Origin of the sequence: Arthrobacter sp. efr-133-R2A-63, from assembly GCF_030209795.1 — a bacterium.
Lineage (GTDB): Bacteria > Actinomycetota > Actinomycetes > Actinomycetales > Micrococcaceae > Arthrobacter > Arthrobacter bambusae_A.
Genome location: NZ_JARVRG010000022.1, coordinates 1 through 55635, shown reverse-complemented (window position 1 = coordinate 55635; position 55635 = coordinate 1). Strand labels below are relative to the sequence as shown.

Sequence of the window (55635 nt, the reverse complement as noted above, 5' to 3'; positions counted from 1 at the left end):
ACGTACACAGTGAACTGCTCCATCCTCCTGACGGAGCTGCCCCTGCTCGAGCGCCCCGCAGCTGCGAAGGCTGCCGGCTTTGACGCCGTCGAATTCTGGTGGCCCTTTGAGACCTCCGTTCCGTCGGACGCCCAGGTCACCGAGTTCGAGAACGCCATCAAGGACGCTGGCGTTCAGCTCACCGGCCTGAACTTCAACGCCGGCAACATGCCCGGCGGCGACCGCGGCCTGGTGTCCTGGCCCGCCCGCTCCTCCGAGTTCCTGGACAACATCGACGTCGTCGCAGGCATCGGCGAGCGGCTCGGCTGCAAGGCCTTCAACGCCCTCTACGGCAACCGCGCGGACGGCGAATCCCCCGAGAAGCAGGACGCCATCGGTGCCGAGAACCTCGCCAGCGCGGCGGATGGCGTCGCACGCATCGGCGGCACTGTCCTCCTCGAGCCCGTCAGCGGCGCCCCCAAGTACCCGCTCCTCAAGGCCGCCGACGCCCTCAAGGTGATCGCCCGCGTCAAGGAAGAATCCGGCGCCACGAACGTCAAGCTCCTCGCCGACTTCTACCACCTGGCAGTCAACGGGGACGACGTCGCAGCCGTCATCGAAAACCACGCCAAGGACTTCGGCCACATCCAGATCGCCGACAACCCCGGCCGCGGGGCTCCCGGAACCGGGGAGCTTCCCCTCGGCGAATGGATCGCCCGCAGCCGCGAACTCGGCTACGAAGGCTACATCGGCCTCGAATACAAGGAACCGCAGGAAACGGCGTTCAGCTGGGCCATCCGCCAGCGCGCCACCTCCCACTAGCGAACGCGCCAACTGAGTAGCAGTTGTTGTCGTTTAGAGCCCTCAAAACGACATCAACTGCGAGCCAGTTGGGTCCAGCACACCTGAGCTAAAACAAAGACTTCAGTAAGGAAAATCATGAGCAACGTTGCAGTTATCGGACTCGGAATCATGGGCCTTCCCATGGCCATCAACCTGGTCAAGGCCGGCCACACCGTCACCGGGTTCAACCGCAGCCAGGACAAGATCGACAAGCTCGTCTCCGAAGGCGGCAAGGGTGCCACGAGCATCGCCGACGCCGTCAAGGACGCCGACGTCGTCATCACCATGGTGCCGGACTCCCCCGACGTCGAAGGTGTCGTGAGCGGCCCGGACGGTGTCTTCGCCAACGCGAAGAAGGGCACCCTCTGGATCGACGCGAGCAGCATCCGCCCGGACGTCGCAGCCCGCCTTTCGGCAGACGCCGTCGCGGCCGGCATCCGCCCGCTCGACGCCCCCGTTTCCGGTGGCGAACAGGGCGCCATCGACGCAGTCCTGTCCATCATGGTCGGCGGTGACGCAGCCGACTTCGAAGCGGCACAGGATGTCCTCAACGCCGTCGGCAAGACCATCGTCCACGTCGGCCCCTCCGGCTCCGGCCAGACCGTCAAGGCAGCCAACCAGTTGATCGTGGCCGTCAACATCGAGGTCCTCGGCGAGGCCATCGCCTTCCTTGAGGCCTACGGCGTGGACACGGACGCAGCCCTCAAGGTCCTCGGCGGCGGCTTGGCCGGCTCCAAGGTCCTCGACCAGAAGGGCCAGAAGATGCTCGACCGCAACTTCGACCCCGGCTTCCGCCTGGCCCTCCACCACAAGGACCTCGGCATCGTCACCTCCGCAGCCCGCGAAGCCAACGTCGCAATCCCGCTCGGCGCCGTCGTCGCGCAGCTCGTGGCCGCCACTGTCAACCAGGGCGACGGCGGACTCGACCACTCGGGCCTCTTCAAGCAGGTCCTCCAGCTCAGCGGCCGAAAGTAAAGCCACGCGCTCAGGCGCGATAACAAGCAAAACCGGGCAACCGCCGTCGTACTTCACGACGGCGGCTCCCCTACAACACCCAAAAACAGACTTTCAAGGAGCACACCATGACGAAGATGCGCACTGTAGACGCAGCCGTCGCCATCCTGGCAAAGGAAGGCGCCATCGAGGCGTTCGGCCTGCCAGGCGCGGCAATCAACCCCTTCTATTCCGCGATGCGGGCACACGGCGGCATCCGCCACACCCTGGCCCGCCACGTTGAAGGCGCCAGCCACATGGCTGACGGCTACTCCCGCGCAGCCGACGGAAACATCGGTATCTGCATCGGCACCTCGGGCCCCGCAGGAACGGACATGATCACCGGCCTGTACGCAGCCTGGGCAGATTCCATCCCCATGCTCTGCATCACCGGCCAGGCCCCCGTTGCCAAGCTGCACAAGGAAGACTTCCAGGCCGTGGACATCGAGTCCATCGCCAAGCCGGTCACCAAGATGGCCATGACCATCCTGGAACCGGGCCAGGTTCCGGGCGCCTTCCAGAAGGCCTTCCAGCTGATGCGTTCCGGACGTCCGGGCCCGGTCCTGCTGGACCTGCCGTTCGACGTGCAGATGGCCGAGATCGAGTTCGACATCGACGCGTACGAGCCTATCGCCGTCGAGAAGCCGAAGGCCAGCCGAAAGCAGCTGGAAAAGGCACTGGACATGCTCACCGCAGCCGAGCGCCCGCTGATCGTCGCCGGCGGCGGCATCATCAACGCCGGCGCCTCCGCGCAGTTGGTTGAACTGGCCGAACTGCTCAACGTTCCGGTCATCCCCACCCTCATGGGCTGGGGCACCATCCCGGACGACCACGAGCTGATGGCAGGCATGGTGGGCCTGCAGACCTCGCACCGCTACGGCAACGAGACCATGCTGGCCTCCGACTTCGTGCTCGGCATCGGAAACCGCTGGGCCAACCGCCACACCGGCGGCCTGGACACCTACACGGCGGGCCGCAAGTTCGTGCACATCGACATCGAGCCCACGCAGATCGGCCGCGTGTTCTCGCCGGACTTCGGCATCGCGTCCGACGCCGGTGCGACGCTGGACGGGCTGATCGAACTGGCACGCGAGCGCCAGGCAGCCAAGTCCCTGCCGGACTACTCCGCGTGGGTCGCCGAGTGCACCGCCCGCAAGGGATCCCTGCAGCGCAAGACCCACTTCGAGAACGTGCCAATCAAGCCGCAGCGCGTGTACGAAGAGATGAACAAGGCGTTCGGCAAGGACACCACCTACGTATCCACCATCGGCCTCTCGCAGATCGCCGGTGCACAGCTGCTGCACGTCTTCGGCCCGCGCAAGTGGATCAACGCCGGCCAGGCCGGCCCCCTGGGGTGGACATGTCCTGCCGCGCTGGGCGTTGTCCGCGGCAAGCCGGACGAGACCGTTGTTGCCCTGTCCGGCGACTACGACTTCCAGTTCATGATCGAAGAGCTGGCCGTGGGCGCACAGTTCAACCTGCCGTACATCCACGTGGTGGTGAACAACTCGTACCTGGGCCTGATCCGCCAGTCGCAGCGCGGCTTCAACATGGAACAGAACGTGTCCCTGGCGTTCGAGAACATCAACAGCACTGATCTCTCTGCAACCGCAGCGGGCTACGGCGTGGACCACGTCAAGGTCACCGAGGGCCTCGGCTGCAAGGCCATCCGCGTGGAGAACCCGTCCGACCTGCCTGCCGCGTTCGACAAGGCCAAGGCACTCATGGACGAGTTCAAGGTTCCCGTGGTGGTCGAAGTGATCCTGGAAAAGATCACCAACATCTCCATGGGTGTTGAAATCAACGGCGTGAACGAGTTCGAAGAGCTGGCCGAGCGCGGCGAAGACGCACCCACTGCGATCATCGCCCTGCTGGACTAGTAAGTACTGAAGGAGGTACGGAATGCGTGTGGTCATAGCCCCGGACAAGTTCAAGGGATCGCTGTCAGCTCCCGAGGTCGCCAGCCGCTTGAGCGCCGGGTTGCAGGCCGGATTTGCTGCCACCCGCCCGGGCGAGGGCTTTGAAACCACGCTCATTCCAGTGGCCGACGGCGGCGAAGGGACTCTCGACGCCGCCGTCGGCTCCGGCTTCACCCGCCGCAGCACCACGGTCACGGGACCCACGGGCCAGCCGATCACGGCCGAATTCGCCGTCCGCGGCGAGGAAGCCGTCATTGAAATGGCGGCGGCCTCCGGACTCGCCGTACTGCCGGGCTTCGGCGACGGAAGCGCCCCGAACACCGAAACGGCCAAGGGTGCCACGAGCCTGGGCACCGGCGAACTCATCCGCGCCGCCCTGGACCTCGGCTGCCGGCACATCATCCTCGGCGTCGGCGGCAGTGCCAACACCGACGGCGGCGCCGGCGTCCTGCAGGGCCTCGGTGCGGTCCTCCTCGACGCGGACGGCAACGAACTCCCCGGCGGCGGCGCAGCCCTGGCCCGCTTGGACCGGATCGACTTCTCGAACCTCGACGTCCGCTTGGAGGTCACCGAGTTCGTCCTGGCGTCCGACGTCGACAATCCCCTTTTGGGCCGCACCGGCGCCGCCGCGATCTTCGGACCGCAGAAGGGCGCGACGCCGGACGACGTCGCCTCGCTCGACGCGGCTCTGGCCCACTTCGTCCAGGTCCTCTCCAACGAGATCGGGTCCGAAGCCCAGGACGCCGCACAGGCTCCGGGCGCCGGCGCGGCAGGCGGCGTCGGCTACATCGCCATCGCGGCGCTGGGCGCGGCACGCAGGCCGGGCATCGACGTCGTCCTCGAATTCACTGAACTCGAGCAGCGGCTGGCGGGCGCGGACCTGGTGATCACCGGCGAAGGCAGCCTCGACGAACAAAGCCTGCTCGGCAAAACGCCTATGGGCGTGGCGCGGGCGGCGGCACGTTCCGGGATCCCTGTGATTGCCGTCTGTGGCCGCAGTACGCTGAGCCCGGAACAACTTTCGGAGTCCGGTTTCGAGTCGGTCCACGCATTGACCGAGCTCGAATCCAACGTAGAGAAATGTATAGCTGAAGCAGGCCCGCTGCTTGAAGAATTAGGCAAGCACATCGGCGTGCGCCTCTCTGAAAAAGCGGCATCCACACAAGTCGCAGCGCGAACCGAGACCAAGGAGCAACTCCATGTCTGAAGAAACCACCACAGCACACGGCCCGTTTGACCTGGTCATCCGGGGCCAGCGCATCCTCACCACCGCCGGCATCACCGCCCGCGAAGTCGGCGTCCGCAACGGCGTGATCGTCGCCATCGAACCCTTGGGCAACGGCCTGACGGGCACCGAAGTCATCGAACTCGGCGACGACGAAACCCTCATCCCGGGCCTGGTGGACACCCATGTGCACGTCAACGAGCCGGGCCGCACCGAGTGGGAGGGCTTCGCCTCCGCCACCCGCGCTGCGGCAGCCGGCGGCGTCACCACCATCATCGACATGCCGCTGAACTCCATCCCGCCCACCACCAACGTGGAAGGCCTCAAGCTCAAGCGCGAAGTCGCCGAAGACCAGGCGTTCGTGGACGTCGGATTCTGGGGCGGTGCCATCCCGGGCAACAAGAAGGACCTTCGCCCGCTGCACGACGAGGGCGTCTTCGGTTTCAAGTGTTTCCTGCTCCACTCCGGCGTGGACGAATTCCCGCACCTGGACGCGGACGAGATGGAAGAGGACATGGCCGAGCTCAAGTCCTTCGACTCGCTTATGATCGTCCACGCCGAGGACTCCCACGCGATCGACCACGCACCCCACCCCGGCGGAGCGCACTACTCCACCTTCCTTGCCTCCCGCCCGCGCGGGGCCGAGAACAAGGCCATCGCCGAGGTCATCGAACGCGCCCGCTGGACTGGTGCGCGCGCCCACATCCTGCACCTCTCGTCGTCGGACGCTCTCCCGATGATCGCTTCGGCAAAGCGCGACGGCGTGCACCTCACCGTTGAGACCTGCCCGCACTACCTGACCCTCATGGCCGAGGAAATCCCCGACGGCGCCACCGCGTACAAGTGCTGCCCGCCCATCCGCGAAGCCTCCAACCGCGAGCTCCTCTGGCAGGGCCTGCAGGACGGCACCATCGACTGCATCGTCTCTGACCACTCCCCCTCGACCCTTGACCTCAAGGACCTGGAAAACGGCGACTTTGCCGTGGCATGGGGCGGCGTCTCCTCGCTGCAGCTGGGGATCTCGCTGATCTGGACCGAAGCACGGCACCGCGGCATCTCCCTGGAGCAAGTAGTGTCCTGGATGTCCGAGAAGCCCGCCGCCTTGGCCCGCCTGCACAACAAGGGCCAGCTGGCTCTCGGCTACGACGCCGATTTCTCCATCTTCGCGCCGGACGACGCGTTCGTCGTCGACGTCAAGAAGCTCAAGCACAAGAACCCGATCACGCCGTACGACGGCAAGGCGCTCTCCGGCGTCGTACGCAAAACGTACCTGCGGGGCAGCGAGATCGACGGCCGGACGCCCAGCGGCAAGCTGATTCGCCGCGGCGGCGTGTAAGGCCAAGCCATGGCCGTCAATGTCCATGCCCCGTACGGTCAACTGCCCGCACGGCTCAACGCCTCGCGGCACCAGCCCGCCCCCCGGCCTTCCGCGCTCCGGCCTGGTCTGGTGCGGCCCGGGATGCACCCGCGCGGACTTGCCGTGTGGGTACAGCCCGGTGAAGGCCGCGAAATCGATCCCGAGGTTTGGTCCCGGGCCGCTGAAGCGGTTCTGGCCCGGGCCCGCAAACTTGCTCCGGGGGCGGAAGTCCTCCTTTGGCCCGCCGCCGGAGCTGCAACGTCCGGTGATTCCGCTGGTTCGGAGGCGTCCGACGCCGGAAGCCGCCCGGCTGCTGTCCCGTCACCTGTCGCACTGGCCGGCCGACGCAGCACCGTGGCAGTGGACCTGGCCGCGAACACCGTCCTCCTCGACGGTGTGCCTGTCAGCTTCACAGCGATGGAACACAGCCTCCTCCGCTACCTCGTGGAAAACCTGTCCCGGGCCATCCCACGTGAAGAATTGCAACGCTTTTTGGAGTCACTTGACTGTCCCGGCGCGGCATTTCGGTCCATCGACGTGTATGTTGGACGCGTCCGGCGCAAGCTGGGCTCAGCCCGCCATGTCATCGCCACAGTGCGTGGAGGCGGCTACCAATTCGTGCCCGGACCAGGCTCCACAGTCCGCGGACCCGCGGAATACTGCATCTAGGCAGCCCGTTACACCCATAGATTGATCGCCGGCCACGGCGGTTGCCCGACAAGTCAAGGATCGCAACATGACCCAGAAACTCCTCGCCGGAACCCAGGCCCCCGATTTCGCGCTGCTTAACTCCGAGGGCCAGAAGGTCTCGCTGTCGGATTACCGTGGACGCAACGTCATCGTGTACTTCTACCCGGAAGCGGCCACCCCCGGCTGCACCACCGAGGCCTGCGACTTCCGCGACAGCCTTTCCAGCCTGCAGTCCTCCGGCTACGAAGTCCTGGGCATCTCCCCCGACGCTCCGGAAAAGATCGCACACTTCGCCGGAGACTACTCCCTGACGTTCCCGCTCCTCTCCGACGAAGACCACGCTGTGGCCCTCGCCTACGGCGCCTGGGGCGAGAAGCTGGTGAACGGCGAAGTGGTCGACGGACTGGTCCGCTCCACCGTCGTGCTCGACGGCGAAGGCAAGGTCAAGCTGACCCAGTACCAAGTCAAGGCCCAAGGCCACGTGGCAGCGCTCAAAGCCGAACTCGGCCTGTAACGCCTGCTCACAAACAAGGCCGTCCGGGCCGACGCCCGCTCACATATAACGCCGATCGGCGTAACCCTCGCTCACGTATAGTGCCAAACGACGGAAGCCTGCTGCAGTTCACATCCGCAGGAGGGTTCCGCTATTCTCGGCCGCCAGGAGTGAGCGAGCGTTTCGGAAATGGCCTGCATACGTGAGCGAGCGTCATGGCTTGGCCACCACATGTGAGCGAGCCCCTCAGGCTTTGGCGATTGCTTCTTCCAGTGCGCCAAGGACGAGCGTCACCGATGCCCTGTTGGCATTCGGACCCATCATGCCGATCCGCCACACGGTCGACGTGAACGCACCCGCCCCGGAGCCGATTTCCATACTGAAGTTCTCCAGAAGGTAAGCGCGGACGGCGGCCGAGTTCACGCCGTCGGGCACTTTGACCGTTGTGAGGCTCGGCAATCGCGAGCCCTCGGCGGCAAACAACTCGAGCCCCATCGCCTCGAGGCCATCCCGCAACTCAGCCCCGGCCGCACGATGCCGGGCCTGAACAGCCGTGAGCCCTTCCGCCAAGATCCGGTCCAGCCCTGCCTCGAGTCCGGCGATCATGGTCACCGGCGCTGTGTGGTGATACGTCCGGCTGCCGCTCGCCGCACCAACATACCCGCCCAGAAGGCCGATATCCAGGTACCACGAACGTGGCTCCTTGATGCGCCGCTCGAACGCGCGCTCGGACACCGTGAAGGGGGACAAACCGGGGGGCGCTCCCAGACACTTCTGCGTCCCGGCGTACCCGACGTCGATCCCCCACCCGTCGGCCAGGAGTTCCAGCCCGCCGATGGACGTCACCGCGTCCACGATCAGGAGCGCGTCGCCCTTACCGGCGCCGAGGGGCGCGACGTCGGACAGGACACCTGTGGAGGTTTCGGCATGGACGGCGGCAATCACCTTGGGATGGGGGTGCGCTGCGAGGACCCGCTCCGGGTCCACGGGCTGGCCCCATTCATGGTCGACGCGGACCACGGTGGCACCGCATCGCCGGGCAACCTCACACATCCGCTCCCCGAAAAGCCCGTTGACGGCAATTACCGCCACGTCGCCGTCGGACACTGTATTGACGAAGGCAGCCTCCATGCCGCCGGAACCAGTGGCACTCAATGGCAGGGTGCGGGCGTTCCGGGTCCCCCACACTGTCCGAAGCCCGGCACATGTCCGGTCCAGGCGTTCTATGAACACCGGATCCAGGTGCCCGATCACCGGATAGGCCAGCGCGGCAGTCACTTCCGGATAGCAATTGCTCGGCCCCGGTCCGAAGAGATACCGGGAAGTCAGGACCTCTGGCATGGCGGAACTCCTTTGGCTCGTTGCTGACATTGTCCACCAGACGGCAAACGTGAGCGAGCGTTTCGGTAGAACCCGGCGAACGTGAGCGAGCGTTTCGGGAAAGGGCAGTGCGGGGCCCGGAGGACCGGGGTGCGGTATTCTCTTGACACCACGGCAGTCATTGGATTCACTATTACGTATGCTGAAATAACAGTTCCATGATGTGGAAGGCCTGGAGTGCGGAGGCGCGCAGGTCCATCCGGCAGGAATCGCCGGAGTTCCGCATAGCCAACACCATGGATGCCAGCACTCGCACGAGGAATGAACAAGCATGAAGCTTGAAGTATTCAACAGCGTGGACCGTGCGGACGCCATCGACGTCCTCCGCCCATGCCTCGACATCCAGCGTTGGGTGGAGCACGTCGCAGATGCGCGCCCCTTCAGCGGCTTGGACTCCTTGCTCGATTTCGCCCGGGAAACCGCCGAGCCCTTCACTTCGGACGAAGTGGCGGCCGCGATGGCCCATCACCCGCGGATCGGCGAACGCCCCAAGGCACAGACTACCGAAGCCGCGATGTCCCGCTCCGAACAGGCCGGCGTGGACCCCGGCGATGACGGGGTCGTCACCGCTTTGGCCGAAGGCAACCGTGAGTACGAGGCCAAGTTCGGCCGCGTCTTCCTCATCCGGGCCGCGGGGCGGACAGCCACCGAAATCCTCGGCTCCCTCCAAGAGCGCCTGAGCCACACCCCGGAGCAAGAAGACGTCATCGTGGCAGGCCAGTTGCGCGAAATCGCGTTGCTGCGCCTTGCCGGCGTGATCAGCGAAGACAGCGCGAGCAGCGAAGGAGTGCCCAGCACATGAGCGTTTCCCAGATAACCACCCACATCCTGGACACCGGTTCCGGGCGGCCGGCGGCCGGCGTCGCCGTCGTTCTCTCTGTGCGCGACGGCGACAACTGGAAGCACGTGGCGAGCGGCACCACCGATGCGGACGGCCGGATCAAGGATCTTGGCCCTGAGAAGGTCGACGGCGGCAGCTACCGACTGAACTTCGCAACAGGTCCGTATTACAAGGCCCAGGGCGTGGACACCTTTTTCCCGGAAGTGGACTTGAGCTTCACGGTGTCCGACGCCGGCGAGCACTACCACGTGCCGCTCCTGCTCAGCCCTTTCGCGTTCTCCACGTACCGGGGAAGCTAACCTGTCCCATCGATTGCTCCCCACCGGCTCCCAACCTTCGCAAGCTCAGGTCCGGGCCCTCGCCGGCATGGGCCCACGTAACAGTCGTTTTGGGGTCCCAAAACGACCGTTACGGAGCAATCGATGGAAACTAGTCGATCGGGGTGACGTAGGCTCCCGAGATTCCGCCGTCGACCATGAAGGTCGACGCGGTGATGAACGAGGCGTCGTCGCTCGCCAGGAACGCGACCGCAGCGGCGAGTTCCTCGGGCTCGGCGAAGCGACCAAGCGGCACGTGGACCAAACGGCGGGCGGCCCGCTCCGGATCGGAGGCGAAGAGTTCCTTCAGCAAAGGAGTGTTGACAGGCCCGGGGCACAATGCGTTGATCCGCACACCCTTGCGCGCAAATTCGACGCCCAGTTCACGGGTCATGGCAAGCACGCCGCCCTTGGACGCGCTGTAGGAGATCTGCGAAGTTGCCGCACCCATCACGGCCACAAAGGACGCGGTGTTGATGATCGAGCCCTTGCCCTGCTCCAACATGTAGGGCAGCGCGTATTTGCAGCAGTAATAGACGCTCGTCAGGTTGACCTCCTGGACCCGGCGCCAGGCGTCAATTCCGGTGTCGAGGATGGATGCGTCGTCCGGCGGCGAAATACCCGCGTTGTTGAACGCGATATCCACGCTGCCGTAGTGGCTCTTGGCTGCGGCGAAGAGGTCGATGACTTCCTGCTCGTCAGTGACATTGACCTTCACGAAGATGCCATCGACGGCGGCCGCTGCAGCTTCCCCGGCTGCCGGATCGATGTCGGCTATGACCACGTTGGCACCCTCCGAGGCGAAGCGCTTTGCCGTGGCCAGGCCGATCCCGCTGCCGCCACCGGTGATAACGGCTGTGCGGTCCTTGAGTCGGTGTGAAATGAATTCGGTCATGGTGATCTCTCCTTGAATGATGGGGCTTCCAAAGTTGGTGGGTTCAGTGCGCGATGAAGACGTTCTTCACTTCGCTGAAGGAATCGAGCGCGTCAGGACCCAGTTCGCGGCCCAGGCCCGATTGCTTGAAGCCGCCGAACGGCGTCGAATACCGGACTGAAGAGTGCGAGTTCACCGAGAGGTTTCCGGCATCCACTCCGCGGGCCACGCGCAAGGCCCGGCCAATGTCTTGGGTCCAGATGGATCCGGAGAGGCCGTATTCGGTGTCATTGGCAATCCGTACGGCGCCCGCCTCGTCGTTGAAGGGAACGACGACGACGACGGGTCCGAAGATCTCCTCACGCACCGCCGGATCGTCTAACGAGTCGGGCGCCAGGACCGTGGGCGGGAACCAGAATCCCGGCCCTTCCGGCACCTCGCCTTGGAAGGCTATGGGAGCTCCCGAGGGCACAAATCCTGCGACGGTTTCCCTTTGCCGGGCGGAAATCAAAGGCCCCATGACGGTACTTTCATCCGCCGGGTCGCCGACTTTGACAGCCCGAACAGCGGGCTCCAAGAGCTCCAAGAAGCTGTCATAGGCCGATCTTTCCACCAGGATCCGGGACCTGGCACAGCAGTCCTGTCCGGCGTTGTCGAACGCGCCGCCGGGAGCGGCCGCAGCAGCGGCCTCAAGGTCGGCGTCGGCGAACACAATGTTCGCGCTCTTGCCACCCAACTCGAGCGTCACGCGCTTCACTTGGTCAGCACAACCGGCCATGATCTGCTTGCCAACCCCGGTTGACCCAGTAAAGACGACCTTTCGCACCGCAGGGTGGGTGACGAATCGCGCCCCCACTACGGAGCCCTTCCCGGGGATGATCGTCAGCACGCCGTCGGGCAGTCCGGCCTCGCGCGCCAGCTCACCCAGCCTCATCGCCGTCAGCGGCGTAAGTTCCGCGGGCTTGAGTACCACCGTGTTGCCTGCCGCGAGCGCCGGCGCGAAGCCCCACGCCGCGATCGGCATGGGAAAGTTCCACGGCACAATGATGCCAACCACGCCCAGCGGCTCGTGGAAGGTCACATCGAGGCCTCCGGCAACCGGGATCTGCCGCCCGAAGTGCCGCTCAGGAGCCGCCGAGTAGTAGCTGATGACGTCGCGCGCATTGCCCGCTTCCCAGCGAGCGTTGCCGATCGTATGCCCCGCGTTGCGGACTTCCAATTGTGCGAGGTTCTCCAGATCGGCGTCGACGGCGGCCGCGAACCGGCGCAGGAGCAGTGCCCGGTCCGACGGCGACGCTTTCCGCCAGGTCTCAAAGGCGGCGGCCGCGCGGGCAATCAGCGCGTCCGTTTCGGCGAGGGATGCCAGTTCTACGGTCTGAAGGAATTCTTCGGTAGCCGGATTGATGATGTCAAAAGTCGTGGCACTCACGCCCAGCTCTTTTCTGTCGCTGTGGTTTCCGTCGAGGGATCGGGGAGCTCAACGTAAAGCTCGCCCTCCCGGTACCTTCTGGCTGCGTCAATGAATCCTTCAAAGAGGCGCAAGTCGGAAGGATTTTGTTCAGGATGAAACTGAACGCCCAACGCCCAACTTCCCTGGGTGGACTCGACCGCTTCCACCGTGCCGTCAGCCGCGCGCGCCGTGACGCAAAGACCGTCAGCCACCCGGTCCAGAATCTGGTGGTGGTAGACCGGCGCCGATGCCTTTTCGCCTAGTAGTTGCGCACTGATGCTGCCCGGCCGTGTATCGAACTCAACCTCCCCGTAGACTCCGGGAGCAGGTTGGTAGTTGGCCTCCGGCAGCACGTCAGGCACATGTTGGATGAGGTTTCCGCCCAAGGCCACGTTGAGGATTTGAGCACCGCGGCAGATCGCAAAGAGCGGAATGCCCTTCTCCAATGCGGCCAGCGTCAACGCGATGTCGTGCTCGTCCCGCGCGGGCTGGCTGCGAGTGCTTGGGTGGGGCTCGGCGTCGTAATTTCCGGGGTCGACGTCGGCGCCTCCCACCACGATCAGGCCATCGACGAGGTCAAGGACGGAAGTATCGGTGCCGATGGGCGGCAGCAGGAGAGGGGTGCCGCCCGCCGCCACCACGGCTTCCAAATACGTTGCCGGCAGCACTGCTGCACGCGCGTCCCAAATCCCCCATTTTGCGTTCTGAAGGTAGGTAGTGAGGGCGATGCGAGGAGGCCGGTTTGAACCTGGAGCTTGCGCCTTGATCATCGCTCTACAGCCTTTCGAAGCCGCGGCGGAGCTCCCAGTCCGTGATGGCGGACTCAAAAGCTGCCAGTTCGACGTCGGCGTAGTTCACGTAGTGCCGCACTACTTCCTCGCCGAAGACTTCCTTAGCGATCACGGAGTTGGCGAACAGGTCCCGCGCTTCCCGCATCGTCGTCGGAACGGTGGGAGCGCCCGAGGTGTAGGCGTTGCCGGTGGTTGCCGGTTCGAGTTCGAGCTCATTTTCGATTCCGTAAAGCCCGCCGGCGAGCATGGCCGACAACGCCAGATACGGGTTGACGTCGCCACCGGGCAGCCGGTTCTCCAGCCGCGCGCTCTGCCCATGCCCCACAAGGCGCACCGAGCAGGTGCGGTTGTCGAGGCCCCAGGCCACCGCCGTCGGAGCGAACGAGCCTTTGACGAACCGCTTGTAGGAGTTGATGTTGGGAGCGTAGAAGAGCGTGAATTCCCGCATCGTGGCAAGCACCCCGGCGATGAAGTGATCGTAGGTCTTGGTGCGGGCGCCGGTGGCCCTGTCCCAGAAGACCAGCTCATCGTCGAGCCCGCGAAGGGAGAGGTGGATGTGGCAGGAATTGCCCTCGCGTTCGTTGGGCTTGGCCATGAAAGTAATGGATTGGCCCATGTCATGGGCAATGTCCTTGGCCGCCGTCTTGTACACGGAATGGTTGTCCGCCGTGGTGACCACCTCGTCGTACTTGAACGCGATCTCGTGCTGGCCGAAGTTGCATTCACCTTTGGCGGATTCCACGGTCATGCCCGATGCGTACATCTCGTTCCGGATCCGGCGGAGGAGGGGTTCCACGCGGCCGGATCCCAAGAGCGAGTAATCCACGTTGTATTGATTGGCTGGCGTGAGGTGCTTGTAGTCGAGGTCCCATGCCCGCTCGTACGAGTCGTTGTAGACCACAAACTCAAGCTCGGTTCCGGCGAGTGCCTTCCAACCGCGCTCGGCCGCCTTGGCCGTCTGGCGCTTGAGCATGGCGCGGGGTGAAACGGAGACCGGAGTGCCGTCGGTCATGGACAGATCGCACTGGATCAGCGCACTCCCCTCGCGGTAGGGAAGGACACGGATGGTGTCCAAATCCATGTCGAAGAGCATGTCTCCATAGCCCTTTTCCCACGAGGAAATGTCATAGCCATCCACGGTGTTCATTTCGGTGTCCACGGCGAGGAGGTAATTGCAACCCTCGGTGCCATGCTCCAGCACGGAATCCAGGAAAAATTGCGCGTGGAGTAGCTTGCCCTGAAGCCTGCCCTGCATGTCGGTGAAGCCGAGAATCACGGTGTCTATGGTGCCGTCGCCGATCTGCGCCTTCAGTTGCTCAACGGTGAGCATTCGGTCATTGCGAGGGTGGGCGGTGGTTTTCACGGTGTTCGAAATGTCGTTCATGGTGCTGCTCATTTCAGTAGTCCCTTGAGTAGTGCGGCAGTGGACTCGCAATGCAATTCCATGACGCTCCGGGCCGCTGCAGGCTCCCCGTCGAGGATGGCCTGCACTATCAATCGATGTTCTTGGTTTGAATGTTCGATGTTCCGCTGCAGGAAGGGGATTTCCGCCAGGAATTCGTGGATCTTTGTCTGGATGGTGGTGCTGGCTTTATTGAGCTCGGACGACCCCGCAACAGCGGAGAAAGCCAGGTGAAGGCGGGCGTCCGCTTGCCTGTATTCCACCGGCGAACCCGCGTTTTCGACCTCCGCCAGGGAATCGGTCAGAAGCCGCCGCTGATCCTCGCTGAGCCGCATCGAAGCCGCCCGCTGGCAGGCTCCCGGTTCGATCACCGAGCGGAAGATGAGGATGTCGCTCATTTCCTCCTGCCGGTCCTTGTTGTCGAGTCGCTCCGGCGGCCGGGCGTTGCCGACCGGTTCCACGATAGTTCCGCCGCCCCTCCCACGGACGGTCGTGACGAAGCCCGCGGCGCGCAACGCGCTGATCGCTTCCCGCAGCGTGGCCCGGGAGACCTGCATGCGCTCGGCCAAGTCGCGCTCGGGCGGGAGACGCTCGCCGGTTTTGAAGATCCCCAACTGAATTGCCGATCCCAAGTGCTCGACGCATGACTCGAAGGCCATGTGTCCGCGCACAGGAAGCAAGACCGTCTCCAGCAGGGGCGATTCAATCGGTTCGGCGAACAACATGGTGGCCTTCCTTGGTGGGAGGCCGCCGGCGAGAACCGCGGCGGCCCGCGTGTGTTGCTAGTTGAGCAGCTTATCGGCGTCGATCGTCAGGTGCTCCTGTTCGGCACTCGTCATGAACGTCCGGCGCCCCGTGGTGTACCAAAGCACGGTGGCAAGGAGGAACACGACCACGACGGCGATCGGCGCGTAGTTGAACGTGTCGATGGTGATGTCTGCGACGGGCGGAAGAACGAAGAGGATCACGATGACGGCGACCCACACAATGGCTATCCAGTTGATGATGGGACTCCATTTTCCGAGGTGCCACGGGCCTGGTACGAAGTTCTTGTTGAGCCTGCGCAGTAACACCGGTGTGATGTACGCGATGTAGAGGCCGATGACGGCGACGCTCGTCACGGCAAAGTACGCGGTGGTGTTGAACAGTGCGGGTGAAGCGAGCACGATCGCGCAGCCCACGCAGAGCCAGATGGAATTTGTGGGTGTGCCGCTCCGGGCGTTGACTTTGGCCCAGATACGGGAGCCTGGCAGTGCATTGTCGCGGGAGAAAGCGTAGGTCATGCGTGAGTTGGCGGTCACTGACGCCATGCCACAGAAGAACTGCGCGCCCACCACGATGGCGAGCAGGAATTTCGCTACGCCAGGGTTGCCAAGTGCATCCAGGAAAATCTGTGCCGGCGGCAAGCCGGTTGGCGTGGCACCTAGGGTCGTCAGACCCTCCTCTGAGCCGTTCGGGATCGCCGCGACGAGTGAGTAGAGCAGAATCCAGCCGCCAATAATGGAGATGACCACGCTCATGACAATCCCCTTGGGAGCAGCGATGGCTGCGTTCTTGGTCTCTTCGGCAACGTGGGCCGAAGCATCGTAGCCGGTGTAGGTGTACTGCGACATGAGCAGGCCCATGAGGAAGACGTACGGTCCGAAGGTGAAGCCGGTTTCGTTGTGCCATGCCGTCATCGTCCAGTCGAAGGACTGGTGGCTCGTGGGCATGATCCACAGCGCTGCCACGATGATCGCGACGCCCACAATGTGCCACCAGGCGGAGACATTGGACAGGAAACTGACAATCTTGACGCCGAAACTGTTGAGCAGGGCGTGGATGATCATCAGGACAACGAACAGCGCGAACGTACCGCCAGCGGTGGGCTCGACGCCGAAGGTGAGCGCCGCGAAAGCCATCATTGTTGTGGCGCAGCCAAAGTCGATTGCCGCCGTGACGGCCACTTCGCCGAGGAAATTGAACCAACCGACGTACCAGGCCCAGGCCCGCTTGTTGCGTTTGGCGAGCCTGCCGGCCCAGAAATAGAGGCCACCGGCGGTCGGGTATCGCGAACAAACCTCGGCCATGGAAAGTGCCACGCACAGGACCAGGAGGCCAACGATCGGCCAACCCACATTGATGGCAGCCGGACCGCCGGACTTGAGCGCAATGCTGAAGGAGGTAATGCAGCCAGCCAAGATCGAAATGATGGAAAACGAGACTGCGAAGTTGGAGAAGCCGGACATGCCGCGATGTAGCTCTTGCTTGTAGCCAAGCTCGGCGAGGGCCGCAGCATCTGCGTCTTGCACAGCCTGCACCTTCGCTGCCGTAGAACGATCACTCATGATTATTCTCTTTCTAAACGGAAGGGGGGAACGGGCCGACACCGCTCGCATCGATAGTGACCCACTTCACACCAATCTGTCAATGGTCTGACTTCAGACCACAAACCAACCTCCTCGGAACGGTAAGCTGGAAGGCATGGTTTCTGAGGGCGCGAACGCCGACGGCACATCGCAAAACAGCACGTCACACAACAGCCCGGCACGCAACGCCGCGGCAGACAACGGCACTCCGGAACGCCGCGGGATCACGGTCCGGCGCGCACCGAAGTTCGTTCCCTTCATGGGCCTGGGCGGGGTGCTCGGCATCATCGTTGCCGCATTCGTTGCCTACGGGATCCCCGGCGACGAGAGTTTCGACACCGGGGCGGTCTTCGGGTTCTTCCTTGTCTCTTTTGCCGCTGGAGGCGTTCTGCTCGGTGCCATCGCGGCCCTCGTGCTCGACAAGGTCAGCGTGCGGCGTTCCCGTCGCGCCGTCGTCGAGTCCGTACCCGACGGCACAGAGGACGACGCCGAGGGATAGGATCCCGGTCACAATGCCGCGTGAGGGAAAGTACCACGCCAACATCATGCGACAATTGACCAGTGGCACGTGGCGACGGAAAACTTTCTCATGATCTTCTCCCCGACGAAAAAGGACCTCAGGACGCTTGTGGCGTCTTCGGGGTCTGGGCGCCGGGTGAAGAAGTAGCAAAACTCACCTATTACGGGCTGTATGCGTTGCAGCACCGCGGACAAGAATCGGCTGGTATTGCTACCAGTGATGGCAAGCGCATCAATGTCTACAAGGACATGGGCCTCGTGTCCCAGGTCTTCGACGAGACAACCCTGAACACCCTCACCGGGCACCTTGCCGTCGGCCACTGCCGCTACTCCACCACCGGAGCAAGCCACTGGGCAAACGCGCAGCCCACCCTGGGCGCAACCGCCACCGGCACCGTTGCCCTCGCGCACAACGGCAACCTGACCAACACCGCTGAGCTCCGGGAAATGATCCTCGAGCTCAACGGCGGTCAGCTGACCGGCGAAATGAAGCAGGGCAACACCTCGGACACCGCCCTGGTCACCGCCCTCCTCGAAGGCGAAGAGGGCAAGACCCTCGAACAAACCGCGCTTGAGCTGCTTCCCAAGATCCGGGGCGGCTTCTGCTTCGTGTTCATGGACGAAGGCACCCTCTACGCTGCCCGGGACACCTTCGGCATCCGGCCATTGTGCCTTGGCCGCCTCGAGCGCGGTTGGGTTGTCGCCTCGGAGCAGTCGGCCTTGGCAACCGTCGGCGCGAGTTTCATCCGCGAGATCGAGCCCGGCGAGTTCATCGCCATCGACGAGAACGGCGTCCGTTCCCAGCGTTTCGCGGAAGCGACGCCGGCCGGTTGCGTTTTCGAGTACGTCTACCTTGCGCGCCCCGACGCTTCGATTGCCGGACGCTCCGTGTACGAGTCCCGCGTGGAGATGGGCCGCCAGTTGGCCCGCGAAAACACCCAGGTAGCGGACATCGTCATCCCGGTGCCTGAGTCCGGAACTCCGGCGGCAGTGGGCTACGCCGAGGAATCCGGCATCCCGTTCGCGCACGGCTTCGTCAAGAACTCCTATGTGGGCCGCACGTTCATCCAGCCCTCCCAGACCCTGCGCCAGCTCGGCATCCGGCTCAAACTCAACGCCCTTGAGTCCGTCATCCGCGGCAAGCGTGTGGTGGTAGTGGATGACTCGATCGTCCGCGGCAACACCCAGCGCGCCATCGTCCGGATGCTCCGCGAGGCCGGCGCGGCAGCCGTCCACATCAAGATCTCCTCCCCGCCCGTCCAGTGGCCCTGCTTCTACGGCATCGACTTCGCGTCCCGCGCAGAACTGATCGCCAACGGTGCCACCATCGAGGAAATCTCCCAGGCCATTGGAGCGGATTCGCTGGCCTACATTTCCGAAGACGGCATGATCGGCGCCACCCAGCAGCCGCGGGAACGCCTCTGCACCGCCTGCTTCACCGGCCAGTACCCCATCGCACTTCCGGGTTCGGACAAACTGGGCAAGAACCTCCTGGAGCGCACCGACCTCGGCGGGCTGCCGACGTCGGGCATCTCCGCCGAAGCCGCGACCGCGGACTCGGACGACCCGGCCAACAAGCCCGGCGCCACGGGCTGCGATCCCGGACCCGACGCCGAGTTTGAGAACCTGCTGACCGACGCCGATAAGAAAGAGTCTGTATGACCTCCGCATCCTCCGCCGCTGAGAACACAACCGGCATCACCTACGCGTCCGCCGGCGTCGACGTCGAAGCGGGCGACCGCGCCGTCGAACTCATGAAGGACGCCGTCAAGGCGACCCACAACAGCTCAGTGCTCGGCGGCGTCGGCGGTTTCGCCGGCCTGTACGACGTCTCGAAGCTGCTCACCTACAAGAAGCCGCTGCTCGCCACGTCCACCGACGGCGTCGGCACCAAGGTTGCCATCGCCCAGGCCATGGACATCCACGACACCATCGGCTTCGACCTGGTCGGCATGGTGGTGGACGACATCGTCGTGGTCGGCGCCGAGCCGCTCTTCATGACCGACTACATCGCGTGCGGCAAGGTTGTCCCCGAGCGCATCGCGGACATCGTCCGCGGCATCGCGGCCGCTTGTTCCGTGGCAGGCACTGCCTTGGTGGGCGGCGAAACCGCTGAGCACCCGGGCCTGCTGGGTGAGCACGAGTACGACGTCGCCGGTGCAGCTACGGGTGTTGTCGAAGCCGACGCCCTGCTTGGCCCGGACCGTGTCCGCGCCGGCGACGTCGTGATCGGCATGGCATCCTCCGGCCTGCACTCCAACGGCTACTCCTTGGTCCGCCGCGTGATCAACCACGCCGGCTGGGCACTCGATCGCCAGGTCTCCGAACTCGGCCGCACCCTGGGCGAAGAACTGCTGGAGCCCACCCGCGTCTACGCCGCCGACTGCCTGGACCTCGCCCGCGCATTCCCGGTCAGCGGCCTGGGTACTGCGCCCGGCGCCGTGCACGGCTTCAGCCACGTCACCGGCGGCGGCCTCGCGGCCAACCTTGCCCGCGTCCTGCCTCAAGGCCTCGTGGCCACGGTTGACCGCGCCACGTGGGAACTGCCGGCCATCTTCAAGCTGGTCTCCGAGCTCGGCAATGTGCCGCTGGCCGACCTTGAGCGCACGCTCAACCTCGGCGTCGGCATGGTGGCCATCGTTTCCCCCGAAATCGCCGACGCCGCCGTGGCGCGCCTCAATGAGCGCGGCTTGCCGTCGTGGGTCATGGGTACCGTGGCTGCGGACTCCGACTCGATTATCAAGAGCGGCCCGGACTACGTCCAGGGCGCCAAGGGCGTCGACGGCGGCGCCGTGCGCCTCGTGAACACCTATGCATAACGGTTCTTAATGCAAACGAGTGCCCACCCCCTTGCCGATCCGGCAGTCGGGTGGGCACTCTTGTTTAGGGCTTAGTTGCTTTCTGCGGCCATGACGCTGAAGGCGGCTCCGGCGGGATCGCCAAGGACTGCCATGCGGCCGACACCGGGGACATCGAAGGCCGGCGCGAAGACCTGGGCCCCGAGCTCGACGGCCTTCGCTACGGATTCGTTCACGTCCGCAACATAGAAGTAGGTCATCCAGAACGGCGGCATACCCTCCACAGGCTGCTTCATGGCGCCGCCTACGGACTTCCCGTCCACCACGAACTGGGTGTATTCCTGCAGATCTCCGGCCGCGGCCGTCTCGCTGGCGCATCCCGTCACGGATTCATAGAAGGCCACGGCCTTGGGGACGTCGTTTGTCTGCAGTTCATTCCAGACCACCGTGCCGGGTTCATTGACCAACCCGGCGCCATGGTGGTTTCCGGCCTCCCAGAAGCCGATCTGCGCACCCGTGGGATCGGCGGCGAAGAACATCCGCCCGCTCCCGTTGGGGACGCTGTCCGGCGGGAAGAGGACGTTTCCGCCCGCCGCCGTCACGCGCTCAGCGGCCTCATCGACCGAATCGACGGCGAGGTAGTTGCCCCAAAAGGACGGCGCCCCTGCCGCAGCCATGTCCGGCATCTGCTGCATCATGCCCGCTACGTAGCGCTCCTGCAGCTTGGCCATGTAGTAGGTCATGCCGTTGCCGGCATCCATCGAGTCCAATTCCCAGCCGAACAGATCACCGTAGAAGGCCTTGGAAGCCTCAATGTCCGACGACGAAAGGTCCACCCAACACGGAGTTCCCTGCTTGTAGCTATCAACCTGCGGCATTGCTATCCCTTCGTTGAATAGCCGGCTGGCGCCGGCGGATACCACGTTCAAAGTAGTACGGGGGTCCGACACTGACAACAGCCGGCGCCGGTGGACCCCTCAGGAACGTTCTATGCGTGAACAGTCCGGCCGGTGAACGCGACCAGGCGCTCCAGGCTGGATGCCGTCTCGGCGACTTCCTGGGCCGGCGCGAAGCTGCCACTCGCGCGGACCTGCTCGCTGATGGTGTTCTGCGCGAGGACCTCGACGTAATCGGTCAGCTCATCTGCCACCGAGACCTCGAGGCCCAGGGCCTTGGAGAAGTCCCACGCGTGGACCAGGAACTCGAGGTTGAGGATCGAGGCGACCATCGTGGCCGGCAGTTCGGCGAAGCCCATGTCGATGGTGCCTTCAAGGCCGCGGCGGTGGAAGGCTTCGAGCGCGGGCTGCGCAAGGTCGGCGATGCGCACTTCAGGCGACTTGCCGGAGTCGTCGGCTACTTCGGCGCCCAGGGCCTTGGCGATGCCTGCAATCGATCCGGCGAGGTGGTCAAGCAACTGCGAGACGTTGAAATCGGCGCACGGGGTCTGGGTCTGCGCGTCGGCTTCCGTGACGTGCGCCAGCACGCGCTGCACAATGGCAAGCGTGGCGTCCGCGGAGGTGAGCTCGTTGAGATCGGCGGGGGCTGCGGCCCATTCGTCGGCACCTGCGTCGCCCGCGGAGGCGGCAGCGAGGAGGCGGTCGAGGTAGTGGTTCCAACCCTCGGAGTGACCCGCAAGGGCTTCCGCCGTCGGCAGTCCCTCGTGCACCAGACGCACCGTGGTCCCGCCGTCGGCCGGCTCAAGGGTGATGGCTACGGTGGAGACGTTGTCCGCCGGCGCTTCGGGCTGCTCCCAGGCCCAGGTGAAGACGACGCGCTTGCCCGGCTCGATTTCGGTGAACGTTCCGGCCGCGTGGTGACCCGGGGTGATGGTCCAGCGGTATTCACCGCCTACCTTCAGGTCGACGCGTGCCGCAACGGTCTGCCAGCGGCGGAGGCGTGCGGGCTGCGTGATGAGTTCGAACGCCTGGTCGACGTTGAGGGGAAGAAGAACGGTCTTGTCGTAAATCATGGTGATTCCTCTGATGTTTGAAGGCGGTCGGTGGTGAAGTGTTGTGCGTCCGCGAGGAGCATGTCCAGCTCAGCGGTCCAGAACTGCTCAAAAAGCATCCGGAGTTCTCTCATGCCGCCGTGATCCAAGCGGTAGTAGCGGTTGCGTCCCTCTTTGCGGGCCGCAACGAGGCCTACCTGCTCCAGCAGCAACAAATGCTGCGAGACGGCGGATCTGCTTACCGTGAATTCGCCAGCCAGCTCCGTCACGGTCCGCTCGCCCGCCGCAAGCAGGTGCAACAGACGCCGCCTGTTCGGCTCCGCGGCAACTTCCAGTGGGTCGAGCATGGTTAATACGTTAGCCGTCACTAACACATTCCGTCAAAGGCTTCCGCTTGGGATTCCTGGCCGACTTTGTGAGGTACGGGACCCTGTAGGGCAAAAGGGAACGAAAAAGCCCGTAGGGCGCGCCAATCAAGGCGCGCCCTACGGGCTCGATCGTTTTGGGTGGCATCCGGGGATGCCAAATGACCTCGTGTACGACGGCGATACGCAACTCGATGCCGAAAGGCACCTGATTGTTGCTACAGCTATCCGATACGGCGGGTGTCTACCTCGTCGTCATCGTCTTCCAAGTCCTGTGCGTACTTGTCCTCGTAAGCCGAGTAGTCCGGCTCCGGCGGATCATCCGCGAATCGGCTCGTCGCACGACTTGATGGCCCGGTCAGCTCGCGCTGAAGGGCCGAATAGTCAGTGTTCGGGGAGTAGTACTTAATGTCCCGAGCCTGCTTGGTAGCTTTTGCCTTTTGACGGCCGCGCCCCATGGCGTGACCCCCTTTTGTACTTGGACCGGAGGTGGTCACCTTGGCTATCGGTGAGGCCCCGGAATGTTTGGTCAATTTGTCGTATGTCTAGATTACATGCTTTCGGGAGCTACTGCTTGCCATGACCGTCGCGAAAGCGGCGTCACCGTTCCACCTGGCAGCATCACCGTTCGTTGGCATGAAAAACTTGGGTAGAGTCGCCCTAATATCGGGCCGCACGCATGAAAGGCGCAAACTCAGACATGGGCCACGACAACACCCCCCAGGGCAACAACGGTACAGGCGACGAGGAGTCGTCGGCAGACCCTGGTTCCCCCCTGCGGAGCGCCCTGGACTCCATCACGAAGTATCGGATCATCATCGGCGGCATTGTGCTGGGCGTACTGATCCTCATAGGCGTGGTGATCTGGATCCTCGTTGGAGTCCTGGCCAATCATCCGGCGGCCGTTTCCACCCCCGGACCGGCCACGTCCACCAGCCGCGGCCCCCTCCCGGCGGACGTCGAGGCAAAGGATTACCAGCTGGGCGATTGCTTCGCGGATTTCGACTCCAATGCCACCACGTCCAAAGTGGTGGACTGCACCACCGGCCATTCGGCCCAGCTGGGTGCCATCTTCCGGTACAAGGCTGAGGACAGTTTCCCCGGCGCCAATGCCTTGCGTGACAAAGGCCGCGAAATCTGCCGTGATGTGATGCTCAACGAAGCCTCCACCAAGTACGCACTCCTGCAGCAGAACGTGTACCCGAGCGCCACCAGCTGGGACAACGGTGACCGTCGCGTGGACTGCTTCATCGTGGTCAACACGGGAAACACGCTCAAGGAATCGGTGCTGCAGAAGTAGTCAGTCCTTCCGCCTCACTGTCAGGCCGCTGCCCACTGGCGCTCCGCCGTCGGGACCCGTCAAAGCTTCGAGCCCCTTGATGGTGAGCTCGTCGAAGTCGGCCGCGGTGTCCACCAGGACCGTGTCGCCGTCCGCGATCTCTCCCGCGAGGATCTCCCTGGCCAGGCTGTCGCCGATCTCGCGTTGTACCAGCCGTCGCAATGGACGGGCGCCGTACGCGGGATCGTAACCGGACATCGCGAGCCAGGCACGGGCGCCGTCGCTGACCTGGAGGGTGAGCCGACGGTCGTGCAGCCGCTTGGTCAGCTCGTCCACGTGCAGCTCGACGATCCTGGCGAGCTCGTCCACGCTGAGCGGATCGAACAGCACAATCTCATCTAGCCTATTGAGGAACTCCGGCTTGAAGGACGAGTTGACCACGGCCATGACCGCGTTTCGCTTCGCCGTGGGGTCCAGCGTTGGATCCACAAGGAATTGGCTGCCCGAGTTGGAGGTCAACACGAGGATGGTGTTCCGGAAGTCCACGGTGCGGCCCTGCCCGTCCGTGAGACGGCCGTCGTCAAGCACTTGCAGGAGGATGTCGAACACTTCGGGGTGGGCTTTCTCCACCTCGTCGAGCAGGATGACGGAGTACGGTCGACGGCGGACCGCTTCCGTGAGCTGGCCGCCTTCCTCGTAGCCCACGTATCCGGGAGGGGCGCCGACCAGCCGGGCTACGGAGTGCTTCTCCCCATATTCGGACATGTCGATCCGCACCATGGCGCGCTCGTCGTCGAACAGGAAGTCGGCGAGTGCCTTGGCGAGCTCGGTTTTACCGACACCGGTGGGGCCCAGAAACAGGAACGAACCCGTGGGACGGTTGGGGTCGCTGATGCCCGCACGGGCGCGGCGGACGGCGTCGGAGACGGCGGCCACCGCCTTGGACTGGCCGATCAACCGTTTTCCGAGTTCCTCTTCCATGTGCAGGAGCTTCTGGGATTCGCCCTGCAGCATGCGGCCGGCGGGGATTCCGGTCCAGGCAGAAATGACCTCGGCGATATCGTCCGCCGTGACTTCCTCCGCGACCATCAGGGCGGGCTTCGCTTCGCCGCGCGCTTCCCGGGCGGACTCTTCCTCGGCTGCCGCACTGAGCTCACGCTCCAATGCGGGTAGTTCGCCGTAGAGAATGCGCGAGGCAGCCTCAAGGTCGCCTTCACGCTGGTGTTTTTCAGCGGCCGAACGAAGTTCGTCGATTTTCGCCTTGAGGTCGCCGACACGGTTGAGTCCGGCCTTCTCGGCTTCCCAGCGGGCATTCAGCGCCCCAAGGGCTTCCTTCTTGTCCGCCTTGTCCGCACGGAGCGCAGCGAGGCGTTCGATGGAGGCCGCATCGGTCTCGCGCTCGAGGGCCAGTTCCTCCATGGTGAGACGATCCACGGCACGGCGAAGCTGGTCGATTTCCTCGGGAGCGGAGTCGATTTCCATGCGCAGCCGGGACGCGGCCTCGTCCACGAGGTCGATCGCCTTGTCCGGCAACTGGCGGCCCGAGATGTAGCGGTTGGAGAGCGTGGCCGCGGCCACGAGGGCAGAGTCCGCGATGGCTACCTTGTGGTGGGCCTCGTAGCGTTCCTTGAGGCCGCGGAGGATGCCGATGGTGTCCTCGACGCTCGGCTCGCCGACGTAAACCTGCTGGAAGCGGCGTTCCAGGGCGGGGTCCTTCTCGACATTCTCACGGTACTCGTCCAGCGTGGTGGCGCCGATGAGGCGCAGCTCGCCGCGGGCCAGCATGGGCTTGAGCATGTTCCCTGCGTCCATGGCGCTTTCACCGGTGGCACCGGCTCCCACCACAGTGTGGATTTCGTCGATGAACGTGACGATCTGCCCGTTGGAGTTCTTGATCTCCTCCAGCACGGCCTTGAGCCGTTCCTCGAATTCACCGCGGTACTTCGCGCCGGCCACCATGGATGCGAGGTCCAGGGCGATGAGGGTCTTGCCCCGCAGGCTTTCCGGCACGTCACCTGCCACGATGCGCTGGGCGAGCCCTTCCACGACGGCGGTCTTGCCGACGCCGGGTTCACCGATCAGCACGGGGTTGTTCTTGGTGCGGCGGCTCAGGACCTGGACGACCCGCCGGATTTCACTGTCCCGCCCGATCACGGGATCCAGCTTGCCGGAGCGCGCGACCGCCGTGAGGTCCGTGCCGTATTTCTCGAGCGCTTGGAAGGTGTTTTCCGGGTCCTGCGAGGTGACTTTCCGGTCGCCACGGACACCCGGCAGGGCGGCGAGGAGCGCTTCGTGGGAGGCGCCGGCGTCGCGCAGTAGCTTCCCTACGGCGTCGCTCCCGGCAGAGAGACCCAAGAGGAGGTGCTCAGTGGATACGAAGGAATCACCGAGTTTCTCGGCCTCGTTCTGGGCGGCCTGGATCGCCTGCATGGAAGGACGGGAAAGCTGCGCTTGCTGCACGGAACTGCCCGACGACGACGGCAAGGCCTTGATGGCCGAACTCGCCTGTACGCTCACGGCATCCGGGTCCGCACCAGTGGCGCGCAAAAGCGCCACGGCAACGCCCTCGCGTTGGTCCATGAGCGCTTTGAGCAGGTGGGCTGGCTCCAGTTGCGGATTTCCGGCGGTGGAGGCGTTCATGGCCGCGGCGGAAAGAGCCTCCTGGCTCTTGGTGGTGAATTTGACGTCCATGGAAGAGCTCCTCTCGGGAAGACGACTGTTTCTCAAAGTTGAGTCTACTATGCTCAACTTTAACGAATCATCCCTCCTGCTCCATGTTTGCCGACGGCGAAACCCCTGTCCATAGCCCCGCCCGCTTATTGCGGCGCGGCGACCCTCGCCGCCGTACGATATGCACATGGCACCCTTCACAGTCACTCGCGATGCGCTGATCCCCGCCGCGCCCTCGGACATCTTTCCCTTCGTCAACAACTTCCACGAGTGGACCAAATGGTCTCCGTGGGAAGCTGTCGACCCCCAGCTGAGCCGCAGCTACTCGGGCAACGAATCGGGCGTCGGGGCCAAGTATGCCTGGAGCGGCAACAACAAGGCCGGCACCGGGACCATGGAAATCGTTGGCTCGGAGGAGCCCGGCAAGATCGACATCCGCCTCGAATTCACCAAGCCAATGAAGGCCGTCAACCCCACGGGGTTCACGTTCGTGCCCGAAGGGGACGGCACCCGCGTCACCTGGACAATGGCCGGCGAGAACAAAGGCCTCGGCAAAATCTTCGCCCTGTTCATGAACATGGAAAAGATGGTGGGCGGCGACTTCGAAAAGGGCCTGGCCGCGCTCTCGGCGGTAGCCACCCGGAAAAACTCCTAGTTCCCAGGCGCCGGCCATGGCTGTCTACGTTGATCCGCCTCTGTGGCCCGCGCACGGGACCGTGTTTTCGCACCTCGTCTCGGACACGTCACTCGAGGAACTGCATGCCTTCGCCGACGCAGCGGGGATTCCGGAGCGCGCCTTTGACGGCGACCATTACGACGTCCCGGAACGCCGCTACCAGGATCTCCTGTCCGCAGGCGCCATTCCCGTGGAGGCGCGCATTCTTGTGCGGAAACTGATCGCGAGCGGCTTGCGGATTCCTGCCCGCCAACGCAGCAAGGCGCTCACCGTGCCCTTGCTTGAGCGCTGGAATTCGACGCTTCCGGGGCATGAGGAGCTGGGTTTTGAGCTCCTCGAACGCTGGGGCGAGGACCATCGGAAGTACCACAGCCGCACGCATTTGCTGGCGGTCCTGGAAGCCCTTGACCTCCTCAGCGAACCCACAGCGCCTGCGCACTCGGTGACTTTGGCCGCCTGGTTCCACGACGCCGTCTACGAGGGAATCGCCGGGCAGGACGAAGAGCAATCAGCCAGGCTGGCCGAGGACCGCTTGGCCGTTGCGGGCCTTCCCGTGCCAGTGATCGACGACGTTGCCCGGCTGGTCCGGCTGACCTCCACCCACAGCCCCGAACCGGGAGACCACGCCGGCGCCCTCTTGTGCGACGCCGATCTGTCCATCCTCGGCGCCGAACCCGCGGCGTACGCCCGCTACCTGGCCGCCGTCCGCGAGGACTACGCCCACGTCAGCGATGGCGACTTCGCCGCAGGCAGGGCCGCCGTCGTCCGCCAACTGCTTGCTTTGGACCCGCTCTTCCACAGCGAACGAGCGAAGAGCCTGTGGCTGGACGCCGCCCGCCGCAACCTGGAGGCCGAACTGTCATGACCATGGCGGGGACGGTGCATCGGCAGCTTCCGTTCACCGTGAGGTTTGAGTGGGGGCTCGACGGCGCCCGTTCCATTGCGTCTGGGGCGGACCTCGCCGTCGTGGTTGACATCCTTTCCTTCACCACCTGTGTCAGCGTCGCCGTCGATCGTGGTGCCGTGGTGTTCCCGTACCCGTGGAAGGACGCCGGGGCCGAAGATTTCGCCGCCCACCACGATGCCCAGCTGGCTGGTCCGCGAGGCGGCGGTGGACTGAGCCTCTCGCCGTCGAGCCTGCGGGACGCGCGGAGCTTGAGCCGGGTCGTCCTGCCTTCACCCAACGGGTCTTCCATCGCATATGGTCTCGCCCGGGAAATCCCGCTCATCGCAGCCGTCTCACTTCGCAACGCAGCGGCCACCGCGGATTGGGTGGCATCCGAACTGCCCCCGGATGCGGTGGTGGCGGTGATCGCGGCCGGCGAGCTCTGGCCCAGCCGTTCGCTCCGGCCCGCCGTGGAGGATCAGATCGGGGCAGGCGCCTTCATTGCCGGGCTCGCTGCCGCAGGGCGAGGCGGCTTCACACCGGAAGACGGAAGGCAAGGCTTCGCTCCGGAGGCCGAGGCCGCGATGGCGGTCTACAACGCTGCCGAACCCAGGCTCCATGACGTTCTTCGAGGCTGCTCCAGCGGCCGCGAGTTGATCGGCGCAGGGTACGCGGACGACGTCGAGATCGCAGCAGAACTCGACGCCGGGACCACCGTGGCCCTGTTGAGGGACGGCGCGTTCCGGCGTCCTTGAGTCCGCTTATGAATGTTCGGCAAGGGCTTGCGGTTCCACTACTTAGCGCTACTATGTACTGGTAGCTAGTAACACTAAGTAGTGAAGGGAGGAGTCCAATGGGCAAGCAGATGACGGAGATGCTCAAAGGGACCCTGGAGGGCATCGTTCTCGCCCTCCTGACCGGGAATCCCGCGTACGGGTACGAAATCACGACGCTGCTCCGGGGGCAGGGCTTCACCGAGATCGCCGAGGGCACCGTGTATGCGCTGCTCGTCAGGATCGAGCAGAAGGGCCTTGTTGATGTCGAGAAGCGGCCGTCCGAGAAGGGCCCGCCGCGCAAGGTCTATTCGCTCAACGAGCAGGGCGAGAAGGAACTGGACGAATTCTGGAATACGTGGAGTTTCCTGTCCGATCGACTGGAACAGCTCCGAAAGGGAGGAAAGTGAACATGGCCGCAGGGTGGATCGAGCAGCTCACGGGATCGCTCGAACAGAAGAGGCAATATCGGCAAAACAAGGCACGCGTGGAACGGCTTCCGGCGGACTATCGCGCGGTGGCGACCGCGCTGGAACGGTACCTGATGTATTTCGGGGCCATCACCAAGGGAGATGTCCTGCTGCGGATGCTCGGCGATCTCACCGATCTCTTCGAACAGAGCGCCGCGGACGGAACGCCGATCCGCGCGATCGTCGGAGACGACCCTGTGGAGTTCGCCGAAACGTTCATGCGGAACTACACGGGCGGTCAGTGGATCAACAAAGAGCGTGAACGCCTGGTCAAGGCCATCGACGCCGCCGCCGGAGACGACGGGAAGGAGGGGTAATCATGACCAACGCACCCATCACCCCCGAACCCGCGATCCGCGTGCGTGCCATCGAAAAATCCTACAAGGAACTGCGCGTGCTCCGCGGCGTGGACTTCGACGTGGAACCGGGCACCATCTTCGCCCTTCTTGGCTCCAACGGAGCAGGAAAGACCACGATGGTGAAAATTCTGTCCACACTGCTGAGCCCGGACGCCGGTTCTGCCAGCGTCAATGGATTCGACGTCGCGGCCCACTCGGAGCGGGTGCGGGAATCCATCAGCCTGACCGGACAATTCGCAGCAGTCGATGAAATCCTCTCCGGTCGGGAAAACCTGGTGCTCGTTGCCAGGTTGCGGCACCTGAAGGATCCCGGCCAGGCGGCGGATGATCTTCTGGCGCGCTTCAATCTCTCGGAGGCAGCATCCCGCAAAGTGTCCGCGTATTCAGGAGGCATGCGCCGTCGCCTTGACATCGCCATGAGCTTGATCGGGCAGCCCGAGGTGATTTTCCTCGATGAGCCGACCACCGGGCTCGACCCTGAGGCGCGCATCGAAGTGTGGCAGGTAATCCAGGAGCTCGCGAAACGGGGCACCACCGTACTGCTCACCACGCAGTATCTCGATGAGGCTGAACAACTCGCGGACCGGATCGCCATCCTTCATCAGGGGCGGATCATCGCGAACGGCACCCTCGCCGAGCTCAAGCAACTACTTCCGCCAGCGAAGGTCGAGTACGTCGAAAAGCAGCCCACCCTGGAGGATATCTTCCTCGCGCTGGTGGGGAACGAGGGCAAGGTCGCGTCAAGTAAGGAGCAGTCATGAGCACACACTTCTTCGGAGACACGGCCGTCTTGCTGGGCCGCTCCATGCGTCACATCTTCCGCAGCGCGGACACCATCATCACCACCGCGATCACGCCTATCGCCCTCATGCTGCTGTTCGTCTACGTGTTCGGCGGAGCCATCAAGACAGGCACCGAGAACTACGTCAATTACTTGCTGCCGGGAATCATGCTGATCGCGATCGCATCGGGCATCGCGTACACCGCCGTTCGCTTGTTCACTGACATGAAGAGCGGCATTTTCGAGCGGTTCCACTCCATGCCGATCGCACGATCATCCGTGCTATGGGCACATGTGCTGACCTCCATGGTGGCCAACGGTATCTCCCTCGTGATCATCGTGCTGGTAGCCCTCCTGATGGGATTCCGCACGTCGGCAAGCCTGCTGTCCTGGCTCGCGATCATTGGAATCCTGGCACTCTTCACTCTCGCGCTGACCTGGCTCGCCATTATCGCGGGCCTGACGGCCAAGTCCGTGGACGGCGCCGGCGGGTTCTCCTACCCGCTCATCTTCCTGCCGTTCATCAGTTCAGCCTTCGTCCCCACGGCCACCATGCCGGGTCCCGTGCGTGCGTTCGCCGAGAACCAGCCGGTCACGTCGATCGTCAACACCATTCAGGATCTGTACGAACAACGGCCGATCGGCAGCGACATCTGGGTCGCCCTAGCATGGTGCCTCGGCATCCTGGTTCTCGCGTACTTCTTCGCGGCGGCGGCCTACCGGCGCAAGATCAGCTGAGGACGGCCTCGGAAGGGCGCGGGTCCGAAGGCGTCGCCTCGTATCATGGAGGTGTGACCTCCTACCTTCAACGCAATGGTGCCGAACTCCCCCAAGCCCGTCCCGACGTCGAGCACGTCCTGGCGGTGCGCGGCACGGGAGGCTACCGCCAGTACCGCATCCCTGCGCTGGCCGTCTCGACGGCGGGGACAGTGCTCGCCGCCTATGACGGAAGGCCGAACCTGGACGACCTCCCCAATCCGATCGACCTCCTTCTCCGGCGCAGCACGGACCATGGCCGCAGCTGGGAAGAGCAGCAGGTGGTCCGCAGCGGCGTCGGTCTCAACGGATACGGCGATCCGAGCCTCCTGGTGGACGCCGCGACCGGGCGGATTTTCATGTTCCACGCCGCCGGGACGCATGCCGGTTTCTTCGAGGCGGTGGCCGGGCTGGAACCGGATGACGACGTGCAGCACTGCGACGTCAGCTTTTCCGACGACGACGGCGTCACCTGGGAGCATCGGCGGCTCACCGGTCAGCTCAAGCCGGGCCGTGTTGCCGGTGCCCGCGCCGGTGCCCGAGACCGCGGCATCACAGGGATCTTCGCCGCGGCCGGGCAGGGAATCCAGATGCACGCCGGTCCGTTAGCCGGACGCCTGGTGCAACAATTCGTCGTCCTCGTGGACGGCGAAATCATGGCGGCTTCGGCGTACAGCGACGATCACGGTGAGAACTGGACGCTCGGATCGCTGATCGGAAAGGGTCAGGGCCGGGTCGGCCCCAACGAGAACAAGGTCGCTTGCCTGGACGACGGCCGCCTCCTGCTGCACTCGCGCGCCACTCCCCGGCGGCTGGCGGCAATCTCCCATGATGGCGGCGAGACGTGGAGCCAGCTGGAACCGGTCGAAGACCTCCCCGACCCGAGCGACAACGGCTCGCTTGTCCGCTTCGACGGCCTGCCGAATGTGGCTTCGCTCGCCACCCCTGCCACCCACAGCTGGTTGCTCGCGAGCAACAACCAGGACACTTCCTTGCGACGCAATACGGTCCTCAGCCTCTCCACGGACAACGGGGCCAGCTGGCCCGCCAAGCTGGTCCTGTGCGAGGGCAGCTCGGCGTACTCGACGGCCGCGCGGCTCCCGGATGGCAACGTCGGCGTCTTGTACGAGCGGCAGGGATACCGCGAGATCGTGTTCGTTTCCGTGCCGGTGGAGCAGCTGACAGGACAGCTTTCAGGCCCAGTAGGCCCGGCGGGATCGCTTGAAACCCGGCCCGACGGCCTCGAGTTTCACATGGAACTGCGCTCCATCACCCCCGGCCGACCCGCGGTGTGGCGGAACGCCGGCGAGTTCCACGTCATCGCCGCGGACAACGACGGTGACTGGGACGCGCAGACCTGGAAGGAAATCGGCCAAGGCTACTCACCGGAGCAGGCGCAGATCCTCGGAACCCGCGAAGCCCAGGATCTTAACTACGGGCCCATCATTCCGGGCTACAAAGCCGGGGACATCCTCGCTTTCACCGGACGCGCCCGCAACCTCGGCACCCAAGCGGCGTCCGGCGTCGTGCTCCGGGGACCGCATGCGAACCCGGCGGACTTCCCGCCCGCCGATCTTGTACCGGGCGCGGAAGCGCTGTACTTCACGCCGGTGTACACGGTCACCGCGGAGGATCTGGCGCGGGACTCGCTTGAGCTGACTTTCGCGGTGGCGTACGACGGCGGGGCACGGGTCACCGAGCGCAGCTTCAGTTTCGATCTGCGCACCGGAGCCGTGACGGCCAGCTGGTACTCCGGGGTTCGGTTCAGAAGATCTGGCGGATGTTGGTCTTGGCGAGGTCGATGAGCTGGTCGCCGCGGCCGGAGAGGACCGTCCGGATCGCGTAGAGCGTGAAGCCTTTAACCTGTTCGGCACTGATCGCCGGCGGAATCGAAAGTTCCTGCCGGGCCGTGCGGACGTCAATGAGGGCTGGACCGTCGTGGGCGAAGGCTTCAGCCAGTCCCGCCTTCAGCCCGGAGGAGTCGTCCACCCGGATCCCACGGATTCCCAGGGATTCAGCGAGTTTGGCGAAATCCGGGTTCTCCAAGTCCGTGCCGAAATTGACGAAGCCCGCGGCCTTCATTTCGAGCTCCACGAAGTTCAGCGAGGAGTTGTTGAAGACCACCACTTTGACCGGGAGCTTGTTCTGCACCAAGGTGATAAGTTCGCCCAACAGCATGGTCAGGCCGCCGTCGCCGGCCAGGGCCACCACTTGGCGTCCAGGGTACGCGGCCGCCGCACCGATTCCGTGCGACAACGCATTGGCCATGGTTCCGTGGTTGAACGAACCGAGCAGCCGGCGTCGGCCATTCATGCTCAGGTACCGGGCCGCCCACACGGTGGGGGACCCGACGTCGCACGTGAAAACCGCATCCGGGGCCGCCAACTCATCCACGAGCCTGCCCACGAACTGCGGGTGGATCGGCTGGCCGTCCTTGGCCGGAGAAGCCAGGTCGTCGAGTTTGGCGCGCGACTTGGCGTAGTGCTTGAGCGAAGTACTCAGGTGTGTGCGTTTCGCCTTGCGCTCAATCAGCGGCAGGAGCGAGGCCGCAGTGTCCTTGACCGTGCCCACCAGGCCAAGATCGATCCGGGACCGCCGGCCAAGCTGTTCGCCCCTGATATCCACCTGGATGATCTTTGCGTTCTCCGGGTAGAACTGCTGGTACGGAAAATCGGTGCCCAGCATGAGCAGGGCCTCGCAGCTCTCCATCGCGCGGTAGCCGGAACTGAACCCCAAAAGGCCCGTCATGCCGACGTCGAACGGGTTGTCGTACTCGATGTGCTCCTTGCCGCGCATCGCGTGGACAATCGGCGCCCCCAGTGCGTCGGCCAGAGCCATGACCTCGGCGTGCGCGCCCGCGGTGCCGGCACCGGCCAGGATGGTGACTTTGCCGGCCGAGTTGAGAATGGCCGCCGCCTCGGCGAGTTCCCGGGGGTTGGGCCGGATCTCCGGCCGGGCGGCCCGGATCACGGCGGTCCGGTCGCTCTGCGCCTCCGCGAGGGCCACGTCGCCGGGAATCACGACGACGGCGACGCCCCGCTTCTCGACCGCCGTCCGCATCGCGATTTCCAAGACCCTGGGCATCTGGGAAGGATGGGCGACGTGTTCGACATAGACGCTGCACTCCCGGAACAACTCCTGGGGATGTGTCTCCTGGAAGTACTGGCTGCCGATCTCTTCGCTCGGAATGTGGGCGGCGATGGCCAGCACGGGAACCCTTGACTTGTTGGCGTCATAGAGGCCGTTGATCAGGTGCAGGTTGCCGGGGCCGCAGGATCCGGCGCACACCGCGAGTTCATCCGTGAGGCCCGCCTCGGCTGCGGCTGCCAACGCGGCGGCTTCCTCATGGCGGACGTGCACCCAGCGGATGCCCTCTTCCTCCCTCAGCGCGTCCGTGAATCCGTTCAGGGAATCCCCTGGGATCCCGTAGACGCGCTGGACGTTGTTGGCTTTGAGGGTGGCGACGATGTTCTTGGCAACAGTGTTCCTGGCGGCGGACATGGACTGTTCCTTTCGAGGGGAGGCAGTGCAGACAGGGCCTACGCTACTCCGGAACGGTCCATGGCGCCTGACGCGCGACGCCGGATGGCCGGCGCCGCGGGGCTAGTGGTAAGTGCTGACGAACGGGCGGTTGCTAGGCACGATCTGCTTGCCCAGCGGCATAAGCGATACCGGGATGAGCTTCAGGTTGGCGATGGCCAGCGGGATCCCGACGATAGTGATAGCCATGGCGAAGGCCGTGACCACGTGCCCGATCGCGATCCAAATGCCTGCAACCAGCAACCAGATGACGTTGCCCAAGAGGGTAAAGACGCCCGCGCTCCCGGGCTTGTCCACGACCATGCGACCAAACGGCCACAGCGTGTAGGAGGCAATCCGGAACGACGCAATGCCCCACGGGATGGTGACGATCAACAAGCAGCAGACGATTCCGGCCATGAAGTATCCCAAGGCCAGAACGAAGCCACCGCAAACAAGCCAGATGATGTTGAGCAGCGTTTTCATATCTTCCATTGTCCCTTGCTGGATGCGGCCTGGGCCTAGGGGTTCGCCCTGAAATCCCCCTGATTTACGGTTTTCCTGTATCCAGGACCGCTGACAAATCGAACTTTACGGGTTCCTCAAGCTGCTCATAGGTGCACGACTCCGGCTCCCTGTCCGGCCGCCACCGCACGAACTGCGTGGTGTGCCTGAACCGCTCCCCTTCCATATGGTCGTAAGCCACTTCCACAACGAGTTCGGGCCGCAGGGGCGTGAACGACAGGTCCTTCCCTGCGCTCCAACGGCTGCCTTCGGCGTTCCGGGGTGTCCGGCTGCCTTCCTCCTGCTCGGCCCACGCCCAGGGATGCCCATCGAACCCGGTCACGAGGGGTTGGAGTTCGTCGAACAGTTCCTTGCGTCTTTGCATCGAGAAGGAACCCACCACGCCCACGTTGGACAACCGGCCGCCGTCGTCATAAAGCCCCAACAAGAGCGAACCAATAAGGTCACCACCGGTCTTATGAACGCGGTAGCCGGCCACAACGCAGTCGGCGGTCCGCTGGTGTTTGACCTTGAACATCACGCGCTTGTCCGGTTGGTAGGTACCATCCAGCGGCTTGGCGAGCAGGCCGTCCAGGCCTGCGCCCTCGAACTGCTTGAACCACTGCTCCGCCGTTCCCTTGTCCCGCGTTGCCGCAGTGAGGTGGATGGGAGCGGCGGCGTCTGCGAGTGCTTGTTCAAGCGCTGCCCGCCGCTCGGCGAAGGGCCGTCCCGTGAAGTCCTCATCGCCAAGGGCGAGCAGGTCAAAGGCCACGAATTTCGCCGGCGTCTGCTCGGACAACAGCTTGACCCTGCTGGCTGCCGGATGGATGCGTTGCTGGAGGGCTTCAAAGTCAAGGCGGTCACCGGATTCGCCCACCAGGATGATCTCGCCGTCGAGGACGCAGCGTTCCGGCAGGTTTGCCTTCAACGCCTCGATGAGCTCCGGGAAGTACCGGTTCATGGACTTCTCGTTGCGACTACCGATTTCAACGTCGTCACCGTCACGAAAAACGATGGAACGGAAACCATCCCATTTAGGCTCGTAACTCATGGCGCCGTCGGGGACGGCGCCGACCGCCTTGGCAAGCATGGGCGCGACAGGGGGCATGACCGGCAGTTGCATGAAGCCATTCTTGCCGCGGCACCGGGACCGCGCTACCCGTTCATTCGCTTAAGTGGATAAAAGGATTACTTGCAGTTGGCGCTCAGCCAGGCGGTGACGGGAGCCATCGCCTTTTCGAACTTGCCGCTCGAGTAGACCGTTTGGTCTTTCAAGCCCGCGATTGCGGTGTCCTTGAGATTGGTGAAATCAGCCTTGAGCGCATCCGGGACGCGATCCGCCGTGGCGGCAAGCTCGGTCTTGTATTGCTCCAGCTCGGCGGTCTTTCCCTGCGCCGCCGACATCGGCAGCAACGAAGCTCCCGTGGCCTCTTGAGAGATGGTGGAACACATGTCGGCTGCCGATGCGAAGCCTCCGAATGGACCTGATGATGGAGTTGGGCTGGCACTTGCGGACGCGGTGTCGCCCGCCGAAGAGGACGACGGCGTTGCCGCCGCGGCGGAGCCCCCTCCCTGGGTGGAGCAGCCGGACAGCGCCAGTGCGGCGAAGAGCGCGACTGTCAGGTATCGAAGAGGGCTATTAAGGGCTTTGGGAAGGATTTTCAAAGGTCGCATTCTGCTTGATCGTCTATCTCCGGAACCGTTCGGCCGCCGGAGCAATGGCATTCTGTCCCCGCCGTGGAGTGTAGCCCGGATGGGCACCGACCTTCCAAGTTGACTTCGGCCCCCTTTTGGACGCCTTCCTATTCCCGCGCCAGCAATGTGTCCAGTTTGGTGAACGAGGTGCCCCATCCCTCGCGGGTCATGTCCACCCATTCGTCGGAATCGAAGGGACCTTGGGTGAGATGAAGTCGCGTACGGCCCCCATCCAGTACCTCGAACTCAAGGCGCATTTCCAGCAAAAGCGTGATCCCGGCGTCGGGCTCGGCTTTCTGGGTGGCGACCAGTAGGGCGGGCGGATCGTACGCGGTGATGACCGCGTCGATGGGTGATTCCTTGGCGACGCCGTTCTCGTCCCACGTCATGACGAGCTGCCAGACTCCGCCCACCCGGGGGTCCACGGCGATCCGCTCGCGGGGCGAATCGACGCCGACCGGCCCGAACCATGCGGCAAGCTGATCGGGGTCCACGAAAGCTTGGAAGACGAGCTCGCGCGGGGCCTCGAATTCCCGGGTCATGGTGAGGATGTGCTGTTCCGTGTTCATTGCTTGACTCCTGGATCCTGTAAATCGTGCTGAATTTTGCGTAGGTGGGCGTCGAGGCGGATGAAACTGGCATCCCAGAAGCGCCTGTATCCGTCCATCCATTCGGTGGCTTCGCGCAGCGGTTCCGCTTCCAACTTGGAAGACCGCCATTGCGCATTCCGGCTCCGGCTGATCAGTCCCGCATTTTCCAGGACCTTGAGATGCCGGGAGACGGCGGGAAGGCTGATGTCGAACGGTTCGGCAAGCTCGTTCACGGTGGCCTCACCCTCCGAAAGCCGGGCCAGAATGGCCCTACGGGTGGGGTCGGCAAGTGCCGAGAAGATGAGACTGAGCCGGTCGGTGGACATCACTGGCCTTCGTATTTAACTGATCTGCTAATTAACCGATGCATTAAATATGCGACGCCGGACGGAGGCAGTCAAGGGTTTCGGGCGTTTGGTGGGGGCGTCAGGCTTTTGCGGCCTGGACAAACGCGCGCACGAGGTCGAGGTCCTTGACACCGCGAGAGGACTCCACGCCGCTCGACACGTCGACGCCCCAAGCCTCGGCTTCGAGCGCGGCGGCTCCGACATTGGACGGGGTCAATCCTCCGGCCAACAACCAATGGCGTGAGCCCAAGCCAAGCTTTCGGACCGAGGAATAGTCCCATGCCTCACCCGAACCCGGCACGGCGGCGTCGATCAGGAGAAGGTCCTCTCCCCACTCCTCGAACTCGTCCTGAGCGGCACCCATGGTGACGGCCCGGATGAGGCGCATGCCGGCGTCGTGCACGGTTTCCACGTCTTCCGGCGAGCGGCTGCCGTGGAGCTGGACCCACTCGAGGCCGGCCTCGCGCGCGGTTGCGAGGGCGTCGGCGGCTGTTTCGTGGCGGAAGACTCCGACGGCGGCAACACCTTCCGGTACATACGCCAGCAAATCCCGGGCACGGCTTGGCGATACCTCGCGCGGGCTCTTCGTCAGCACGAAACCCACGGCGTCCGCGCCGGACTCGACGGCAGCGTGGACGGATTCAGGCGTGCTCAAACCGCACACTTTGACGAACATTCCGCGCCTCCAACCGTTTACCTCCCTACGACGTTAGCAAGGGCCTCCGGGATTGTTGAACCGCGCCAAGGTTGCACGGATGTTACGCCGGCGTTCAGCAGGCCGCCGACGCGCTCGGGCTAGGCTGGAGCGCATGGAGATCATCCGCTTTGCCGAGCTCAAACCCGAACCGTGGCGCAACGGAGGCGGGGTGACCCGCGAAATCGCCAGCCATCCGAAAGCGGCGTCGGCGCAAGACGGAGCGTGGGACTGGCGGGTCAGCATCGCGGACGTCGGATCGGCCGGCGCATTCTCGACGTTCCCTGGCATGGAGCGAGTCATTACTGTGATCGACGGCGAATTGCTGCTGCTCACGGTGGACGGCGAAGAGCACCCTTTGGAAAAGTACCGGCCATTCCGGTTTTCGGGCGAGGCTGCTTCGACCAGCGCACTCCCCACCGGCGACATCCGGGACCTCAACGTGATCGCCCGGGCCGGCGAATTCAAGGGGTACACGTCCATTATCGAACTCTCCAAGAAGCGCGCACACCCGGTATTCGAAGGCCAGCTCGCAGTCCTCTTGGAGGGCAAGGCTTCTGTTAGTCCCGGCGCGGAGACTTCGGATGTGTCTGCGGACGGCCCGGCAGGCTCCAACGGCTCAGCCGATGGAACCGCGGCTGACGTACCTACCGAGTCCGTCGAACTCGGCCGCTACGACGCAGTAGTAGGTTCCGACACCCGCAGCCCGGAAGTCCTGGGCCGTGGATTCCTCGCCGTCATCTCGATCGACCGCGTGGAGCATGCGCCCTCCTAGGTCCCAGCACTGGACATAATGCCAACATGCCCATTCGCTGAGCCGAAGACTGGACATGTCCCTCGTGGCGTCGGCGGTATGCCCACTCCCCGAGCCCAGCACTGGACATGTCCCTCGGTAAAGCGCTCAACCGCGCATGTCCCTTGGTGAGGCTCGCCACCAAAGCTGGCCACCCGGCTTCGGGCTTTGCTAGCCTCGAAGGAAGGCCCGCACAGGGACCTCCGGACGACGGTTCAGTACCCGGCACGCGACAAGACTGGCCAAAGGATCCGTCATGTCGTGGTTAATCCTCATTCTGTCCGGCGCGCTCGAAGCCGTTTGGGCCGCAGCGCTCCACCGCTCCAAAGGCTTCCGCCGGCCATTGCCCTCCGCTGTCTTCCTCGTCAGCGTGACCGCGAGCACCGCAGGACTGGCGTTCGCAATGCAATCCATCCCCACCGGGACCGCGTATGCGGTGTGGGTTGGAGTCGGCGTCGTCCTCACGGCGGCTTACGCGATGATCACCAAAGTTGAGCGCCCGACGGCGGCCCGGCTGCTCCTGCTCGCCGGAATCGGCGTGTGCGTGGTCGGCTTGAAGGTGGTGGCGTAGCCATGACCGCCAAGTTCGCATGGGCTATTCTACTGGCCTCCGCCGTGCTCGAAGCTGTGTGGGCGACGGCCCTCGGGCTGTCGGACGGCTTCAGCCAAGCCCTCCCCACTATTGTCTTCGCCGTCACCGCAACTCTTAGCATGATCGGACTCGGCATCGCAGTGAAGAGGATTCCTCTGGGCACGGCCTACGCCGTCTGGGTCGGGATCGGCGCTGCGCTGACGGTTGGCTGGGCGATGGCCACCGGCGTCGAACCGGCCAGCCCGCTCAAGCTGCTGTTCATTGCCGGAATCGTTGGATGCGCGGCCGGGTTGAAGGCCCTCCCCACGGAGAAGCGTGAAGATGTGACTGAGCCGGCCCAGCGATAAGCGCGGAATACTCCCCCTGCCCATGGAGTTGGCAGCAGTGAGACGAACACTCGGCGAAGGAGAACTACCATGAGCCCGGAAACCACGAATGTACAACTCGGTGATGGCCTGACCGTGAGCCCCCTCGGTTTCGGCGGGATGGCCTTGACCCCCGTTTACGGCGAGGTGGATCCCGCCGAATCCCTCAAGACGCTGCACCACGCCGTGGATGCCGGCATCAGCTTCATTGACACCGCCGATATCTACGGCGCGGGCGACAACGAAGAACTGATCGCGAAGCTGCTGAAGGACCGACGCGACGAGGTCCAGTTGGCCACCAAGTTCGGCATCGTAGGCAACCCGCGCGACGGCTACACAGACGTCCGGGGAGATACCGCGTACGTGGGCCAGGCGGCGGAAGCAAGCCTCCGCCGCCTGGGCACCGACGTCATCGACCTCTACTACATGCACCGCCGCGACCTCCGCGTTCCGATTGTGGAAACCGTGGAGGCCATGGCAGAGCTTGTCCGGGCTGGCAAAGTCCGGCACCTTGGCCTGTCGGAAGTGACAGCCGAGGAGCTGAGGGAAGCCAACGCCGTGCACCCGATCGCAGCGGTGCAGAGCGAGTGGTCGATCTGGAGCCGGGACGTTGAGCGCAACGTCGCCCCGGCTGCGGCCGAGCTGGGTGTCGGATTCGTACCCTATTCGCCGCTTGGCCGGGGATTCCTCACCGGAACGGTCAGCGCCGAGCAACTCGGTGAGAACGACTTCCGGCACCGCATCCCCCGTTTCGCGGACGGCGCGCTCGACGCCAACCAGGCAGTTGTTGCCGCGGTGCGTGCCGTGGCCGCCGAGCTGTCCGAGAGTACCGGCCGGGATGCAACTCCCGCCCAGGTGGCTTTGGCCTGGCTTTTCGCCCAGGGCCGCCGCCTTGGGCTCAGCGTGGTCCCCATCCCCGGCACACGCAAAGCGCACCGGATCGATGAGAACCTGGGCGCCTTGTCGCTCGAGTTGAGTGCCGCCCAACTGGACGTGCTCGACGGCGCCGCGGACGCCGTCGTCGGCTCACGGTCCGCGGATCCCACCTGGGTTTCGCAGGGCCGCGAGTAGTCGGCGAGCCGCACGCGGCTTCCGTAGAGTGGTCGAATGGACTCACTCATTCATTCACTGCGTGACATCACCATCCGGCGAATCTCGGTCAGCGAGATGAACAACAACGTGTACCTGCTCACCGCCAGGGCCAGCGGTGCACAGCTCCTGATCGACGCCGCGGACGACCTTCCGGCCATCCAACAGATGATCGAAGACTCGGCCGCGGACACCACCGCTGCACCGTCGCTGGCCCTCATTGCCACGACGCACCAGCACTGGGATCACGTCCGCGCGCTTCCCGGGTTGGTGGAAGCCACGGGCGCGAAGACTTCGGCCGGAGTGGACGACGCCGATGCGCTGCCCGTGCCGGTGGACGTGCAACTGCACCATGGCGATGTAGGAAAGTTCGACGGTTTCGACATCACCGCGGTGCACTTGCGCGGCCACACTCCGGGTTCGATTGCCTATGTGTACCTGGACCCGGAAGGGCCCGCGCACATTTTCAGCGGCGACTCGTTGTTCCCCGGAGGAGTTGGCAACACGCAGAACGATGCTGCCCGCTTCACGTCGCTGTTGAATGACGTGAGCGAACGGCTGTTCGAGGCCTACCCGGACGACACCGTGGTGCACCCGGGCCATGGAGATCCGACCACGCTCGGTGCGGAGCGGCCACACCTTGCGGAATGGCGCGAGCGCGGCTGGTAGTGCCCCGGGACATGCTCAGCCTTTGAGCCAAGGAGTGGACATATCAGGAATATGTCCACTCCTCTCCACCCACGCTGAGCATGTCCAGTGAAGTGACTAGACCAAGGTTGCTTAGCGGCCGCGGCGTTCGTTCGACGCCGGAGCCGAAGCACGGCGCGGGCCGCTGCGGGCCGGACGACCGGAACCCGAGTTGCCTGAGCCCGAGCCGTAGGAGCCACCGGAGTTGCCGCCCGTGTTCGAGGACCAGACAGCCTTGTTGCCACCGGTGCGCGTTGAGGTTGCGGATTCCGTGCGCGGTGCAGAAGCCGAGCGGTTGCCCGCGGCAGCACGCTGACCTGTCGCCGGTCGGCCGCTGCGACCACCCTGAGCACCTTGGCCACGAGCAGCAGGAACGTCATTGCGGTGAGCAGAAGCAGCGTTGCCGCGTCCGCGCGAGCTGCGGGCGACGTCGTCGTTCGCTGCTGCGCGGCGCTCAGCGCGGTTGATGTCTGTGCGCACGGGCTCGCTCGCAACCTTGCCACGGCCCCCGCGACCACCACGGCCACCCGCAGTGGGTGCAGCCTGGGTGGTGCGACGGTTGCGCTTGCGCTGGGCGTTGGCACCGGTGGAGGTACCGCCGCCCGGCTGCTGGGTCTTCGCTGCGAGCAAGGCGGCGCGAGTGCGCGGGTCAACCTTGTCGGCGACCTGGCCCACGAGCTCGGCAATCAGGGGAGAGTTGGCCGTGACTCGTTCGAACGAGACGTCGACGCCGGCAGCCTTCATGAGCTTCTTGACGTCGGACTGCTGCTCGGGGAGAGTCAGCGTGACCACGGTGCCGTCGGAACCTGCGCGGGCCGTACGGCCGGAGCGGTGCAGGTAAGCCTTGTGCTCTGTGGGCGGGTCGACGTGGATGACGAGTTCGACGTCGTCCACGTGCACGCCGCGGGCCGCGACGTCGGTGGCCACCAGGACCCGGACCTCGCCGCTGGAGAACTCGGCCAGGTTGCGGTCACGGGCATTCTGCGACAGGTTGCCGTGAAGGTCGACAGCGGGGATGCCGCAGTCGGTCAGGGTCTTGGCAAGCTTGCGGGCGTGGTGCTTGGTCCGCATGAAGAGGACGCGGCGGCCGGCGCCGGAGGCCAGCTCCACGATCAGCTGCTTCTTGACGGTCTGGTCGTTGACCACGAGGACGTGGTGCTCCATGGTGGTGACGGCGGCCTGGGGGTCATCCACCGAGTGGGTCAGCGGGTTGGACAGGTAACGGTTGACCAATTTGTCAACACCGTTGTCCAACGTCGCGGAGAAGAGCAGGCGCTGACCCTGGGTAGGAGTCATGTCCATGAGCTTCTTGACCACCGGGAGGAAGCCGAGGTCGGCCATGTGGTCGGCCTCGTCCAGGACGGTGATCTCGACGGCTTCCAGAGTCAGGATGCGCTGGCGGATGAGGTCCTCCAACCGGCCCGGGCAGGCGATGACAATGTCGACGCCGGCGCGCAGCGCCTTTTCCTGCCGGGCCTGGGAGATGCCACCGTAGATGACCGTGGTGTTCAGGCCCATGGCCTTCGCCAGCGGCTCGATGGTGGCGTTGATCTGGGTGGCCAGCTCGCGGGTCGGCGCAAGGACCAGACCCATCGGGCGTCCGGGCTTGCGGAAGTGCTTGGCTTCGCGCTCGGCGAGACGTGCCACAAGCGGGATAGCGAAAGCGATGGTCTTGCCGGAGCCGGTGCGGCCACGGCCGAGGACGTCGCGGCCTGCAAGCGTATCCGGGAGGGTCTTGACCTGGATGGGGAAAGCTTCTTCGATGCCATCTGTAGCGAGGGACTCGGCGATGGCCTTGGGCGTGCCAAGGGCAGCAAAAGTAGTCATGTGTTTCAAAGGTCTTTCTGGCGGTGTCCAACGGACATCGTCCCCCGACGCCGGTTGGGCCAAGGGTTCGCCGAGGAAAAAGTCAGTGATCGACCGGTAGGCAATAAGCCGTGGCCGGGACCAGAGAAAACGCGTTCATCGACGCAGGATGTGCCTCTCACATGAAAAAAGCCCACTTCCCAAGTTTGGAACCAAGCCAAATTCGGGGACTAAGCGGGCATCACTGCACATCAAGTAAACCCATTCTAGCATCCGCGAACAGCCGACCCTCCCACATGGCACCTTCACCCGGGCTTCGTTCCCCAACTGGCTCGCAGTTGTTGTCGTTTTGACGGCTCATAACGACAACAACTGCGAGCCAGTTGGGTGGGGACAGGCGTTGCCTCGCGGGGGCACCTCGGGGCAGGCTTGAGCCATGACGCACCAGCACGACGGCGGAACCCACCTGAACGGCGAAATCCACGACAGCGGAGCCCACCTTCACAGCAACCCTGACCGCGACGCCGACCCGGCGCAGTTCTGGGACGAGGTGTACCGGGAAAAGCCAAAGAGGTGGAGCGGGAATCCCAATCCGCAGTTGATCGCCGAAGCCAAGGGACTGGCTCCCGGGACCGCCCTGGATCTCGGCTGCGGAGAAGGCGCGGACGCGATCTGGCTCGCCCAGCATGGGTGGACGGTGACAGCGGTGGATGTCTCCGCCGTCGCTCTTGAACGGGCAGAAGCCCATGCCGCCGACGTCGGGCTACCTGACCGGATCACGTGGCTGCAGCGGAACTTCGGCTCGTGGCACCCCGACGAGGGCTTCGACCTCGTGTCCTCCCAGTTCCTTCATTCACCGCTCCTTCCGTGGCGCGATTCTCTGGCCTCGGCCGCGGCGGCCGTGGCTCCCGGCGGCGCCTTGCTGGTTGTCGGGCATCATCCGGATGGACTGACTCCGTGGAGCGGGCACAAGGACATGAAGGACAAGTTCTTCACGCCCGAGGACGTGGTGGACGCGCTCACGAGCGGCCCGGGCTCGTGGCGGATCAACGTTGCCGATTCCCGGGAACGCGCGGTGACGGGCCCGGAGGGCCAACACGCCACCACCATCGACAGCGTGCTCCGCGCCACCCGGACGGGCCAGGGCGCGAAGGACTAGGCCCGCACGTCGTCCGCTTCGGCGGCGCTGTGCGCCTCGGCGTCCCCCGCGCGTTCAGCACCCAAAGGCCGGCGGGATGCGACCCGCGGCGCAATGATGAGCCCGACAACGGCGATGGCCGACGTCAGGACGAACACCCCCGCGAAGGAGCCCTCCGTCGTCGTGAGGGCACTGAAGACGAGTCCCGTCACGGCGAGCGAGAGGGCGCCACCAAGGGAGTCGGAAATGGACATCGCAGAACTGTTGAAGCCTTGGTCCTCGGGCTTGGAGAGGGCCAGGGTCATGACACTCAGCCGCGGGTACATCAGTCCCATCCCCGCGCCCGCGAACAGCCAGCCAGCAATCGCCACTGCTGCGGACCACGAAAACACCGTGGTCACGAGGACGATGACCACCGAACCGAGCACCAGCGCAGACCCGATCTTGACCGCCAAGGCATTGCCAAGCCGGGAACCCATGCGGCCTTGGACGGCGGACGCCGCTGCCCAAGCGATCGCCGATCCGGTCAGCGCGAGTCCGGCAAATGCAGGGGCGAACGAGTATCGCTCGGTGAGGAGGTACGGCACGTAAACCTCGGTGCCGAAGAAGGCTGCGGAGGCGACTCCGCGCATGAGGATGACGCTCGGCAGTCCGCGGCGCGCACCGAGGGTGCCGCGCGGGACCAGCGGCCGCACTGCCAGCATGGCCGTGACGAGCGCGACGGCGGCAATCACCCAACCGACGCCGGGCACCTGCCCGGACAAGTTCAGGCCGAGAACGGCAAGGGCTGCGAGCGCGGCCCACCCCATGCGGCCGAACGCCCAGGGAACGACGGCACGTCCGGGCTTTGCCTCACCGGAAGCCACCTTTGGGGAGCCCCCTTCCCGCGCGTCCGCGTCCCGGGAGCCCGCGTCCGGGGCGCCCGTCTTCCGCGCGTCCGGCGCGGAACGTACGCCCCGCATGGCGGGAAGGATCATTGCCAAAGCCGGAACCACGAGGCCCACGACGCCGAGAAATACCCAGTGCCAGCTGCTCAACTCCGCAACCACGCCTGCGGCGAAGGGACCGATCATTGAGGGAATGACCCAGGACGCCGAGAACGCAGCGAAGACCTGGGCATGCAACCTGGCTGGGTAGACCCGGGCGATCACGACATACAGCGCCACGGTCATCGCGCCTCCGCCGAGGCCTTGGACGAGCCTGCCGGCCACGAGCATCGGCATGGAAACCGCGGTACCGGCGATGAGCAGCCCAGCCGCGAACAGCGCCACGGATGCGTAGAGCGGGGCGGCGGGACCACGCCGGTCCGCCCAGTTCCCTGCGGCCACCATGCCGATCACGCCCGTGGCCAGCGGACCCGCGAACGCCAACGCATAGAGTCCGGCGCCGTCCAGATCGCGGCTCACGAGCGGCATGATGGTGGTGACGGCCATGGATTCGAAAGCTGCCAGGAAGACCAACGCGCAGGCACCCGCCGTCGCCAGGAGATAAGGGCGTTGCAGTATGCCTGCTGTTGCGTCGTGGCTCGTCATCATCCCAGCCTAGAAGGCCAAGCGGGTTTGGGGGAGCCATTAAAATCCATTCAAGTGATTAACGTTCACCTGAAATTAACTCTGGGCAAACACTGTACTAAATAGCCCACTATCGGTTGTTCCCGTAATCATTCCGTGATCGACTGCTTGGCGTGAACTTCACAAGACGCAATTTCCTGTCAGTTGCCGGATCTGCCACGGCTGCGACGCTTGCCACCGGCGCCACCGTGAGGACTGCGCCTACCGCGGCCACCCTCCCCCCACCCGGCGCTTCCGGGATCGACCACATCATTGTGGTGATGATGGAGAACCGCTCGTTCGACCATTTCCTTGGCTGGATGCCTGGCGCGGATGGGAAACAGGCCGGACTGAGCTACATTGACCGCTACGGGATCCCCCATACAACGCACCACCTGACGGATTTCCAGGGCTGCGGGCATCCGGACCCTGACCATTCCTACGAGGGCGGCCGGATCCAGTTCAACAACGGCAAGAACGATGGCTGGTTGCGGGCAGGCGAGAACGATGAATTCGCGGTCGGATACTACGATTCGAGCGATCTCGATTTCTGGCGCCAAGCTGGTCCCGACTGGACTGTCTGCGACCGTTATTTCGCAGCCACCCTCGCCGAAACATATCCGAACCGCTTCTACCAGCATTCCGCGGCCACGGACAGGCTCCACAACTCGACCGTCACCAGCACCATGCCCACGATCTGGGACCGCTTGGCGGCCGCCGGCGTGCAGGGAAAGTACTACTACGGCGACATTCCGTTCACCGCCCTCTGGGGAACCAAGTACGTCGGCATCTCCAGGCCCTACGCCGAATTCCTCAGCGACTGCAGTTCCGGCAAGCTGCCCTCGGTGTCCTTCGTGGATCCCCGCTTCACGGACGAGTCCAGCGGAACCTCCGGCGACGACCACCCGCACGCCGACATCCGCTCCGGCGAGCTTTTCCTGGCGGAGGTCTACAACGCCGTGACCACGAGTCCCAACTGGGCGAACACGATGCTGGTGGTCAACTACGACGAATGGGGCGGGTTCTACGACCACGTGCCACCGCAAACCGCACCGGACAGCAATCCGGATACCGCCCAGCGCGGCTTCCGCGTCCCGTCCATGGTCATTTCGCCACGCGCCCGCAGGCAATACGTGGCACATGACACCTACGACCACACCTCAGTCCTGAAGGCCATCGAGTGGCGCTGGGGGCTTCAATCCCTGACCCCGCGCGACAACGCCGCCCGCAATATCGCCGAAGTGCTCGATTTCCAGTCGGCACCCAATCTGGCCGCCCCGACGTACCTCGTGCCGCCTTATGCCGCCGGACCGGCATGCTCCCCGGTCGGGCCGCCGGCGGAGGAAGAGTGGACCGGCTTGAAACAGAAAGCACTTGCGGACGGATGGATCTTGCCATGACCTTCAAAAACTTCGCCATTTCCAAAATGCGGCTCGGATTCGCTGCGCTGCTCGTTGTCCTGCTGGGCGCCTCCTGCATCGTCTTCGGATTGCAGCAGACGGAAGCACAGGCAAGCGAACCCCAAACCGCGCAGAGCTCCGGGTATCTCCCGGGAGCGAAGCACGTGTTTGTGATCAACCTCGAAAACAAGGGGTACGACACGACGTGGGGACCGGGTTCGGCGGCGCCGTACCTTTCCACCACACTGCGGAACCAAGGCGTCCTGCTGAACCAGTACTTCGGCACGGCACACAACTCGCAGCCGAACTACGTTGCGCAGATTTCCGGTCAAGGCCCCAACCCGCAGATGCAGGCCGATTGCCAGACCTACTCTCCGTTCGTGAAGACCGGAACGGCAGTGCCCGGCCAAGCCGTTGGAGATGGCTGCGTCTTCCCTGCCGACGTGCCCACCGTGGCCGGCCAATTGACGGCGGCCGGGAAGACCTGGAAAGGCTACATGGAGGACATGGGCACACCGTGCCGCCACCCGGCCCTCGGCGCAGCCGATGATACCCAGAAGGCGAAGGTCGGGGACCAGTACGCCGCCCGACACAATCCCTTCGTCTACTTCGCGGGGATCACGGGATCACCGGACTGTGCGAAGAACGATGTAGACCTCGGGGCCCTGAGCACAGATCTTGCGTCCGTCGCGACTACGCCGAACCTTTCCATGATCACGCCGAACCTTTGCCACGACGGACACGACTCCCCCTGTGTGGACGGACAGCCCGGAGGCCTGACCAGCGCGGATGCATGGCTGAAGCAGTACGTTCCGATGATCACCTCGTCCCCCGCGTTCCGCCAGGACGGTGTCCTGGCGATCACCTTCGACGAATCCGACAGCCCCCAATCGGACGCGTCCGCATGCTGCGGCGAGGGCCCCGGACCCAACTCCCCGCTTCCCGGAATTGTCGGACAAGGCGGCGGCCGGGTCGGCGCTTTGGTTATCTCCCCCTTCACCAAGGGCGGCACGTGGTCCACCACGCCCTACAACCACTACAGCCTGCTGGCCAGCATTGAAGACACTTTCGGCCTCCCCTACCTCGGCTATGCAGGCACACCCGGACTGAACCGCTTCGGACTGGACGTCTACAACGCCGGCCTCTAGGCCAGGCTGGCAGCGGTGGGCGGGACGACAGCGGCGGTCGGCACGACGGCGGCGGTCGGCACGACAGCGCCGGTCGCCGTCGAGTCCGGGTTCAGCATCCAGCCGACCCGCTTGGCCGTGCTCAGCATCACGACGCTTTCGACGAGTTCGATCCCGGGAATGCGTTGCTGGATGGCGAGTTCCATCTCCATGACCTCGGCCAGCGAGCGCAGCCACATGATGATCACAAAGTTGGTGCTGCCGGTGGTGGAGGCGGTGAACCTGACGTTCCTGACGGCCCGTAGCTCTGCGGCCGCGGCTTCGTGCTGGCCTGCTGGAACATTCGCGAACCACTGGCACGTCATGGGATAGCCGGAGAATTGCTGGGCGATCTCGCAGCGGAAGGACAGCATCCGGCTCGCGAGCACGCGGCCGAGCTGCCGCTGCACCGTGGCAGGGTGCCGTCCGAGGGCACGTGCGATCTCCGCGGCGGAGGCCCTTCCATCCCGGGCGAGGAAGGGAAAGAGCGCCATATGGCTCTCCGGCAGCGGGGTGACCTGCGCGTAGGGGGCCGACGGATTGAGCGCTTCCGGCCCGGCGAGGGCGCGCAGCGCCTGCTGCTCCGCCCGGCTCAGGACGTTGAGCCGCCATGCATAGCCGCTCGTGTGGATCCGGGTGCAGAGCGAGGTCCGGTACTTGGTGAGCCCCCGGATTTCCTTGAGCTGGGGCAAGAGCCGGGTGCTGAATTCGCCCAGGTCTTGGGTAATGACGGTGAGCATGAGGTCGCGGTTACTGGCCGCCTCCTCAACCGTGATGATTTCCGGAATCGCCGCGAGCGCGGCCGTCACCTCGGGCCTGAGGTGCATTTCGCAGTCCACGTCCAGCAGGGCGAGGCAGGCATGCTTGGGGTCGCCCATGAGGTGCGCCGTGGTCCAGGCCGCTCCGGACTCGCGCAGGCGGTCCCATCGGGAGGCCAAAGTGGTTGCGTGGACGTCCAGGACCTCAGCGGCGTCGGACCAACTGATCCGCGGCGAGATCTGGAGGGCATTGATCAGCCGCAGGTCCTCTTCACTGAGTTCCATCAGCGATCCCCTCCTATGCGATGCGCGATTCCTGTTAATTCTGGCATGATCCTGAATTTTTTCATGGCTTTTGAAGATTGTGAGGCTAGTCACTTCACAATGGCTATGGATACCTACCAAACGTTCAGGAAACAGGAGAAACAGATGTCGATCGCCTCAGACGCCAAAGAGATGCAGGGAGAAATCGCCCGGTTCCGTCACGAGCTCCACCAGGAACCGGAAATCGGCCTGGACCTCCCGCGCACCCAGGAAAAGGTGCTCAAGGCGCTCGACGGACTCCCGTACGAAATCACGCTTGGCGAGAGCACGACGTCGGTCACCGCGGTCTTGCGCGGCGGCGCGGCACACGCTTCAGCCCGGAAGCCGGCAGTGTTGCTCCGCGCCGACATGGACGGCCTTCCTGTCCAGGAGCGCACCGGCGTCGAGTTCTCCTCGAAGATCGACGGCGCCATGCACGCCTGCGGCCACGACCTCCACACCTCCATGCTCGCCGGAGCCGCAACCCTGCTGGCCGAGCGACGCGATCAGCTGGCCGGCGACGTCGTCCTGATGTTCCAACCGGGCGAAGAAGGCTTCGACGGCGCGGGCCACATGATCCGCGAAGGCGTCCTGGACGCCGCTGGCCGCCGCGTTGACGCCGCCTACGGCATGCATGTCTTCTCCTCCCTGGAGCCATATGGCCAGTTCTGCACCAAACCTGGCGTGATGATGAGCGCCTCGGACGGGCTCTTCGTCACGGTCCTCGGGGCCGGCGGTCACGGCTCGGCGCCGCATGCGGCCAAGGACCCCGTCACGGCGGCCGCGGAAATGGTTACGGCGCTGCAGGTCATGATCACCCGGCAGTTCAACATGTTCGATCCCGTAGTCCTGACCGTGGGCGTCCTGCAGGCAGGTACCAAGCGCAACGTCATCCCCGAATCCGCTCGTTTCGAAGCGACCATCCGCACGTTCTCGGAAGCCTCCCGCGAGCGGATGATGACTGCGATTCCGCAGCTGCTCAAGGGCATTGCCTCCGCGCACGGCCTGGAGGTGGACGTCGACTACCGCGGCGAATACCCCATGACCGTCACTGACGAGGACGAGACCCACACCGCCGAGAACGTCATCTCGGACATGTTCGGCGGTTCCCGGCTCTCCCGCTGGGCCACGCCGATCAGTGGCTCGGAAGATTTCTCCCGGGTCCTGGCCGAAGTTCCCGGAACCTTCGTGGGCCTCAGCGCCGTGCCGCGGGGCGTAGACCACACCACCTCAGCGTTCAACCACTCCCCTTACGCCACGTTCGACGACGGCGTCCTATCCGACGGCGCGGCGCTCTACGCAGAGCTCGCGGTCTCCCGCATCGCCACCCTCGCCGCCGGCAACTAACCACCACCCAAGACCTTGGAGCAAGACATGACCGCAACCGTAGGCGCTTCAGCCACAGTGCAGGTTCACAAGTCCCACCTGCGGACCCTCATCGGCACCGGCATCGGTAACGCCGTCGAATGGTACGACTGGGCAATCTACGCCACGTTTTCGCCTTTCATCGCCAGCGCGTTGTTCAGCAGTGCCGACCCCACGTCCGCGGTCCTCTCCACCCTGGCGATCTTCGCCGTCGGATTCGTGGCCCGGCCGTTCGGCGGTTTCGTCTTCGGCTGGATCGGCGACAGGATCGGCCGCAAGACGTCCATGACGTTCGCGGTAGGCCTCGCGGCTGTCGGCAGCCTGCTGATCGGTATCGCCCCGACATTCCAGGCAGTTGGAGCCTTCGCCTCCGTGATGCTCCTGGTGGCCCGCCTCATCCAGGGCCTCGCCCACGGTGGCGAGCTGCCGTCGTCGCAAACGTACCTGTCCGAAATGGCGCCCAAGGAAAAGCGGGGCTTCTGGGCAACGCTCATCTACACGTCCGGCACCGCCGGCATCCTTGCCGGGACCCTGCTGGGTGCCATCCTGACCGGGGTGCTGAGCAAGGCGGACATGAACGCCTGGGGCTGGCGCGTGCCGTTCCTGGTGGGCGGTGCCTTGGGAATCTATGCCTTGGTCATGCGGGCCAAGATGAAGGAGACCGAGGCGTTCGAAGCCGAGGTGCCGAAGGAAAAGCGCGAGCCCATGTGGCCGCAGATCGTCAAGTACCGCAAGCAGGCCCTGCAGGTGATCGGGCTGACCGTTGGCCTCACCGTTGTCTACTACATCTGGGGCGTCGTGGCTCCGAGCTACGCGGCCAGCTCGCTCAAGATGGATCGTGGAGCAGCCTTGTGGGCCGGTGTTATCGGCAACATCGCTTTCATTGCGTCGCTGCCGTTCTGGGGCAAGCTGTCCGACCGCATCGGCCGCAAGCCCGTGCTGATCGTGAGTTCCGCGGGGGCGGCGTTGCTGCACTTCCCGATGACCTGGCTCCTCAAAGACTCCCCGTGGCAGCTGGCTGTTTCGATGTCTGTCATGTTGTTCTTCATCGCCGGCAGCGCCTCGATTGTCCCTGCCGTGTACGCGGAGCTGTTCCCGACCAAGATCCGCACCGTGGGTGTCGGCGTCCCGTATTCCATCTGCGTTGCGGTCTTCGGCGGGACGGCCCCGTACCTGCAGACGTGGCTCGGCAGCATCGGCCAGGCCAACATGTTCAACGTCTATGCCGTGATCCTTTTGGCCATCGGCATCGCGTTCGCCTTCATGATCCCGGAAACCAAGGGCAAGGACCTGACACACTAAACTCCCCCGCTTGAACCCAACTGGCTCGCAGGTAATGTCGTTTTGAGCCCTCATAACGACAACAACTGCGAGTCAGTTGGGTTGGCCGACGTAGCGGTTCCGGCCCGCGCGAAAGCCGAAGAAAGCAGCCAGGGATCCGACCACGAGGAACAGGATGCCGGCCCCCGCGAAGCCACCGGTCGCTTGGTGCAACTGGCCGACCATCAGGGTTCCCGTGGAGCCCAAGCCATAGCCGACGCCCTGCATCATGCCCGAAAGGTGCGCCGCGGTATGCGAATCACGGGTCCGCAACATGATCATGGTCAACGCCACAGCCGTGAGGCTCCCCTGGCCCAGGCCCAGCAGTCCGGTCCACACCCAAATCAGGTCCGTGGGTCCGAAGATGCTCAAGGCGAAGCCGCCGCCGGTCATCAGCGCAACCACGGTGTTGATAACGCGCTGATCCTTGAACCGGGCTGCGAGCCCCGGAGCGATGAACGAACCAAGCATCTGCAGCACGATCGACACGGACACGATCAGGCCGGCCGTCCCGCCGTCGATCCCGCGGTCACGCAGGATCGGCGCCAACCAGGCGAACACGCTGAAGGACATCATCGCCTGCAACACCATGAAGATGGTGACTTGCCAGGCGACGGCTGAACGCCAGACGTTCGCACCGCCGTCGGCGGCGTTGTGGCGGACGGGATGCTGGCGGATCGCCAGAGGGAGGAAAAGCAAGAGTACGACGGCGGCGGGCAGCGCCCAGAACCACAGCGCCGAGGTCCAGTTTCCGGTCGCCGTGAAGACGGGATAGGTGAAACCGGCGCCAAGCGCTGCTGACGCGCAAATCGCCGTCGTATACAGACCGCCCATGAGTCCGAGCCGGTGCGGGAAATCACGCTTGACCACGCCGGGCAGCAGCACGTTGCAGAGCGCGATCGCGGCGCCGCACGCCGCGGTACCGGCAAGGAGTGCCGGCAAGTGCCCGGCGCCGGCGAGATCCACGGGACGGATCAGCAGTCCCGCTGTGAGCACTACCATCGCGCCGAGCAACACCCTCTCGGCACCGAACCTGCGGGCCAGGATCGGCGCCAGCGGCGCGAAGACACCCAGCAATGTCACCGGCACAGTAGTGAGGACAACCACCGCCCAGCCCGGCAACCCGGCGTCGGCGGTGACTTCCGGAAGGACTGCCGAAAAACTCGAAAAAACCGTCCGCAGATTCAGGCCGATGAGCACCAGGCAGATCCCCAGGAAGACAAGTCCGCCGCGCGTCTTGACCAGCGTGGGCTCGGGCGCGGGAAGCTCGTCGATCTCGGCGTCGACGAGGATCTCGCGGGCGCCGGGGTGCGGCGTAGTGTTCTTGGGGGCGCTTGAAGCGGGGGTCACCGAACCATTCTGGCAGTCATGCTCATACCGGGGCGCCTCATGACGGGAGCGCACCCAGGGTCCGCCGCGGGCGTTTGGTGCCGCAACGGTATTCTGGAGGAGATGAGTGAAACCCCAGAAACCCCTGAAACACCGCAGTCTTCGCGCCCCGTCACCCCCGGCAGCCAGGCCTCCTTCGGCACGTACGGCGGCCGGCCGGTCAGTTTCGTGCGCCGCGGGACGCGGCTTCAGGGCCGCCGCCAGGCCGCGTGGGAGGAACACTCGGACCGCTGGGCCATCCAGGTTCCGCGGCACGTTGCCAACACTTCAGTGCACCCGGACTACGTGTTCGACGCCGAAGCGGAGTTCGGGCGCAAGGCGCCGCTGATCGTCGAAATCGGTTCGGGCCTCGGCGACGCTGTGTGCCATGCGGCCGAGGAGAACCCGGACAAGGATTTCCTCGCCGTGGAGGTCTATACCCCGGGCCTGGCCAACACGATGATCAAGATCAACAGCCGCGGGCTCAGCAACGTACGCGTGGTGGAGGCCAACGCCCCCGAGGTCCTGGCCACCATGCTCCCCGAGGGCTCGGTCAGCGAGCTCTGGGTCTTTTTCCCCGATCCGTGGCACAAGTCCCGGCACCACAAGCGCCGCCTCATCCAGCCGGCGTTCGCTGAACTCGCAGCACGGTCCCTCAAGAAGGGCGGCCTGTGGCGGATCGCCACCGACTGGTCCAACTACGCCATCCACGTCCGCGAGGTCCTCGCCGGCTCCACCGAGTTTGAGAACGTGCACGACGGCGAACGGACCGGCGCTGAGAGCCCCCTCACCCAAGTGTGGGAATCCGGAGTCGAATCCATGGTGGGCGGGGCACCTGTCAAGGAAGGCCGCGCCCCGGTCAGCACCGAGCACACCGGCCCCAACGAGGGAGTGGACCACGTGGGCGGGTGGGCTCCACGCTTCGATGGCCGCATCCGCACCAGCTTCGAAAACAAGGCCCACGAGGCCGGACGCATGATCTTCGACCTCAGCTATCGCAAGATCTAGCTTCACGACCGCGCCTGGGTTCTTTGCGCACCGCACAGGCACCGGATACCATGTGAGACGTGTCACCGAAAGGCGGCACGTGCTTATGATCTGCGGCGGGAGAGTCCTGCCGGTACATTTTCAGCAGGCGCCGTAGGAGCAAATCCTCCCCAGGAATCTCTCAGGCCCATGTACCGCCGCGGCAAGGCAACTCTGGAAAGCAGTCCGGGCAACCGGACTCACCGACGGTGCAAGCGTCCAGCCACAAGGTGGAGACGCGGAAACTCTCAGGTCCAATACAGAGCGGGGAGGAACCGACTCATCGTGACGCGTGAGCGCCACCTGAATTTTGGAGTTCCTCATGACCCTGGCACCTGAAGGCCGTAAGCTGCTGCGCGTTGAACAGCGCAACAAAGC

Annotated in this window: 55 protein-coding genes and 3 riboswitches (1 of these 58 only partly in view); of the genes, 32 read left to right on the top strand and 23 right to left on the bottom strand. The window is 64.6% G+C overall.

Translation table 11 applies throughout. The features are described 5' to 3' along the window. The 7 genes from QRN45_RS12200 to bcp all read left to right on the top strand — a co-directional run. On the top strand, positions 1 to 801 hold the 3' portion of the coding sequence (locus QRN45_RS12200) for a hydroxypyruvate isomerase family protein (protein WP_264636994.1). It extends 3 nt beyond the left edge of the window; only the last 801 of its 804 coding nucleotides appear in the window; its start codon lies off the left edge, out of view; its stop codon occupies positions 799 to 801. Positions 802 to 918: 117 nt separating this feature from the next. After that, positions 919 to 1797: a 2-hydroxy-3-oxopropionate reductase gene (locus QRN45_RS12195; RefSeq protein ID WP_078107490.1), complete on the top strand. Its 879-nt coding sequence runs from the start codon at positions 919 to 921 to the stop codon at positions 1795 to 1797. A gap of 107 nt (positions 1798 to 1904) precedes the next feature. After that, a complete protein-coding gene (gene gcl / locus QRN45_RS12190) occupies positions 1905 to 3695 on the top strand; it encodes a glyoxylate carboligase (protein ID WP_284763530.1) in 1791 nt (596 codons plus the stop codon). A 22-nt stretch (positions 3696 to 3717) separates the two neighbouring features. Next, positions 3718 to 4941 (top strand): glycerate kinase, encoded by a 1224-nt coding sequence (locus tag QRN45_RS12185; protein WP_284763529.1) that lies wholly within the window; start codon positions 3718 to 3720, stop codon positions 4939 to 4941. Continuing rightward, on the top strand, positions 4934 to 6295 hold the full coding sequence (gene allB / locus QRN45_RS12180) for an allantoinase AllB (RefSeq protein ID WP_078107487.1): 1362 nt from the start codon (positions 4934 to 4936) through the stop codon (positions 6293 to 6295). The genes QRN45_RS12185 and allB overlap by 8 nt, the downstream gene beginning before the upstream one ends. A gap of 9 nt (positions 6296 to 6304) precedes the next feature. Then, positions 6305 to 6985, top strand: a complete 681-nt coding sequence (locus tag QRN45_RS12175; RefSeq protein WP_284763528.1) for a winged helix-turn-helix domain-containing protein — start codon at positions 6305 to 6307, stop codon at positions 6983 to 6985. 67 nt (positions 6986 to 7052) lie between these two features. Further along, complete coding sequence (gene bcp, locus QRN45_RS12170) at positions 7053 to 7520, top strand: thioredoxin-dependent thiol peroxidase (protein WP_078107485.1); 468 nt, start codon at positions 7053 to 7055, stop codon at positions 7518 to 7520. Positions 7521 to 7745: 225 nt separating this feature from the next. Here bcp and QRN45_RS12165 read toward each other — a convergent pair whose 3' ends face one another. Then, on the bottom strand, positions 7746 to 8840 hold the full coding sequence (locus QRN45_RS12165; protein WP_264637000.1) for a pyridoxal-phosphate-dependent aminotransferase family protein: 1095 nt from the start codon (positions 8838 to 8840) through the stop codon (positions 7746 to 7748). Between the two features lie 310 nt (positions 8841 to 9150). On the opposite strand from QRN45_RS12165, the gene uraD reads away from it, so the two are divergent. Together uraD and uraH are read left to right on the top strand one after the other, a co-directional pair. Continuing rightward, positions 9151 to 9681, top strand: a complete 531-nt coding sequence (gene uraD / locus QRN45_RS12160) for a 2-oxo-4-hydroxy-4-carboxy-5-ureidoimidazoline decarboxylase (protein ID WP_284763527.1) — start codon at positions 9151 to 9153, stop codon at positions 9679 to 9681. After that, the gene (uraH, locus tag QRN45_RS12155; protein ID WP_241710130.1) at positions 9678 to 10019 is read left to right on the top strand and encodes a hydroxyisourate hydrolase; all 342 of its coding nucleotides are present in this window, start codon (positions 9678 to 9680) and stop codon (positions 10017 to 10019) included. The genes uraD and uraH overlap by 4 nt, the downstream gene beginning before the upstream one ends. A 130-nt stretch (positions 10020 to 10149) precedes the next feature. On the opposite strand, the gene QRN45_RS12150 is transcribed toward uraH, so the two are convergent. The 6 genes from QRN45_RS12150 to QRN45_RS12125 are packed head-to-tail and all read right to left on the bottom strand — an operon-like array spanning position 10150 to position 16881. Next, positions 10150 to 10932, bottom strand: coding sequence for a 3-oxoacyl-ACP reductase (locus tag QRN45_RS12150; RefSeq protein WP_171983479.1), 783 nt, complete (start codon positions 10930 to 10932; stop codon positions 10150 to 10152). A gap of 43 nt (positions 10933 to 10975) precedes the next feature. After that, complete coding sequence (locus QRN45_RS12145) at positions 10976 to 12340, bottom strand: aldehyde dehydrogenase family protein (protein ID WP_284763526.1); 1365 nt, start codon at positions 12338 to 12340, stop codon at positions 10976 to 10978. Beyond that, complete coding sequence (locus QRN45_RS12140; protein WP_284763525.1) at positions 12337 to 13131, bottom strand: gamma-glutamyl-gamma-aminobutyrate hydrolase family protein; 795 nt, start codon at positions 13129 to 13131, stop codon at positions 12337 to 12339. Before QRN45_RS12140 ends, QRN45_RS12145 begins: the two co-directional genes overlap by 4 nt. 4 nt (positions 13132 to 13135) lie before the next feature. Continuing rightward, positions 13136 to 14548, bottom strand: a complete 1413-nt coding sequence (locus QRN45_RS12135) for a glutamine synthetase family protein (RefSeq protein WP_284763524.1) — start codon at positions 14546 to 14548, stop codon at positions 13136 to 13138. Continuing rightward, a complete protein-coding gene (locus tag QRN45_RS12130; protein WP_078107478.1) occupies positions 14545 to 15279 on the bottom strand; it encodes a FadR/GntR family transcriptional regulator in 735 nt (244 codons plus the stop codon). Before QRN45_RS12130 ends, QRN45_RS12135 begins: the two co-directional genes overlap by 4 nt. A gap of 57 nt (positions 15280 to 15336) precedes the next feature. Further along, positions 15337 to 16881, bottom strand: coding sequence for an amino acid permease (locus tag QRN45_RS12125; protein WP_078107477.1), 1545 nt, complete (start codon positions 16879 to 16881; stop codon positions 15337 to 15339). A 136-nt stretch (positions 16882 to 17017) separates the two neighbouring features. On the opposite strand from QRN45_RS12125, the gene QRN45_RS12120 reads away from it, so the two are divergent. The 3 genes from QRN45_RS12120 to purM all read left to right on the top strand — a co-directional run bounded on the left by QRN45_RS12120 (position 17018) and on the right by purM (position 20240). Next, entirely contained in the window at positions 17018 to 17401 is a 384-nt protein-coding gene (locus tag QRN45_RS12120; protein WP_284763522.1) for a hypothetical protein, read from the top strand. Positions 17402 to 17463: 62 nt separating this feature from the next. After that, positions 17464 to 19083: an amidophosphoribosyltransferase gene (purF, locus tag QRN45_RS12115; RefSeq protein ID WP_078107476.1), complete on the top strand. Its 1620-nt coding sequence runs from the start codon at positions 17464 to 17466 to the stop codon at positions 19081 to 19083. Further along, positions 19080 to 20240 carry a phosphoribosylformylglycinamidine cyclo-ligase gene (gene purM, locus QRN45_RS12110; RefSeq protein WP_078107475.1) on the top strand — a complete coding sequence of 387 codons (1161 nt, stop codon included), beginning with the start codon at positions 19080 to 19082 and terminating at the stop codon, positions 20238 to 20240. The genes purF and purM overlap by 4 nt, the downstream gene beginning before the upstream one ends. A gap of 71 nt (positions 20241 to 20311) precedes the next feature. Here the strand turns inward: purM and QRN45_RS12105 are convergent, their stop codons facing one another. The 4 genes from QRN45_RS12105 to QRN45_RS12090 form a co-directional block, all read right to left on the bottom strand. Further along, positions 20312 to 21097 carry a VOC family protein gene (locus tag QRN45_RS12105; RefSeq protein ID WP_241710137.1) on the bottom strand — a complete coding sequence of 262 codons (786 nt, stop codon included), beginning with the start codon at positions 21095 to 21097 and terminating at the stop codon, positions 20312 to 20314. A 110-nt stretch (positions 21098 to 21207) separates the two neighbouring features. Further along, positions 21208 to 22188, bottom strand: a complete 981-nt coding sequence (locus tag QRN45_RS12100; protein WP_284763521.1) for a TIGR03086 family metal-binding protein — start codon at positions 22186 to 22188, stop codon at positions 21208 to 21210. Next, complete coding sequence (locus tag QRN45_RS12095; RefSeq protein ID WP_241710139.1) at positions 22185 to 22514, bottom strand: ArsR/SmtB family transcription factor; 330 nt, start codon at positions 22512 to 22514, stop codon at positions 22185 to 22187. Before QRN45_RS12095 ends, QRN45_RS12100 begins: the two co-directional genes overlap by 4 nt. A gap of 242 nt (positions 22515 to 22756) precedes the next feature. Beyond that, positions 22757 to 22990, bottom strand: coding sequence for a DUF3073 domain-containing protein (locus tag QRN45_RS12090; protein ID WP_028265518.1), 234 nt, complete (start codon positions 22988 to 22990; stop codon positions 22757 to 22759). 221 nt (positions 22991 to 23211) lie between these two features. Here QRN45_RS12090 and QRN45_RS12085 point away from each other — a divergent pair, with 221 nt between their 5' ends. After that, positions 23212 to 23832, top strand: a complete 621-nt coding sequence (locus tag QRN45_RS12085; RefSeq protein WP_284763520.1) for a septum formation family protein — start codon at positions 23212 to 23214, stop codon at positions 23830 to 23832. Here QRN45_RS12085 and clpB read toward each other — a convergent pair whose 3' ends face one another. Further along, positions 23833 to 26502 carry an ATP-dependent chaperone ClpB gene (clpB, locus tag QRN45_RS12080; protein WP_284763519.1) on the bottom strand — a complete coding sequence of 890 codons (2670 nt, stop codon included), beginning with the start codon at positions 26500 to 26502 and terminating at the stop codon, positions 23833 to 23835. Positions 26503 to 26668: 166 nt separating this feature from the next. On the opposite strand from clpB, the gene QRN45_RS12075 reads away from it, so the two are divergent. The 8 genes from QRN45_RS12075 (at position 26669) to QRN45_RS12040 (ending at position 32987) form a co-directional block, all read left to right on the top strand. After that, positions 26669 to 27136, top strand: coding sequence for an SRPBCC family protein (locus tag QRN45_RS12075; protein ID WP_284763518.1), 468 nt, complete (start codon positions 26669 to 26671; stop codon positions 27134 to 27136). 16 nt (positions 27137 to 27152) lie between these two features. Then, on the top strand, positions 27153 to 28022 hold the full coding sequence (locus QRN45_RS12070) for a DUF4031 domain-containing protein (protein WP_284763517.1): 870 nt from the start codon (positions 27153 to 27155) through the stop codon (positions 28020 to 28022). Next, positions 28019 to 28798 carry a 2-phosphosulfolactate phosphatase gene (locus tag QRN45_RS12065; RefSeq protein WP_284763516.1) on the top strand — a complete coding sequence of 260 codons (780 nt, stop codon included), beginning with the start codon at positions 28019 to 28021 and terminating at the stop codon, positions 28796 to 28798. The genes QRN45_RS12070 and QRN45_RS12065 overlap by 4 nt, the downstream gene beginning before the upstream one ends. Before the next feature lie 98 nt (positions 28799 to 28896). Beyond that, a complete protein-coding gene (locus tag QRN45_RS12060; RefSeq protein WP_284763515.1) occupies positions 28897 to 29226 on the top strand; it encodes a PadR family transcriptional regulator in 330 nt (109 codons plus the stop codon). A 2-nt stretch (positions 29227 to 29228) separates the two neighbouring features. After that, positions 29229 to 29603 carry a DUF1048 domain-containing protein gene (locus QRN45_RS12055; protein WP_284763531.1) on the top strand — a complete coding sequence of 125 codons (375 nt, stop codon included), beginning with the start codon at positions 29229 to 29231 and terminating at the stop codon, positions 29601 to 29603. 2 nt (positions 29604 to 29605) lie between these two features. Further along, the gene (locus QRN45_RS12050) at positions 29606 to 30406 is read left to right on the top strand and encodes an ABC transporter ATP-binding protein (RefSeq protein ID WP_284763514.1); all 801 of its coding nucleotides are present in this window, start codon (positions 29606 to 29608) and stop codon (positions 30404 to 30406) included. After that, positions 30403 to 31164, top strand: coding sequence for an ABC transporter permease (locus tag QRN45_RS12045; protein WP_264637011.1), 762 nt, complete (start codon positions 30403 to 30405; stop codon positions 31162 to 31164). The genes QRN45_RS12050 and QRN45_RS12045 overlap by 4 nt, the downstream gene beginning before the upstream one ends. A gap of 53 nt (positions 31165 to 31217) precedes the next feature. After that, a complete protein-coding gene (locus QRN45_RS12040) occupies positions 31218 to 32987 on the top strand; it encodes a sialidase family protein (RefSeq protein ID WP_284763513.1) in 1770 nt (589 codons plus the stop codon). On the opposite strand, the gene poxB is transcribed toward QRN45_RS12040, so the two are convergent. The 7 genes from poxB to QRN45_RS12005 all read right to left on the bottom strand — a co-directional run bounded on the left by poxB (position 32947) and on the right by QRN45_RS12005 (position 38513). Continuing rightward, positions 32947 to 34683, bottom strand: a complete 1737-nt coding sequence (gene poxB, locus QRN45_RS12035) for a ubiquinone-dependent pyruvate dehydrogenase (protein ID WP_284763512.1) — start codon at positions 34681 to 34683, stop codon at positions 32947 to 32949. The genes QRN45_RS12040 and poxB overlap by 41 nt on opposite strands. A 102-nt stretch (positions 34684 to 34785) precedes the next feature. Continuing rightward, on the bottom strand, positions 34786 to 35187 hold the full coding sequence (locus tag QRN45_RS12030) for a YccF domain-containing protein (RefSeq protein WP_078107460.1): 402 nt from the start codon (positions 35185 to 35187) through the stop codon (positions 34786 to 34788). A gap of 64 nt (positions 35188 to 35251) precedes the next feature. After that, positions 35252 to 36328: an ATP-dependent DNA ligase gene (locus QRN45_RS12025; protein ID WP_264637014.1), complete on the bottom strand. Its 1077-nt coding sequence runs from the start codon at positions 36326 to 36328 to the stop codon at positions 35252 to 35254. Positions 36329 to 36393: 65 nt separating this feature from the next. Next, entirely contained in the window at positions 36394 to 36870 is a 477-nt protein-coding gene (locus tag QRN45_RS12020) for a hypothetical protein (RefSeq protein ID WP_284763511.1), read from the bottom strand. A gap of 137 nt (positions 36871 to 37007) precedes the next feature. After that, a complete protein-coding gene (locus QRN45_RS12015; protein ID WP_078107457.1) occupies positions 37008 to 37469 on the bottom strand; it encodes an SRPBCC family protein in 462 nt (153 codons plus the stop codon). Beyond that, positions 37466 to 37816 (bottom strand): ArsR/SmtB family transcription factor, encoded by a 351-nt coding sequence (locus QRN45_RS12010; RefSeq protein WP_241710152.1) that lies wholly within the window; start codon positions 37814 to 37816, stop codon positions 37466 to 37468. The genes QRN45_RS12015 and QRN45_RS12010 overlap by 4 nt, the downstream gene beginning before the upstream one ends. A gap of 100 nt (positions 37817 to 37916) precedes the next feature. Next, entirely contained in the window at positions 37917 to 38513 is a 597-nt protein-coding gene (locus QRN45_RS12005) for a phosphoribosylanthranilate isomerase (protein ID WP_241710153.1), read from the bottom strand. A gap of 133 nt (positions 38514 to 38646) precedes the next feature. Here QRN45_RS12005 and QRN45_RS12000 point away from each other — a divergent pair, with 133 nt between their 5' ends. From QRN45_RS12000 to QRN45_RS11980, 5 genes are all read left to right on the top strand, one after another. Continuing rightward, positions 38647 to 39306 carry a HutD/Ves family protein gene (locus tag QRN45_RS12000; RefSeq protein WP_284763510.1) on the top strand — a complete coding sequence of 220 codons (660 nt, stop codon included), beginning with the start codon at positions 38647 to 38649 and terminating at the stop codon, positions 39304 to 39306. Positions 39307 to 39505: 199 nt separating this feature from the next. After that, a riboswitch (guanidine-III (ykkC-III) riboswitch) is annotated at positions 39506 to 39571 on the top strand. Between the two features lie 9 nt (positions 39572 to 39580). Continuing rightward, complete coding sequence (locus QRN45_RS11995) at positions 39581 to 39895, top strand: DMT family transporter (protein WP_241710155.1); 315 nt, start codon at positions 39581 to 39583, stop codon at positions 39893 to 39895. 2 nt (positions 39896 to 39897) lie between these two features. After that, entirely contained in the window at positions 39898 to 40263 is a 366-nt protein-coding gene (locus QRN45_RS11990) for a DMT family transporter (RefSeq protein WP_284763508.1), read from the top strand. A 69-nt stretch (positions 40264 to 40332) separates the two neighbouring features. Beyond that, the gene (locus QRN45_RS11985; protein WP_284763507.1) at positions 40333 to 41352 is read left to right on the top strand and encodes an aldo/keto reductase; all 1020 of its coding nucleotides are present in this window, start codon (positions 40333 to 40335) and stop codon (positions 41350 to 41352) included. A gap of 36 nt (positions 41353 to 41388) precedes the next feature. Beyond that, positions 41389 to 42039 carry an MBL fold metallo-hydrolase gene (locus QRN45_RS11980; RefSeq protein ID WP_264637020.1) on the top strand — a complete coding sequence of 217 codons (651 nt, stop codon included), beginning with the start codon at positions 41389 to 41391 and terminating at the stop codon, positions 42037 to 42039. Between the two features lie 111 nt (positions 42040 to 42150). On the opposite strand, the gene QRN45_RS11975 is transcribed toward QRN45_RS11980, so the two are convergent. Further along, positions 42151 to 43884 (bottom strand): DEAD/DEAH box helicase, encoded by a 1734-nt coding sequence (locus QRN45_RS11975; RefSeq protein ID WP_241710159.1) that lies wholly within the window; start codon positions 43882 to 43884, stop codon positions 42151 to 42153. A 415-nt stretch (positions 43885 to 44299) separates the two neighbouring features. Here QRN45_RS11975 and QRN45_RS11970 point away from each other — a divergent pair, with 415 nt between their 5' ends. After that, entirely contained in the window at positions 44300 to 45022 is a 723-nt protein-coding gene (locus tag QRN45_RS11970; RefSeq protein ID WP_241710160.1) for an SAM-dependent methyltransferase, read from the top strand. Here the strand turns inward: QRN45_RS11970 and QRN45_RS11965 are convergent. Beyond that, on the bottom strand, positions 45019 to 46533 hold the full coding sequence (locus QRN45_RS11965) for an MFS transporter (protein ID WP_241710161.1): 1515 nt from the start codon (positions 46531 to 46533) through the stop codon (positions 45019 to 45021). The genes QRN45_RS11970 and QRN45_RS11965 overlap by 4 nt on opposite strands. Before the next feature lie 152 nt (positions 46534 to 46685). On the opposite strand from QRN45_RS11965, the gene QRN45_RS11960 reads away from it, so the two are divergent. Together QRN45_RS11960 and QRN45_RS11955 are read left to right on the top strand one after the other, a co-directional pair. After that, on the top strand, positions 46686 to 47951 hold the full coding sequence (locus tag QRN45_RS11960; protein ID WP_284763506.1) for an alkaline phosphatase family protein: 1266 nt from the start codon (positions 46686 to 46688) through the stop codon (positions 47949 to 47951). Further along, positions 47948 to 49099 (top strand): alkaline phosphatase family protein, encoded by a 1152-nt coding sequence (locus QRN45_RS11955; RefSeq protein WP_284763505.1) that lies wholly within the window; start codon positions 47948 to 47950, stop codon positions 49097 to 49099. Before QRN45_RS11960 ends, QRN45_RS11955 begins: the two co-directional genes overlap by 4 nt. Here QRN45_RS11955 and QRN45_RS11950 read toward each other — a convergent pair. After that, positions 49096 to 50160: an Lrp/AsnC family transcriptional regulator gene (locus tag QRN45_RS11950; protein ID WP_284763504.1), complete on the bottom strand. Its 1065-nt coding sequence runs from the start codon at positions 50158 to 50160 to the stop codon at positions 49096 to 49098. The two genes, QRN45_RS11955 and QRN45_RS11950, sit on opposite strands and share 4 nt — an antisense overlap. A 144-nt stretch (positions 50161 to 50304) precedes the next feature. On the opposite strand from QRN45_RS11950, the gene QRN45_RS11945 reads away from it, so the two are divergent. Next, on the top strand, positions 50305 to 51525 hold the full coding sequence (locus QRN45_RS11945; RefSeq protein ID WP_284763503.1) for a M20 metallopeptidase family protein: 1221 nt from the start codon (positions 50305 to 50307) through the stop codon (positions 51523 to 51525). Positions 51526 to 51552: 27 nt separating this feature from the next. Then, positions 51553 to 52845: an MFS transporter gene (locus tag QRN45_RS11940; RefSeq protein WP_241710166.1), complete on the top strand. Its 1293-nt coding sequence runs from the start codon at positions 51553 to 51555 to the stop codon at positions 52843 to 52845. A gap of 72 nt (positions 52846 to 52917) precedes the next feature. On the opposite strand, the gene QRN45_RS11935 is transcribed toward QRN45_RS11940, so the two are convergent. After that, the gene (locus QRN45_RS11935) at positions 52918 to 54213 is read right to left on the bottom strand and encodes an MFS transporter (RefSeq protein WP_284763502.1); all 1296 of its coding nucleotides are present in this window, start codon (positions 54211 to 54213) and stop codon (positions 52918 to 52920) included. 102 nt (positions 54214 to 54315) lie between these two features. Between QRN45_RS11935 and trmB the strand changes: the two genes are divergently transcribed. Continuing rightward, on the top strand, positions 54316 to 55239 hold the full coding sequence (gene trmB / locus QRN45_RS11930; protein WP_284763501.1) for a tRNA (guanosine(46)-N7)-methyltransferase TrmB: 924 nt from the start codon (positions 54316 to 54318) through the stop codon (positions 55237 to 55239). An 86-nt stretch (positions 55240 to 55325) separates the two neighbouring features. Continuing rightward, positions 55326 to 55425, top strand: a riboswitch (glycine riboswitch). A 1-nt stretch (position 55426) separates the two neighbouring features. Then, positions 55427 to 55530, top strand: a riboswitch (glycine riboswitch). Positions 55531 to 55635 lie beyond the last annotated feature (105 nt).

Excerpts from the sequence above, each read along its gene's own strand:
- QRN45_RS12195 (WP_078107490.1), top strand. The coding sequence starts at position 919 with ATGAGCAACGTTGCAGTTATCGGACTCGGAATCATGGGCCTTCCCATG.
- gcl (WP_284763530.1), top strand. The coding sequence starts at position 1,905 with ATGACGAAGATGCGCACTGTAGACGCAGCCGTCGCCATCCTGGCAAAG.
- QRN45_RS12185 (WP_284763529.1), top strand. The coding sequence starts at position 3,718 with ATGCGTGTGGTCATAGCCCCGGACAAGTTCAAGGGATCGCTGTCAGCT.
- allB (WP_078107487.1), top strand. The coding sequence starts at position 4,934 with ATGTCTGAAGAAACCACCACAGCACACGGCCCGTTTGACCTGGTCATC.
- QRN45_RS12175 (WP_284763528.1), top strand. The coding sequence starts at position 6,305 with ATGGCCGTCAATGTCCATGCCCCGTACGGTCAACTGCCCGCACGGCTC.
- bcp (WP_078107485.1), top strand. The coding sequence starts at position 7,053 with ATGACCCAGAAACTCCTCGCCGGAACCCAGGCCCCCGATTTCGCGCTG.
- QRN45_RS12165 (WP_264637000.1), bottom strand. The coding sequence starts at position 8,840 with ATGCCAGAGGTCCTGACTTCCCGGTATCTCTTCGGACCGGGGCCGAGC.
- uraD (WP_284763527.1), top strand. The coding sequence starts at position 9,151 with ATGAAGCTTGAAGTATTCAACAGCGTGGACCGTGCGGACGCCATCGAC.
- uraH (WP_241710130.1), top strand. The coding sequence starts at position 9,678 with ATGAGCGTTTCCCAGATAACCACCCACATCCTGGACACCGGTTCCGGG.
- QRN45_RS12150 (WP_171983479.1), bottom strand. The coding sequence starts at position 10,932 with ATGACCGAATTCATTTCACACCGACTCAAGGACCGCACAGCCGTTATC.
- QRN45_RS12140 (WP_284763525.1), bottom strand. The coding sequence starts at position 13,131 with ATGATCAAGGCGCAAGCTCCAGGTTCAAACCGGCCTCCTCGCATCGCC.
- QRN45_RS12135 (WP_284763524.1), bottom strand. The coding sequence starts at position 14,548 with ATGAGCAGCACCATGAACGACATTTCGAACACCGTGAAAACCACCGCC.
- QRN45_RS12130 (WP_078107478.1), bottom strand. The coding sequence starts at position 15,279 with ATGTTGTTCGCCGAACCGATTGAATCGCCCCTGCTGGAGACGGTCTTG.
- QRN45_RS12125 (WP_078107477.1), bottom strand. The coding sequence starts at position 16,881 with ATGAGTGATCGTTCTACGGCAGCGAAGGTGCAGGCTGTGCAAGACGCA.
- QRN45_RS12120 (WP_284763522.1), top strand. The coding sequence starts at position 17,018 with ATGGTTTCTGAGGGCGCGAACGCCGACGGCACATCGCAAAACAGCACG.
- purM (WP_078107475.1), top strand. The coding sequence starts at position 19,080 with ATGACCTCCGCATCCTCCGCCGCTGAGAACACAACCGGCATCACCTAC.
- QRN45_RS12105 (WP_241710137.1), bottom strand. The coding sequence starts at position 21,097 with ATGCCGCAGGTTGATAGCTACAAGCAGGGAACTCCGTGTTGGGTGGAC.
- QRN45_RS12100 (WP_284763521.1), bottom strand. The coding sequence starts at position 22,188 with ATGATTTACGACAAGACCGTTCTTCTTCCCCTCAACGTCGACCAGGCG.
- QRN45_RS12095 (WP_241710139.1), bottom strand. The coding sequence starts at position 22,514 with ATGCTCGACCCACTGGAAGTTGCCGCGGAGCCGAACAGGCGGCGTCTG.
- QRN45_RS12090 (WP_028265518.1), bottom strand. The coding sequence starts at position 22,990 with ATGGGGCGCGGCCGTCAAAAGGCAAAAGCTACCAAGCAGGCTCGGGAC.
- QRN45_RS12085 (WP_284763520.1), top strand. The coding sequence starts at position 23,212 with ATGAAAGGCGCAAACTCAGACATGGGCCACGACAACACCCCCCAGGGC.
- clpB (WP_284763519.1), bottom strand. The coding sequence starts at position 26,502 with ATGGACGTCAAATTCACCACCAAGAGCCAGGAGGCTCTTTCCGCCGCG.
- QRN45_RS12075 (WP_284763518.1), top strand. The coding sequence starts at position 26,669 with ATGGCACCCTTCACAGTCACTCGCGATGCGCTGATCCCCGCCGCGCCC.
- QRN45_RS12070 (WP_284763517.1), top strand. The coding sequence starts at position 27,153 with ATGGCTGTCTACGTTGATCCGCCTCTGTGGCCCGCGCACGGGACCGTG.
- QRN45_RS12065 (WP_284763516.1), top strand. The coding sequence starts at position 28,019 with ATGACCATGGCGGGGACGGTGCATCGGCAGCTTCCGTTCACCGTGAGG.
- QRN45_RS12060 (WP_284763515.1), top strand. The coding sequence starts at position 28,897 with ATGGGCAAGCAGATGACGGAGATGCTCAAAGGGACCCTGGAGGGCATC.
- QRN45_RS12055 (WP_284763531.1), top strand. The coding sequence starts at position 29,229 with ATGGCCGCAGGGTGGATCGAGCAGCTCACGGGATCGCTCGAACAGAAG.
- QRN45_RS12050 (WP_284763514.1), top strand. The coding sequence starts at position 29,606 with ATGACCAACGCACCCATCACCCCCGAACCCGCGATCCGCGTGCGTGCC.
- QRN45_RS12045 (WP_264637011.1), top strand. The coding sequence starts at position 30,403 with ATGAGCACACACTTCTTCGGAGACACGGCCGTCTTGCTGGGCCGCTCC.
- poxB (WP_284763512.1), bottom strand. The coding sequence starts at position 34,683 with ATGTCCGCCGCCAGGAACACTGTTGCCAAGAACATCGTCGCCACCCTC.
- QRN45_RS12030 (WP_078107460.1), bottom strand. The coding sequence starts at position 35,187 with ATGAAAACGCTGCTCAACATCATCTGGCTTGTTTGCGGTGGCTTCGTT.
- QRN45_RS12025 (WP_264637014.1), bottom strand. The coding sequence starts at position 36,328 with ATGCAACTGCCGGTCATGCCCCCTGTCGCGCCCATGCTTGCCAAGGCG.
- QRN45_RS12015 (WP_078107457.1), bottom strand. The coding sequence starts at position 37,469 with ATGAACACGGAACAGCACATCCTCACCATGACCCGGGAATTCGAGGCC.
- QRN45_RS12010 (WP_241710152.1), bottom strand. The coding sequence starts at position 37,816 with ATGTCCACCGACCGGCTCAGTCTCATCTTCTCGGCACTTGCCGACCCC.
- QRN45_RS12005 (WP_241710153.1), bottom strand. The coding sequence starts at position 38,513 with ATGTTCGTCAAAGTGTGCGGTTTGAGCACGCCTGAATCCGTCCACGCT.
- QRN45_RS12000 (WP_284763510.1), top strand. The coding sequence starts at position 38,647 with ATGGAGATCATCCGCTTTGCCGAGCTCAAACCCGAACCGTGGCGCAAC.
- QRN45_RS11995 (WP_241710155.1), top strand. The coding sequence starts at position 39,581 with ATGTCGTGGTTAATCCTCATTCTGTCCGGCGCGCTCGAAGCCGTTTGG.
- QRN45_RS11990 (WP_284763508.1), top strand. The coding sequence starts at position 39,898 with ATGACCGCCAAGTTCGCATGGGCTATTCTACTGGCCTCCGCCGTGCTC.
- QRN45_RS11985 (WP_284763507.1), top strand. The coding sequence starts at position 40,333 with ATGAGCCCGGAAACCACGAATGTACAACTCGGTGATGGCCTGACCGTG.
- QRN45_RS11980 (WP_264637020.1), top strand. The coding sequence starts at position 41,389 with ATGGACTCACTCATTCATTCACTGCGTGACATCACCATCCGGCGAATC.
- QRN45_RS11975 (WP_241710159.1), bottom strand. The coding sequence starts at position 43,884 with ATGACTACTTTTGCTGCCCTTGGCACGCCCAAGGCCATCGCCGAGTCC.
- QRN45_RS11970 (WP_241710160.1), top strand. The coding sequence starts at position 44,300 with ATGACGCACCAGCACGACGGCGGAACCCACCTGAACGGCGAAATCCAC.
- QRN45_RS11965 (WP_241710161.1), bottom strand. The coding sequence starts at position 46,533 with ATGACGAGCCACGACGCAACAGCAGGCATACTGCAACGCCCTTATCTC.
- QRN45_RS11955 (WP_284763505.1), top strand. The coding sequence starts at position 47,948 with ATGACCTTCAAAAACTTCGCCATTTCCAAAATGCGGCTCGGATTCGCT.
- QRN45_RS11950 (WP_284763504.1), bottom strand. The coding sequence starts at position 50,160 with ATGGAACTCAGTGAAGAGGACCTGCGGCTGATCAATGCCCTCCAGATC.
- QRN45_RS11945 (WP_284763503.1), top strand. The coding sequence starts at position 50,305 with ATGTCGATCGCCTCAGACGCCAAAGAGATGCAGGGAGAAATCGCCCGG.
- QRN45_RS11940 (WP_241710166.1), top strand. The coding sequence starts at position 51,553 with ATGACCGCAACCGTAGGCGCTTCAGCCACAGTGCAGGTTCACAAGTCC.
- trmB (WP_284763501.1), top strand. The coding sequence starts at position 54,316 with ATGAGTGAAACCCCAGAAACCCCTGAAACACCGCAGTCTTCGCGCCCC.